General features: G+C 71.6%; 45 protein-coding genes (1 of these 45 running past the window's edge). 29 read left to right on the plus strand and 16 right to left on the minus strand.

Going from position 1 to position 57,671, the window contains the following annotated elements:
• The first annotated feature begins 200 nt into the window (after nt 1–200).
• The 6 genes from ACWD12_RS00005 to ACWD12_RS00030 all read left to right on the plus strand — a co-directional run bounded on the left by ACWD12_RS00005 (nt 201) and on the right by ACWD12_RS00030 (nt 8,855).
• Complete coding sequence (locus tag ACWD12_RS00005; protein WP_450097663.1) at nt 201–680, plus strand: hypothetical protein; 480 nt, start codon at nt 201–203, stop codon at nt 678–680.
• Nucleotides 681–800: 120 nt separating this feature from the next.
• Nucleotides 801–2,384: an alpha/beta hydrolase gene (locus tag ACWD12_RS00010; protein WP_450097664.1), complete on the plus strand. Its 1,584-nt coding sequence runs from the start codon at nt 801–803 to the stop codon at nt 2,382–2,384.
• A complete protein-coding gene (locus tag ACWD12_RS00015) occupies nt 2,385–3,110 on the plus strand; it encodes a hypothetical protein (protein ID WP_450097665.1) in 726 nt (241 codons plus the stop codon).
• A gap of 102 nt (nt 3,111–3,212) precedes the next feature.
• Nucleotides 3,213–5,177: a VWA domain-containing protein gene (locus ACWD12_RS00020; RefSeq protein WP_450097666.1), complete on the plus strand. Its 1,965-nt coding sequence runs from the start codon at nt 3,213–3,215 to the stop codon at nt 5,175–5,177.
• 225 nt (nt 5,178–5,402) lie between these two features.
• A complete protein-coding gene (locus ACWD12_RS00025; RefSeq protein WP_450097667.1) occupies nt 5,403–6,812 on the plus strand; it encodes a hypothetical protein in 1,410 nt (469 codons plus the stop codon).
• Between the two features lie 117 nt (nt 6,813–6,929).
• A complete protein-coding gene (locus ACWD12_RS00030; RefSeq protein ID WP_450097668.1) occupies nt 6,930–8,855 on the plus strand; it encodes a VWA domain-containing protein in 1,926 nt (641 codons plus the stop codon).
• Nucleotides 8,856–8,938: 83 nt separating this feature from the next.
• Here ACWD12_RS00030 and glgP read toward each other — a convergent pair whose 3' ends face one another.
• On the minus strand, nt 8,939–11,563 hold the full coding sequence (glgP, locus tag ACWD12_RS00035) for an alpha-glucan family phosphorylase (RefSeq protein ID WP_450098183.1): 2,625 nt from the start codon (nt 11,561–11,563) through the stop codon (nt 8,939–8,941).
• A 418-nt stretch (nt 11,564–11,981) separates the two neighbouring features.
• Between glgP and ACWD12_RS00040 the strand changes: the two genes are divergently transcribed.
• From ACWD12_RS00040 to ACWD12_RS00060, 5 genes are all read left to right on the plus strand, one after another.
• Nucleotides 11,982–13,967 carry an alpha-1,4-glucan--maltose-1-phosphate maltosyltransferase gene (locus tag ACWD12_RS00040; protein ID WP_450097669.1) on the plus strand — a complete coding sequence of 662 codons (1,986 nt, stop codon included), beginning with the start codon at nt 11,982–11,984 and terminating at the stop codon, nt 13,965–13,967.
• On the plus strand, nt 13,964–15,658 hold the full coding sequence (treS, locus tag ACWD12_RS00045) for a maltose alpha-D-glucosyltransferase (protein ID WP_358349943.1): 1,695 nt from the start codon (nt 13,964–13,966) through the stop codon (nt 15,656–15,658). Before ACWD12_RS00040 ends, treS begins: the two co-directional genes overlap by 4 nt.
• Nucleotides 15,655–17,160, plus strand: a complete 1,506-nt coding sequence (locus ACWD12_RS00050) for a maltokinase N-terminal cap-like domain-containing protein (RefSeq protein ID WP_450097670.1) — start codon at nt 15,655–15,657, stop codon at nt 17,158–17,160. Before treS ends, ACWD12_RS00050 begins: the two co-directional genes overlap by 4 nt.
• 41 nt (nt 17,161–17,201) lie before the next feature.
• Nucleotides 17,202–19,418, plus strand: a complete 2,217-nt coding sequence (gene glgB, locus ACWD12_RS00055) for a 1,4-alpha-glucan branching protein GlgB (RefSeq protein ID WP_435838990.1) — start codon at nt 17,202–17,204, stop codon at nt 19,416–19,418.
• A gap of 127 nt (nt 19,419–19,545) precedes the next feature.
• Complete coding sequence (locus ACWD12_RS00060) at nt 19,546–20,715, plus strand: alpha/beta hydrolase (protein ID WP_450097671.1); 1,170 nt, start codon at nt 19,546–19,548, stop codon at nt 20,713–20,715.
• A gap of 138 nt (nt 20,716–20,853) precedes the next feature.
• Here ACWD12_RS00060 and ACWD12_RS00065 read toward each other — a convergent pair whose 3' ends face one another.
• Nucleotides 20,854–22,518: an SDR family oxidoreductase gene (locus ACWD12_RS00065; RefSeq protein WP_450097672.1), complete on the minus strand. Its 1,665-nt coding sequence runs from the start codon at nt 22,516–22,518 to the stop codon at nt 20,854–20,856.
• A 172-nt stretch (nt 22,519–22,690) separates the two neighbouring features.
• Nucleotides 22,691–23,341: a DUF4383 domain-containing protein gene (locus ACWD12_RS00070; RefSeq protein WP_450097673.1), complete on the minus strand. Its 651-nt coding sequence runs from the start codon at nt 23,339–23,341 to the stop codon at nt 22,691–22,693.
• Between the two features lie 150 nt (nt 23,342–23,491).
• Between ACWD12_RS00070 and ACWD12_RS00075 the strand changes: the two genes are divergently transcribed.
• Complete coding sequence (locus tag ACWD12_RS00075; RefSeq protein WP_450097674.1) at nt 23,492–24,493, plus strand: MerR family transcriptional regulator; 1,002 nt, start codon at nt 23,492–23,494, stop codon at nt 24,491–24,493.
• A gap of 99 nt (nt 24,494–24,592) precedes the next feature.
• On the opposite strand, the gene ACWD12_RS00080 is transcribed toward ACWD12_RS00075, so the two are convergent.
• The 3 genes from ACWD12_RS00080 to ACWD12_RS00090 all read right to left on the minus strand — a co-directional run bounded on the left by ACWD12_RS00080 (nt 24,593) and on the right by ACWD12_RS00090 (nt 29,081).
• Nucleotides 24,593–26,575: a DUF6114 domain-containing protein gene (locus ACWD12_RS00080; protein ID WP_450097675.1), complete on the minus strand. Its 1,983-nt coding sequence runs from the start codon at nt 26,573–26,575 to the stop codon at nt 24,593–24,595.
• 108 nt (nt 26,576–26,683) lie between these two features.
• Nucleotides 26,684–27,310 carry a DUF6230 family protein gene (locus ACWD12_RS00085; protein WP_450097676.1) on the minus strand — a complete coding sequence of 209 codons (627 nt, stop codon included), beginning with the start codon at nt 27,308–27,310 and terminating at the stop codon, nt 26,684–26,686.
• Nucleotides 27,311–28,094: 784 nt separating this feature from the next.
• Nucleotides 28,095–29,081, minus strand: a complete 987-nt coding sequence (locus tag ACWD12_RS00090) for a tetratricopeptide repeat protein (protein WP_358349965.1) — start codon at nt 29,079–29,081, stop codon at nt 28,095–28,097.
• A gap of 409 nt (nt 29,082–29,490) precedes the next feature.
• Between ACWD12_RS00090 and ACWD12_RS00095 the strand changes: the two genes are divergently transcribed.
• On the plus strand, nt 29,491–30,039 hold the full coding sequence (locus tag ACWD12_RS00095) for a TetR/AcrR family transcriptional regulator (RefSeq protein WP_450098184.1): 549 nt from the start codon (nt 29,491–29,493) through the stop codon (nt 30,037–30,039).
• Nucleotides 30,040–30,110: 71 nt separating this feature from the next.
• On the opposite strand, the gene ACWD12_RS00100 is transcribed toward ACWD12_RS00095, so the two are convergent.
• The 3 genes from ACWD12_RS00100 to ACWD12_RS00110 all read right to left on the minus strand — a co-directional run bounded on the left by ACWD12_RS00100 (nt 30,111) and on the right by ACWD12_RS00110 (nt 31,513).
• Nucleotides 30,111–30,428 carry a DUF3817 domain-containing protein gene (locus ACWD12_RS00100; protein WP_450097677.1) on the minus strand — a complete coding sequence of 106 codons (318 nt, stop codon included), beginning with the start codon at nt 30,426–30,428 and terminating at the stop codon, nt 30,111–30,113.
• A 54-nt stretch (nt 30,429–30,482) separates the two neighbouring features.
• Nucleotides 30,483–30,812, minus strand: a complete 330-nt coding sequence (locus ACWD12_RS00105; RefSeq protein WP_358349970.1) for a DUF3817 domain-containing protein — start codon at nt 30,810–30,812, stop codon at nt 30,483–30,485.
• Nucleotides 30,813–30,886: 74 nt separating this feature from the next.
• Nucleotides 30,887–31,513, minus strand: a complete 627-nt coding sequence (locus ACWD12_RS00110; RefSeq protein WP_450097678.1) for a MarR family transcriptional regulator — start codon at nt 31,511–31,513, stop codon at nt 30,887–30,889.
• Between the two features lie 141 nt (nt 31,514–31,654).
• Between ACWD12_RS00110 and ACWD12_RS00115 the strand changes: the two genes are divergently transcribed.
• Entirely contained in the window at nt 31,655–32,209 is a 555-nt protein-coding gene (locus ACWD12_RS00115) for a MarR family winged helix-turn-helix transcriptional regulator (protein ID WP_450097679.1), read from the plus strand.
• A gap of 259 nt (nt 32,210–32,468) precedes the next feature.
• Here ACWD12_RS00115 and meaB read toward each other — a convergent pair whose 3' ends face one another.
• Together meaB and ACWD12_RS00125 are read right to left on the minus strand one after the other, a co-directional pair.
• Entirely contained in the window at nt 32,469–33,455 is a 987-nt protein-coding gene (gene meaB, locus ACWD12_RS00120) for a methylmalonyl Co-A mutase-associated GTPase MeaB (protein WP_450097680.1), read from the minus strand.
• Nucleotides 33,456–33,573: 118 nt separating this feature from the next.
• The gene (locus ACWD12_RS00125) at nt 33,574–34,761 is read right to left on the minus strand and encodes an acetyl-CoA C-acetyltransferase (protein WP_450097681.1); all 1,188 of its coding nucleotides are present in this window, start codon (nt 34,759–34,761) and stop codon (nt 33,574–33,576) included.
• A gap of 250 nt (nt 34,762–35,011) precedes the next feature.
• Between ACWD12_RS00125 and mce the strand changes: the two genes are divergently transcribed.
• The 12 genes from mce (at nt 35,012) to ACWD12_RS00185 (ending at nt 51,457) form a co-directional block, all read left to right on the plus strand.
• The gene (mce, locus tag ACWD12_RS00130; protein WP_358358108.1) at nt 35,012–35,449 is read left to right on the plus strand and encodes a methylmalonyl-CoA epimerase; all 438 of its coding nucleotides are present in this window, start codon (nt 35,012–35,014) and stop codon (nt 35,447–35,449) included.
• A 202-nt stretch (nt 35,450–35,651) separates the two neighbouring features.
• Nucleotides 35,652–36,989 carry a crotonyl-CoA carboxylase/reductase gene (ccrA, locus tag ACWD12_RS00135; RefSeq protein WP_358358110.1) on the plus strand — a complete coding sequence of 446 codons (1,338 nt, stop codon included), beginning with the start codon at nt 35,652–35,654 and terminating at the stop codon, nt 36,987–36,989.
• A gap of 328 nt (nt 36,990–37,317) precedes the next feature.
• The gene (locus ACWD12_RS00140) at nt 37,318–41,622 is read left to right on the plus strand and encodes a hypothetical protein (protein WP_450097682.1); all 4,305 of its coding nucleotides are present in this window, start codon (nt 37,318–37,320) and stop codon (nt 41,620–41,622) included.
• Between the two features lie 109 nt (nt 41,623–41,731).
• Nucleotides 41,732–42,670, plus strand: a complete 939-nt coding sequence (locus ACWD12_RS00145) for a coiled-coil domain-containing protein (RefSeq protein WP_358358115.1) — start codon at nt 41,732–41,734, stop codon at nt 42,668–42,670.
• Between the two features lie 96 nt (nt 42,671–42,766).
• Complete coding sequence (locus ACWD12_RS00150) at nt 42,767–44,095, plus strand: AI-2E family transporter (protein WP_450097683.1); 1,329 nt, start codon at nt 42,767–42,769, stop codon at nt 44,093–44,095.
• A gap of 202 nt (nt 44,096–44,297) precedes the next feature.
• Nucleotides 44,298–45,365, plus strand: coding sequence for an ATP-binding cassette domain-containing protein (locus tag ACWD12_RS00155; RefSeq protein ID WP_450097684.1), 1,068 nt, complete (start codon nt 44,298–44,300; stop codon nt 45,363–45,365).
• 3 nt (nt 45,366–45,368) lie between these two features.
• Nucleotides 45,369–46,349, plus strand: coding sequence for a hypothetical protein (locus tag ACWD12_RS00160; protein ID WP_450097685.1), 981 nt, complete (start codon nt 45,369–45,371; stop codon nt 46,347–46,349).
• Nucleotides 46,350–46,609: 260 nt separating this feature from the next.
• Nucleotides 46,610–48,643 (plus strand): ATP-binding protein, encoded by a 2,034-nt coding sequence (locus tag ACWD12_RS00165; RefSeq protein WP_450097686.1) that lies wholly within the window; start codon nt 46,610–46,612, stop codon nt 48,641–48,643.
• Complete coding sequence (locus ACWD12_RS00170) at nt 48,640–49,077, plus strand: roadblock/LC7 domain-containing protein (RefSeq protein ID WP_358358128.1); 438 nt, start codon at nt 48,640–48,642, stop codon at nt 49,075–49,077. The genes ACWD12_RS00165 and ACWD12_RS00170 overlap by 4 nt, the downstream gene beginning before the upstream one ends.
• A gap of 5 nt (nt 49,078–49,082) precedes the next feature.
• Nucleotides 49,083–49,487, plus strand: coding sequence for a DUF742 domain-containing protein (locus ACWD12_RS00175; protein WP_358358131.1), 405 nt, complete (start codon nt 49,083–49,085; stop codon nt 49,485–49,487).
• Entirely contained in the window at nt 49,468–50,100 is a 633-nt protein-coding gene (locus tag ACWD12_RS00180) for an ATP/GTP-binding protein (protein ID WP_435839119.1), read from the plus strand. Before ACWD12_RS00175 ends, ACWD12_RS00180 begins: the two co-directional genes overlap by 20 nt.
• A 100-nt stretch (nt 50,101–50,200) precedes the next feature.
• Complete coding sequence (locus ACWD12_RS00185) at nt 50,201–51,457, plus strand: styrene monooxygenase/indole monooxygenase family protein (protein ID WP_450098185.1); 1,257 nt, start codon at nt 50,201–50,203, stop codon at nt 51,455–51,457.
• Between the two features lie 112 nt (nt 51,458–51,569).
• On the opposite strand, the gene ACWD12_RS00190 is transcribed toward ACWD12_RS00185, so the two are convergent.
• From ACWD12_RS00190 to ACWD12_RS00210, 5 genes are all read right to left on the minus strand, one after another.
• Nucleotides 51,570–52,070, minus strand: a complete 501-nt coding sequence (locus ACWD12_RS00190) for a hypothetical protein (protein WP_450097687.1) — start codon at nt 52,068–52,070, stop codon at nt 51,570–51,572.
• Nucleotides 52,071–52,235: 165 nt separating this feature from the next.
• Nucleotides 52,236–53,084, minus strand: coding sequence for a maleylpyruvate isomerase family mycothiol-dependent enzyme (locus ACWD12_RS00195; protein WP_450097688.1), 849 nt, complete (start codon nt 53,082–53,084; stop codon nt 52,236–52,238).
• Nucleotides 53,081–53,617, minus strand: coding sequence for a sigma factor (locus ACWD12_RS00200; RefSeq protein WP_358358140.1), 537 nt, complete (start codon nt 53,615–53,617; stop codon nt 53,081–53,083). The genes ACWD12_RS00195 and ACWD12_RS00200 overlap by 4 nt, the downstream gene beginning before the upstream one ends.
• A 185-nt stretch (nt 53,618–53,802) precedes the next feature.
• Nucleotides 53,803–54,114, minus strand: coding sequence for a hypothetical protein (locus ACWD12_RS00205; RefSeq protein ID WP_358358143.1), 312 nt, complete (start codon nt 54,112–54,114; stop codon nt 53,803–53,805).
• A gap of 118 nt (nt 54,115–54,232) precedes the next feature.
• Nucleotides 54,233–56,008 (minus strand): 3-hydroxyacyl-CoA dehydrogenase family protein, encoded by a 1,776-nt coding sequence (locus tag ACWD12_RS00210; protein WP_450097689.1) that lies wholly within the window; start codon nt 56,006–56,008, stop codon nt 54,233–54,235.
• 210 nt (nt 56,009–56,218) lie between these two features.
• On the opposite strand from ACWD12_RS00210, the gene ACWD12_RS00215 reads away from it, so the two are divergent.
• From ACWD12_RS00215 to ACWD12_RS00225, 3 genes are all read left to right on the plus strand, one after another.
• Complete coding sequence (locus tag ACWD12_RS00215; RefSeq protein WP_450097690.1) at nt 56,219–57,244, plus strand: LLM class flavin-dependent oxidoreductase; 1,026 nt, start codon at nt 56,219–56,221, stop codon at nt 57,242–57,244.
• Between the two features lie 126 nt (nt 57,245–57,370).
• On the plus strand, nt 57,371–57,520 hold the full coding sequence (locus tag ACWD12_RS00220; RefSeq protein ID WP_450098211.1) for a hypothetical protein: 150 nt from the start codon (nt 57,371–57,373) through the stop codon (nt 57,518–57,520).
• Nucleotides 57,521–57,564: 44 nt separating this feature from the next.
• A protein-coding gene (locus tag ACWD12_RS00225; RefSeq protein WP_450098186.1) for a hypothetical protein crosses the window boundary here: on the plus strand, nt 57,565–57,671 show its 5' portion. 22 nt of this gene lie beyond the right edge of the window; only the first 107 of its 129 coding nucleotides appear in the window; its start codon is at nt 57,565–57,567; its stop codon lies off the right edge, out of view.

Consider the following 57,671-nt stretch of genomic DNA (forward strand, 5'->3'; position numbering starts at 1 on the left):
CCGGCACCGGCACCGGCACCGGTGCCGGTGCCGGTGCCGACCGAGTCTCCGGGCCGCGGGAACCTCCCCCGCATCGGCCGCACTTCCACCCTTCGCGACCGGAAGCCGACGTTCCCGGCTTCATCCCTGTCACCTGGGGCGATCCGTCAGTAAAGTGACGCCCGGTATCGCCGTCGGGGACATGAGTCGGGGGACTTGTCATGGCCGATCAACCACCGCCCGGGCACGCTCCCGAGCCCACCGGGCCGCCCGCGCCGGAGCCGACCGGCGTGGCACCGACGGGCGCCGCGCCGACGCGCCCGGGGACGCCCGGCACGCCCGCGACCCCGTCCCCCGCTCCCGGCGTGAACCCGTACCCGACGGATCCCCGGTACCTGCCGGGCATCGATCCCGCCCGGGCCGGCAAATACACCGTCCAGTCCGGGCTGTTGCTCCCGGCCGCGTCCCGCGCCGACGGCTGTGCGGACAGCCTGCTGGCGCTGAGCGCGGGACTCGCACAGGGCGCCCCCGCAGGCATGGCCGGATTCCGGACGGCGACTCAGGCGGGGTCCCTGGCCGACTCCTGGTCCCGCGAACTGGCCCTGGTCTCCGAGGCCGCACGGCAGTGCGCCACGAAGATCCGTACGACGACGAACGCGTACTTGGAAGCCGAGGCACGCAATGCCGGCAATCTGCGCTGAGGCAACTGATCCGGCAGGCACGACAGGCACAGCGGGTACGACCGGCACTACAGGCACAGCGGGCACGACAGGCACGACACGCACACGTCACGGTGGGGTGACACGCGGGGGGATACGCGGATGGTCACATACGACGCTCTGAAGGACGCACGGTTCGACTCGCTCCGGTCGCACGCCGACACGTGGGGCCGGACCATGAACCAACTCGACATCGTGGTACGCGACTTCGAACTCGGCGTCTGCGGCGCGACGGAGCATGCCGGGTGGAAGGGCGACGCCGCGGGCCTCGCCAACCCCGAACTCGAGGACGCCCTGCGGCGGATCCGCATCGCCGCCCTCGAGGCCCGCGCCGTCGCCGCCGAACTCGACTTCGCCGTCGAGGCGTTGAGCGACTGCCAGTACCGCCTGTTCGCCGAGGTGCACACCGCGTTGACGAGCGGGGTGACGATCACGGGCAACGGCGCGGGCGGATTCACCGTCACCGAGACCCGGCCGCCCACCGCCCTGCGCGACGATCTGGAACTGTCCTCCGTACAGTCGATGCTCGACGGGTACGCCCAGCGCGTCCAAGGCATCCTCGACGACGCCGCCGCGGCCGACACGCTCCATGCCGCCCTGCTCGCCAAGCTCGCCGCCGGGGAGGTGGCACGCGGCGACGACGCCGCGCTCAAGCACGCGAAGCAGGACCTCGAGAGCGTCTTCGGCAGCATGTCGCCGCAGCAGACCGGGGCCTGGTGGGCCCAGATGACCGAGGCGGAGCGGCAGGCGTTCCTCGTCGACTACCCGTACGAGGTGGGCGCGATGGACGGCGTACCGGCGACCGTGCGCAATCAGGCGAACCAGACCGCGCTGAACTCCCGGCTCGCCGACCTGGGTCCGCTCGTCACCGGGGGCACGGCCACCGCGGCCGAACGCAAGGAGTGGGAGAACCTCCAGAAGATCAACCAGGTGATGGCGGGCAACGTGGAACGCCGTCCCGAAGAGCAGCTGATGCTGCTGAAGTTCGGCACCCGGACGCGGGACGGAGAGGTGGTCATCTCCGTGGGCAACCCCGACACCGCGAAGAACACCGCGATCACCGTGCCGGGCGTCAACACCACGGTCGCCGGCAAACTCACCGAGCAGGTGGAGCGGGCCACCAACCTCCAGCGTGTCGCCGACCGGGTCACGCCGGGTGTGCCGGGCGACGCCGCGGTCATCGTGTGGCTCGACTACGACTCCCCCGAACTCTCGCTCACGGCCGGTTCGTTGTCCTCGGGCGCCGGCCCCGGCCGGGCGCAGGAGGGAGCCGGACGGCTGGACCGCTTCGTGGACGGCACCCGGGTCACCGGGCCCAAGGACCAGCACCTGACCGTGGGCGGGCACAGCTACGGCACGTCCGTCGTCGCGTACGCGGCCCGCGACGGCGACGGACTCGACGCCGACGAACTCGTGTTCGTAGGCAGTCCCGGCGTCCAGGTCGACCACGCCTCCGACCTCAACTTCGACCCGAACCGGGTCTGGGTGGGAATCGCCCCGGACGATTGGGAGGCGCCCGCGTCCAGCTTCCTGCACGGCACGTTGCCCACCGACGACGATTTCGGCGCGCACCGCTTCGCCGCGAACGACGGCGGCCATTTCAGCTACTGGGACATGCGCTCGGAGTACGAGGGCGACACGAGCATCCAGAGTCAGGCCGACATCATGATGGGCAGGACCCCGTAAGTGACCGTGCCGCCGCTCGGAGTCCCGACCGTCACCCTCGCCCGCACCCGCGAAGACGGCTACCAGCTCCTGCGGATGTTCGTACTGGCGTCCGGCGCCGAGGAGTCGGACGGCGCGCTCGACATCTTGCCGGGGCCGTGCGGGGGCGAGATGGACCCCCGGGAGCGTGCCGAGGGCTACTATCGCGTGCTCGTGCTGGGCGGCTTCCGGGCCCTCGGCGACAACCAGCACGGCGCCTTCGCCGGCATGCACGACTTCGTGCGGCGCAACCGGTTCCGGGTCCGCCGCTACCGGAACCCCGAGGCGGCCGCGTACCGTCCGGACGCGGTCGGCCAGTGGGAGCTGAAGGGGGTCGTGGACGACCGGGACGGCTTCGCGTTCTCCGTCTTCACCGTGCGGCCGCAGACGCATGTCGCGGTCTGGATCACCAGCTCCTGCCGCCGCACTCCCGACCGCGACGAGCCCGACGGGCCGTTCACCCTGCCGTCGCTGGTCCCGCACGTACCGTCGAACGCGCCCGTCTGGGCGCCGCGTCCGTGGGATGCGGCCCGGCTCGGGGACGCCGCCGCGTCGTCTGTGCTGCCGGTGCCCCCGGCGCCGCCTGGGTCGCCTGGGTCGCCTCGGCTACCTGGGCCGCCCGGGCAACCGGACGCACGGCGCGCCGCGCCGACCCTGCGAGCGCCCGATGCCGGCACGATCGAACGCATCCGCGACCTCCTCGGCTGAGCGACGGGAACCCGTCAAGGGATACGCGAGGGTCCCTGACCGGCCGCAAGCTCGCCGATGATCCATACGCTCGGGGTCCGCCACGACGAAGGAAGCAGGTCCATGACCGTCCGAACCCGACGTACGCGTGCCTCGGTGCTCGTGCTCCCGGCTCTCATGCTCGGGGGCTTTCTGTCCGCCGGTGCCGCCCAGGCCGCGCCCGCCGCACCGTCCACACCTGCCGCGCCGGTCGCGCCCTCGGCCGCGGAGGCCGGGCCGCCGCCGAAGATGGAACTGGTGCTGGACCTGTCCGGTTCGATGAAGGAGAACGACGCGGGCGGTCAGACCCGCCTCGCGGCCGCCAAGCAGGCGGTGGGCCGCATCATCGACACCGCACCTGCCGACGCCGCCCTCGGACTGCGCGTCTACGGCGCCACCTACGCGGGCGAGAACAAACCCGAAGGTTGCGCGGACACCCAGCAGTTGTTCCCGGTCAAGACCATGGACGCCGCCGCGCGTACCGCCGCGAAGCAGCGCGTGGCCGGGATGAACGCGGTCGGCTTCACCCCCATCGGGGTGTCCCTGCGCGAAGCGGCCAAGGACGTCGGCACCGACGGCAAGCGCCGCATCGTGCTGGTCTCCGACGGCGAGGACACCTGCGCACCCCCGCCGCCCTGCGACGTGGCCCGCGAACTCAAGGCCCAGGGCATCGACCTGGCCGTCGACGTCGTCGGCTTCAAGACCAGCGGCGCCGCCCGCGACCAGCTCAAGTGCATCGCCCAGGTGTCCGGGGGCGAGTACGCGGACGCGGCCGACGCCGACGCGCTCACCGCCAACCTGAGCACCCTGTTCCGCCGTGCCTGGACGACGTACAACGCCACCGGGATTCCGGTGCAGGCCTCGACCACCAACTGCGCCGAGGCACCGCTGATCGGGCCCGGGCAGTACCTCGACGCCGTCACCACGGGCGGCAAGCAGTACTACCGCGTCAAGAAGACACCCGACCAGATCCTCCAGGTGAGCGCCACGGTCGCGCTGACGCCGTCGATCCAGCACTCGAACATCGAGATCGACGCCGGGCCCATGACCCCGACGGGCGACCCGCGCGGGTGGATGCGCGCCTTCAGCCAGAGCACCGGATGGGCGAACGTGCTGTCCGTCGGCGGCCGGACCGAGGCTCCCAAGCCCGGCTCCACCCCCGACTCGGTGCCCGGCGACGAGGGCTGCGTGATGATCGAGAACCACGTGACCGACCCGACGGAGAAGCGCTTCCCGCTCGAACTCCAGATCGGCCTCGCGGACGCCGACCTCGCCAAGAGCGCCGGCAAGTCCGTGGCCGCGCCGACCCCCAAAACCGGTGCGGACGCGACCGGCGGCTTCTCCTTCAACAGCGCCACCCCGATCGGCGCCGGTACGCACAAGCAGAGCATCGCCGTCGGCGAGTGGCCGATCTGGCGCGTCGACCTCAAGGCCGGGCAGCGCCTGACCGTCAAGGCCGGGGCGCAGATCCCCGCGGACCTGCCGTACTCGCCCAACTCCGGGCTCGGCGTCCTGCTGTTCAACCCGCAGCGCGACAGCGTGGGCTGCTCCACCAGCCGGGGCGCGATCGAGCTGATCGGCTCACGCACCGGCCGCGTCGAAAAGGTGTGCGACACCTGGGAGATCGCCAAGCCGAACGACACGAGCGTCCAGAACGCCGGGTTCAGCGAGCCGGGCACGTACTACATCGCGCTGGGCCTCGGCTCGCTGCCCGAAGAGGCGCTGGGCGCGGTGATCCCGGTCGACCTGACCGTGGCCGTCGACGGCACGCCGCGCACCGAGCCCCGGCTCGTCTTCGACTTCGGCGGTACGCCGGCGTCGACCGGGACCGGGAACGGTGCCGCGGCCACCGGCGGTGACGGCAGCGCGGCCGGCGCGTCCCGGCCCGGCCAGACACCGGGGGCGAACGGCGCCGAACTGGCCGGCGAGCCGACGTCGGCGGCACGGGACGACAAGTCCACCGCGGAGGAACTCGCGCTGCCCGTCGGTATCGCGGCCGCCGTACTGCTGCTCGCGGGCGTCGGCTACTACGGTCTGCGACGGCGCTGATCGATGGTCGTGTCGTGCCTGTCGTGCCTGTCGTGCCTGTCGTGTGGGCCGTGCCTGTCGTGCGTGAAGCGCTTCACGCACGGCACGCACGGCAGGACCGGCACGACCGGCAGGTCACGAGGGATACGCGAGGGTCCCTAGTGCTGTCTGCCGCGCCGCATGATCCCTACGATCGTGGCTCCGCGGAGTTTGCGGCATGGGAGCGACGACAAGGAGCCGGAGTCCATGACCATCCGAACACGACGCTCGCGCGCCGCCGTGCTCGCAATACCCGTGCTCATGCTCGTCGGAATCCTGCCCGCGTCCTCCGCATCGGCCGAACCGGAGGACTACCGGGGCAAGAGCTACCAGACCTCGGGAACACCCGTGAAAGGCTCGACGGTCGACTGCAAGGACGCGCCGGTCGTGACGCCCGGCCAGTACGTGGACAGCCTGCCCGGTGAGAAGGATCTCTACTACCGCGTGAAGAAGGCCCCCGGCCAGCTCCTCCAGGTCAGCACGACGGTCGTGCTGGCACACCGCTTCACCCGAAGCTCCAGCATCGAGGTGTTCGCCGGACCGATGCCGGCCGACACCAAGCCGGAGGGCTGGCTGCGCTCGTTCGCCACGGTGGTCGGTTGGGCGAACGTCCTTTCCACGGGTGCCCGGAGCGAAGTCCAGGACCCGGACGACGACCCCCGTCCGCTGCCGCCCGACGACATGGGCTGCATCAGGATCAACAACCGCATCAGCGCCAAGGACGACCCGGCGTTCCCCGTCGAACTGCTGATCGGCCTCGCCGACGGCGACCCCGCGAAGGCGGCCGTACCGCAGGCGCCGCAGCAGGTGCGTACCGGAGCCGACGCGGTGGGCGGCTCCTCGTTCCAGAACGCGACGCCGATCGCCCCCGGCACGTACCGGCAGAACCTCACGGTCGGCGAGTTCCCGATGTGGCGCGTCGACGTGCGGCCGGGACAGCGCCTGTCGATCAAGGGCGGTGTCGAGACGCCCGGGGACTTCCCGTACGCCACCACGATGGCGTTCACCGTCGCGACGTTCAACGAGATGCGGAAGGAGACGATCTGCGCCACCGACTCCTCCGGCCGCATCCAGCTCTTCGACCGCCTGAAGGGCCGCTTCGAAGTGTCGTGCGGGCCCTGGGAGATCGCCGACCCCGAGGAGATCCGGAGCAACAACTTCGAGTACGCCACCCCCGGGACCTACTACATCCAGCTCGCCGTCGCCGAGCCCGCCGAGAGCGCCGTCGGGCGCGTCGTCCCCATCGACATGGTCGTCGGCGTCGAGGGTACGCCGCGCGCCGAACCCGCCCCGGTCTTCGACTTCGGCGGCGCTTCGGTGCCGCCCGGGAGCGGTGCGGCGCAGTCGGCGAACGGGACCGGCAACGCGCCCACGACGGGCGGGACCGGGGGGACCGGCGGGTCCGGCGCCCCCGGCAACGGGTCGCAGCAGCCGGGCACGCAGGGCGGGAAAGGCACGGAAGGCGCGTCGGGCACGGCGGAGTTGCCGGGTGAGTCGACGTCCGCAGACGGCGGCTCGGACGACTCCTCGGCGCGGAAGCTGGCACTGCCGATCGGCATCGTCATGGGCGTCGCGCTGCTCGGCGGCGTCGGCTACTACGGCCTGCGGCGCCGCTGAACTCACCGGCTCACCGGGCCGGCACATCGAACGAACGCGTGAACGGACGCGTGAAACGACGCGCCGGAACACCACCGCGACGCGGGCACCGAGAACCACGACGAAGGAAATGGAGCCATGAACACCAGAAACCGTCGCATGCGGGCCACGGCGCTCGCCGTACCGGCCCTCGTGCTCGGCGGGCTCCTGCCCTCCGCCACCAGTGCCCACGCGGCGCCGGCCGAGGGCGAACCCCCACCGAAGATCGAACTGGTGCTGGACCTGTCCGGTTCGATGAAGGAGAACGACGCGGGCGGCCAGACCCGCCTCGCCGCCGCCAAGCAGGCGGTGGGCCGCATCATCGACACCGCGCCGGAGAGCGCGCAGTTGGGCCTGCGGGTGTACGGGGCCACGTACAGCGGCCAGGACAAGGGCCCGGGCTGCGCGGACACCCAGCAGCTCTTTCCGGTCAAGACCATGGACGCCGCCGCGCGCACCGACGCGAAGCAGCGCGTCGCCGCCATGAACGCCGTGGGCTTCACGCCCATCGGCGTCGCGTTGCGCGAGGCGGCCAAGGACGTCGGTACGAACGGCAAACGCCGCATCGTGCTGGTCTCCGACGGCGAGGACACCTGTGCTCCCCCGCCGCCCTGCGACGTGGCCCGCGAACTCAAGGCCCAGGGCATAGACCTGGCCGTCGACGCGGTCGGCTTCAAGACCAGCGGCGCCGCCCGCGACCAACTCAAGTGCATCGCCCAGGTGAGCGGCGGGTCGTATGCCGACGCGGACAACGCCGACGCGCTCACCACGAACCTGAGCACGCTCTTCCGCAAGGCGTGGACGACGTACCAGGCGACCGGCACGCCCATCAAGGGCTCGATCGAGGGCTGCGCCGACGCGCCGATGATCACGCCGGGGCAGTACCTGGACAACCTCACCGGCGGGCGCGATGTGTACTACCAGGTCAAGAAACGTCCGGACCAGCTCCTCCAGGTCTCCGCGACGGCCGTCGCGGAGGAGGGCTACGGGCGCGGCGCCGGTCTGACGGTGCAGGCCGGGACCGTCGGCAGCGGGGACCCGGACGACTGGCTGCGGCAGTACGAGCAGTCGGTGGGCTGGGCGAACGTGATCACCGCGGGCGCGCGCAGCAAGCCGGACGACAAGGGCACGCCGCCGCCGAACGACATCGGCTGCATCATGATCGAGAACAAGGTCACCGATGCGGGCGACATGCCGATGCCCCTCGAACTGCTGGTCGGTATCGCGGAGACGAAGAGCGGCGGGGCCACGGCGAAGGACGTCCCGGTGAAGACCGGGCCCGACGCGGTGGGCGGCTTCTCGTTCAACAGCGCGACGCCGATCGGGCCGGGGACGTACAAGCAGAGCATCGCGGTCGGCGAGGCGCCGTTCTGGCGCGTGGACCTGAAGGCCGGGCAGCAGCTCACGGTCAAGGCGGGCGTCGACATCCCGCACGACTTCCCCAACAGCATCACGGCGGGGTGGAGCGTGAAGATCTTCAACGCCACCCGCAACCCGACGACGTGCGACTCCAAGGACTCCAGCGTCGTCAAGCTGATCCAGCGCGAGAAGGGCCGCTTCGAGCGGACGTGCGGGCCTTGGCAGATCGCCCGTCCGGAGGACGCCGGCAGCTTCGACCCGAACGGGTACGCCGTGCCCGGCACCTATTACATCCAACTCCAGGTCGCCGAGCCCCCGGAGGAGGGCATGGGCCTGGTCGTGCCGATCGACCTGAGCATCGAGGTCGGCGGTACGCCGCGTCCCGGCACCGACCCGGTCTTCGCGTTCGACGGCGAGACCGCGGGCGCCGCGGCGACCGGCGGCAGCCAGGGCCAGGCCGCGACCGGCGGCCAGGCGACCGGGAACTCCGGCCAGAACGGCAAGGAGCAGACCGGCAAGGGCGGCGAGAGCGTCGACCTGCCCGGCAAGTCCGCGTCGGCCGAGGACGACGATTCGACGGCGAGCAAGATCGCGCTGCCGGTCGGCATCGTCCTGGGCGTCGCCCTGCTCGGCGGCGTCGGCTACTACGGCCTACGACGACGATGAGCCGGTAGCGGCGGCACACTCGAACACACGCAGCACCGCCCCGACCCGCGTGATCACCCGGACTGCGGCCGAGGATCACTCGTTCAGCGCAACGGCAGTCCGTCGGCGACGCCTTCGCCGTCCGCCGGGACGGCGATGAGTCCGAGTTCCGCCGGAGTCGCCAGCAGCGCGTGGGCGGGCATCACCCGAACGGTGTAGCCGAACGGACCCGTTCGGTCCAAGGCGAGCGACCCCTCGTAGAACCAGCGGCCGTGCTCGTCGCGGCGTACCGGCTTGAGCGGGGCCACCGCCCCGTCCACGATCGCGTCGGCGCCGTCGACCCGGCCGTGCACGACCTGCACCTCGACGTCCGAGGGGCGCAGGTCGCCCAGGCTCACGAACACCCGCAGGTCGAGCGTGTTGCCGACCTCGGGGGCGTCTCCTATCCCGCCGGACTCGACGTGGTCCACGCGGACCTGCGGCCACGCACCGCGGACCTCGGCCTTCCAGGCCGCCAGGGTCTTCGCCCCGACCAGTTCGTCGGCCGCCATGGAACGGGCGCCGAGCGCGGCCGGCGCGTACAGGCTGTCGACGTAGTCCTTGACCATGCGCGACGCGAGGACCTTCGGGCCCAGCGACACCAGGGTGTGGCGGACCATTTCGAGCCACCGGCTCGGCAGTCCGTCCGGCCCCCGGTCGTAGAACCGGGCCGCCACGTTGTGCTCGACCAGGTCGTAGAGGGCGTTGGCCTCCAGGTCGTCGCGGCGGTCCGGGTCCTCGACGCCGTCGGCGGTGGGGATGGCCCAGCCGTTCGAGCCGTCGTACCACTCGTCCCACCAGCCGTCGAGGATCGACAGGTTGAGGCACCCGTTGAGCGCGGCCTTCATGCCCGACGTGCCGCACGCCTCCAGCGGGCGCAGCGGGTTGTTGAGCCAGACGTCGCAACCCGGGTAGAGGTGCTGCGCCATGGCGATGTCGTAGTCGGGCAGGAAGACGATGCGGTGGCGCACGTCCTCCTGGTCGGAGAACTTCACCAGCTCCTGGACGAGCCGCTTGCCGCCCTCGTCGGCCGGGTGCGCCTTGCCCGCGACGACGATCTGGATCGGGCGGGTGGGGTGCAGCAGCAGGCCGCGCAGGCGCTCCTTGTCGCGCAGCATGAGGGTGAGGCGCTTGTACGACGGCACGCGCCGGGCGAACCCGATGGTCAGCACGTCGGGGTCCAACGCGTGCTCGGTCCAGCCGAGTTCCGCGTCGCCGGCGCCGCGCAGGCGCCACGAGTCGCGCAGCCGTACGCGGGCCTCGGTGACCAGCTTCGCCCGCAGCGTGCGCCGCAGGTCCCACACGGCCTGGGCCGGGATCTGCTCGATCGCGGTCCAGCCGTGCGCCTCCTCGGTCAGCTCCGGGCCGATCTCGCGGGCCGCCAGCTCGAGGACGTCGCGGTCCACCCAGGTGGGGGCGTGCACGCCGTTGGTGATCGACCCGATGGGCACCTCGGCGGGGTCGAATCCCGGCCACAGTCCCGCGAACATGCCCTGGCTGACGTGCCCGTGCAGTTCGCTGACGCCGTTGGCGCGCTGGGCCAGCCGCAGGCCCATGACGGCCATGTTGAACACGCCCGGCTCGCCGCCCGGGAACGTCTCGGCGCCCAGCGCGAGCACCCGCTCGACGGGTACGCCGGGGGCTTCGTTGTCGCCGCCGAAGTGCCGGGCGATCAGCTCGCGGTCGAAGCGGTCGATGCCCGCCGGTACCGGGGTGTGGGTGGTGAACACCGTCCCGGCGCGGACCGCTTCGAGGGCGGCGTCGAAGTCGAGGCCGCTGCTTTCGTGGTACTCGCGGATGCGCTCGACGCCCAGGAACCCGGCGTGGCCCTCGTTGGTGTGGAAGACCTCGGGCTGGGGGTGGCCGGTGAGCGCGCAGAACTCGCGGACGGCGCGGACGCCGCCGATGCCGAGCAGCATTTCCTGGTGCAGGCGGTGCTCGCTGGTGCCGCCGTACAGCCGGTCGGTCACCTCGCGCTCGAAGGGCTCGTTCTCCTCGATGTCGGAGTCGAGCAGCAGCAGCGGGACGCGTCCGACCTGCGCCTTCCAGATGCGGGCGTGCAGTTCGCGGCCGCCGGGCAGGCCGATGAGGATGCGGGCCGGCGTACCGTCCGGGTGCCGGACCAGCGTGAGCGGGAGTTCGTTGGGGTCGAGCAGCGGGTAGCGCTCCTGCTGCCAGCCGTCGCGCGACAGCGACTGCCGGAAGTAGCCGTGCCGGTAGAGCAGACCGACGCCGATGATCGGGACGCCGAGGTCGCTCGCGGCCTTGAGGTGGTCCCCGGCCAGGATGCCGAGGCCGCCGGAGTACTGCGGCAGGGCCGCGGTGATGCCGAACTCGGGGGAGAAATAGGCGATCGCGGCGGGGGCGCCGTCGGGGGCGCTGCCCGGCTCGGGCAGCGACTGGTACCAGCGGGCACCGGTCAGGTAGTCGTTGAGATCCCCCGCCGCGACCGTCAGTCGGGCCAGGAATCTGCGGTCCTCGGCGAGCGCGGCGAGCTTGTCGGTCGGCACCGCGCCGAGCAGGCGGACGGGATCCTGGCCGACTGCGGCCCAGGTCTCCGGGTCGATGGACTCGAACAGGTCACGGGTTTCCGCGTGCCAGGACCAGCGGAGGTTCATCGCCAGCTGGCCGAGGGGCTCCAGTGGAGCGGGCAGAACCGTGCGCACGGTGAAACGGCGGATTGCTCTCACAGCCACCAGACCCTAGCCGGAACCCGGCATGACTTGCGACAGTGGATGCGTGGTGTTTGCAGGGATGGCAAGATCTTGCAGAAAGTGCCGACAACTGAACCAGCCGCAGGCCCAGCGGACGGTATCCATGCGGTAATTGCGCCGTTTGGACCGTGCCCCGCCTGCCGTCGTGATCGTTGAACGAGCGCGTCCCTCGCCCACCTCTTCGCGGGTGAGATCACGTGTCGCAATCGCCGTTACCGGGCAGTCGAGCAGGAGCGTGGGCATGGGCAGTGCGGCCAGGAAGCGTCCGGGTGCGCCGGTCCGATCCCCTCGGAAGACGACCGCGGCCGCACCCGCGAAGAAGCCGGGCGCGACCCGAGCCGCCGCTGCCACGGCCCACGCACCCGCCGTTCCCCACGCAGCAGGACCGGAGCCGATGATCGGTCGCATCCCCATCCTCGACGTCCAGCCCCTCGTCGACTGCGGCACGCGCCCCGCGCGCTGTGTCGCGGGCGAGTCCTTCGAGATCACCGCGACGGTGTTCCGCGAAGGACACGACGCCCTCGGCGTGAACCTCGTGCTCCGCGATCGCCGCGGACGCCAGGGCCCGTACCTGCCGATGAGGCAGGGCGCGCCCGGCACCGACAGATGGCACGCGGAGATCACTCCGCCGTCGGAGGGCATGTGGTCGTACGCGGTCGAGGCGTGGAGCGATCCGATCGGCACCTGGCGGCACGCCGCCGAGATCAAGGTGCCGGCCGGGATGGACGTCGAGCTCATGCTCGAGGAGGGCGCGCTGCTGCTGGAGCGCGCCGCCGAGGGCGTGCCCAAGCGCGCCGGCCGGGCGCCGGTGCTGGACGCGGTCGACGTGCTCCGCGACACCGGGAAGGAGCCGGAGGTACGCCTCGCCGCGGCCCTGGCCCCCTCGGTGACCGCCGCGCTGGCCGCCCACCCGCTGCGCGAACTGGTGACCTCCAGCCCCCGGTTCCCGCTCCAGGTCGAGCGGCAGCGCGCGCTGTTCGGCTCGTGGTACGAGTTCTTCCCGCGCTCGGAGGGCGCCGAGGTCGACCCCGCGGGCGTCCTGCCGCCCCGCTCCGGGACCTTCCGCACCGCGATGGAGCGCCTGCCCTCGATCGCCGCGATGGGCTTCGACGTCGTGTACCTGCCGCCGATTCACCCGATCGGCACGGCGTACCGCAAGGGGCCCAACAACACGCTGGAGGCCGGGCCGCACGACCCCGGGTCGCCGTGGGCGATCGGCTCGCCGGAGGGCGGCCACGACGCCGTGCACCCCGACCTGGGCACCATCGAGGACTTCGACGCGTTCGTGGCGCGGGCCCGCGAACTGCGTCTGGAGGTCGCGCTCGACTTCGCGCTCCAGGTCTCGCCGGACCACCCGTGGGTCGAGAAGCACCCCGAGTGGTTCACCCGAAGGGCTGACGGATCGATCGCCTATGCGGAGAACCCGCCGAAGAAGTACCAGGACATCTACCCGGTCAACTTCGACGAGGACTTCCAGGGCATCGTGCGCGAGACGCTGCGGGTGCTGCGCTTCTGGATGAAGCACGGCGTGCGGATCTTCCGCGTCGACAACCCGCACACCAAGCCGGTGGTCTTCTGGGAGAAGGTCATCGCCGAGGTCAACGGGCGCGACCCCGACGTGATCTTCCTGGCCGAGGCGTTCACCCGGCCGGCGATGATGCACACGCTGGCGAAGATCGGGTTCCAGCAGTCCTACACGTACTTCACCTGGCGTACCGGCAAGGACGAGCTCCAGGAGTACCTGACCGAGCTGTCCGGCGACGCTGCGGCGTACATGCGACCCAACTTCTTCGTCAACACGCCGGACATCCTGCACGCGTCACTCCAGTACGGCGGGCCGGCGGCCTTCAAGATCCGGGCCGCGCTGGCCGCCACGCTGTCCCCGACCTGGGGCGTGTACGCGGGGTTCGAACTGTTCGAGCACGTCGCGGTGGCGCCGGGGAGCGAGGAGTACCTCGACTCCGAGAAGTACCAGTACCGCCCGCGGGACTGGGCGGCGGCGGAGCGCGAGGGGCGGTCGCTGTCGCCGTACCTGACGATTCTTAACCGGGTGCGCCGACACCATCCGTCGCTGCAACATCTGCGAAACCTCAGATTCCATCACACCGACAACGATGCGGTGATGGCCTTCTCCAAGCGCACCCGAACGGGTGCTGCGGACGATCTCGTGGTGGTCGTGGTGAACCTCGACCCCCACGCGATCCACGAGGCCACCGTGTCCTTGGACATGCCTTCCCTCGGCATGGACTGGCAGGACACGTTCCCGGTGCACGACGAGTTCACCGGGGCGAGTTACCGCTGGGGTCAGCACAACTATGTGCGCCTCGACCCGGCACTCGAACCCGCGCATCTCTTCTCGGTCCGGAGGAACAACCCGTGATCGTCAATGAACCCATCTCCGACACTTTTGACGACACACCCCGCAGCCGCCGCGACCCGCTGTGGTTCAAGCGCGCGGTCTTCTACGAGGTCCTGGTCCGCTCGTTCCAGGACAGCAACGGCGACGGCTGCGGCGACCTGAAGGGTCTGACGGCCAAGCTCGACTACCTGCAATGGCTGGGTGTCGACTGCCTGTGGCTGCCGCCGTTCTTCGCGTCGCCGCTGCGCGACGGCGGCTACGACGTCGCCGACTACACGGCGGTGCTGCCGGAGTTCGGGGACCTGGCCGACTTCGTCGAGTTCGTCGACGCGGCGCACAAGCGCGGCATGCGGGTCGTCATCGACTTCGTCATGAACCACACCAGCGACCAGCACATGTGGTTCCAGGAGTCGCGCAACAACCCCGACGGGCCGTACGGCGACTACTACGTCTGGGCCGACGACGACAAGCAGTACGGCGACGCCCGCATCATCTTCGTGGACACCGAGACGTCCAACTGGACGTACGACCCGGTCCGCAAGCAGTACTTCTGGCACCGCTTCTTCAGCCACCAGCCGGACCTGAACTACGAGAACCCGCGCGTCCAGGAGGAAATGCTCGCAGGCCTGCGGTTCTGGCTCGACCTGGGCATCGACGGCTTCCGGCTCGACGCGGTCCCGTACCTCTTCGCCGAAGAGGGCACGAACTGCGAGAACCTGCCGGCCACCCACGAGTTCCTCAAGCGGGTGCGCAAGGAGATCGACGACAAGTACCCCGACACGGTGCTGCTCGCCGAGGCCAACCAGTGGCCGGAGGACGTCGTCGACTACTTCGGCGACGGCGACGAGTGCCACATGGCGTTCCACTTCCCCGTCATGCCGCGCATTTTCATGGCCGTGCGCCGCGAATCGCGCTACCCGGTCTCAGAGATCCTGGCCGGCACGCCGTCGATCCCGCTCAACTGCCAGTGGGGCATCTTCCTGCGCAACCACGACGAGCTGACGCTCGAGATGGTGACGGACGAAGAGCGCGACTACATGTACGCGGAGTACGCCAAGGACCCGCGCATGCGCGCCAACGTCGGCATCCGCCGCCGCCTCGCGCCGCTCCTGGACAACGACCGCAACCAGATCGAGCTGTTCACCGCGCTGCTGCTGTCGCTGCCGGGCTCGCCCGTCCTGTATTACGGCGACGAGATCGGCATGGGCGACAACATCTGGCTCGGCGACCGCGACGGCGTGCGTACGCCCATGCAGTGGACGCCCGACCGCAACGCCGGGTTCTCCGCGTGCGATCCGGGCCGCCTCTACCTGCCGACCATCATGGACCCGGTCTACGGCTACCAGGTCACCAACGTCGAGGCCCAGATGAGCAGCGCGTCCTCGCTGCTGCACTGGACCCGCCGGATGATCGAGGTCCGCAAGCAGAACCCGGCCTTCGGGCTGGGCGTCTACAACGAACTGTCCTCGTCCAACCCGTCGGTTCTCGCGTTCCTGCGCGAGTACGAGGACGACATCGTGCTGTGCGTCCACAACTTCTCCCGGTTCGCCCAGCCGACCGAGCTCGACCTGCGCCAGTTCGAGACATACCAGCCCGTCGAGCTGCTCGGCGGGGTGACTTTCCCGGCAATCGGCGAACTTCCGTATCTCTTGACGCTGGCGGGGCACGGTTTCTACTGGTTCCGACTCACCCGGGGAGCGCGAACGCTGTGACAGAGTCCACCCGACCCCATGACCTGCGCGGTATTCCGGTGGATGCCGTCTGCGGACAGCTGCTGCCCTGGCTGCCGCGGCAGAGATGGTTCGCCGGCAAGGGCCGGACGATCCGAGGGGTCCGGGTGGTCTCCGCGGTCGAGGTGGTCCGGGGCGATCCGGCGATGTTCCACGTCGTGCTCGCCGTCGAGCACGAGGAGGCGGCCGGGCACCCGGCCGCCGTCGACCACTACCAACTCCTCCTCGGCGTGCGCCGGTGGCGCATCGACCGGCTCGACTACGCGACGATCGGCCGGGTGCGCGGGGGCACGCACGACGGCACGGTGCTCTACGACGCCGCCCACGACAGCGAGTTGTCGCGGTGGCTGCTGGAACGGTTCGCCGACGCGGCGGTCGACCGGCCCACCGCGGCCGGGCCGCTGGTCTTCCACCGGTACGCCGACCGCCCGCCGCGCACCCGGCTCGCCGGTCTGGTGGTCGGCGCCGAGCAGTCCAACACCTCGATCGTCTTCGGCGACGACGTCATCATGAAGCTGTTCCGCAGGCTCACCCCCGGGGTCAACCCGGACCTGGAGCTCTGCCTCGCCCTCGCGGACGCCGGCTCCCGGCGCATCCCGCAGCCGGTCGCCTGGTTCGAGTCCGAGTTCGGCGGCGAGACCACGACCCTCGGCCTGCTCCAGGAGTACCTGCGCACCGGCACCGACGGCTGGGAACTGGCCAAGACCTCGGTCCGCGACCTGTACGCCGACCAGGACCTGCACGGCATCGGCTCGGCGGACGCGCTGCGCGCCCACGAGGTCGGCGGCGACTTCGCCGGGGAGTCCTTCCGGCTCGGCGTGGCCACCGCCGAGGTGCACGCGGACCTGGCCCGTACGCTGCCCACCGAGACCGCCGGCGAGGAGCAGCTCGCGGCCCTCGCCGAGCAGATGAGCCGCCGCCTGGACTCAGCGACGGAGGTCGTGGCCGACCTCGCGCCGTTCGCGGACCGGCTGCGCGACGCGTACCGCGACCTGGCGCGCCTGGGCCGCGAGGACCACCCGGTGCCGCTGCAGCGCATCCACGGCGACTTCCACCTCGGCCAGGTCATGCGCACCGCCACCCGGTGGGTGCTCATCGACTTCGAGGGCGAGCCGGCCCAGCCGCTGGTCGAACGGCGGGCGCTGCACTCGCCGCTGCGCGACGTCGCGGCGATGCTGCGCTCCTTCGACTACGCCGCGCGTCACCTGCTCGCCGAGCGCCGCGCGGGCGGCGCCGGGAGCCCCGCGCCGCACCTGGTGCGCCGGGCCGAGGAGTGGGCGATGCGCAACCGCGACGCCTTCTGCGCCGGGTACGCCAAGGCCGGTGCGGTCGACCCGCGCGCCGAACCGGTGCTGCTGCGCGCCTTCGAGACCGACAAGGCGGTCTACGAGGTCGTGTACGAGTCCGGAAACCGCCCCACGTGGCTCCCTGTCCCGATGTCCGCGATCCGTCGTCTCGCCGACCGGGCGCCCCAGCCGCACTGAGCCGTGCGGGACGTTCCCGCCCACCCCTGGAGGTCAACAACGTGACGCCCACTCACCTGGTGGACCCCGTGGAATCCGTCCTCACCGACGTCGTGCCCGCCGCGGTGCCGCCCCCGGTCGATCCCGCCGAGCTGCGGCGCGTGCTGGACGCCGCGCACCACGACCCGCACTCCGTCCTGGGCCCCCATCCGGGGGCGGGCGGGGTCGACGGCGTCGTGCTGCGGGTGCTGCGCCCGTGGGCCGAGCGCGTGGTCGTCGTCGCGGAGGAGCGGCGGTACGAGCTGACGCACGAGGCCGACGGCCTGTTCTCCGGCGTGCTGCCGGGCGAGAAGGTGCCGGACTACCGGCTGGAGGTGACGTACGAGGGCACCGTGCTGGTGACCGACGACCCGTACCGCTTCCTGCCCACGCTCGGCGAGTTCGACCTGCATCTGATCAGCGAGGGCCGGCACGAGAAGCTGTGGACGGTGCTCGGCGCGCACGTGCAGGCGTACGAGACCCGAGGCGAGACGATCACCGGCACGTCCTTCGCGGTGTGGGCGCCCAACGCGCAGGGCGTGCGCCTGGTCGGTGACTTCAACTACTGGGACGGCACCGCGCACCCGATGCGGTCGCTCGGATCGTCGGGCGTGTGGGAGCTGTTCGTGCCCGACGTGGGCGACGGCGCGAAGTACAAGTACGAGATCATGGGCCGCGACGGGCATCTGCGGCAGAAGGCCGACCCGATGGCGTTCGCGACCGAGGTCCCGCCGCAGACGGCCTCGGTGGTGAACACCTCGTGGTACGCCTGGGGCGACGAGGAGTGGATGGCGGCCCGGGCCGGGCGCGAGCACCACGCGCTGCCGATGAGCGTGTACGAGGTGCACCTCGGGTCGTGGCGACCGGGTTTGTCGTACCGCGAGGTTGCCGAGCAACTCCCGGCCTACGTGAAGGACATGGGCTTCACACACGTGGAGTTTCTGCCGGTGGCGGAGCACCCGTTCGGCGGCTCGTGGGGCTACCAGGTCACCTCCTACTACGCCCCCACGTCCCGTTTCGGCTCCCCCGACGACTTCCGGCACCTGGTGGACGCGCTGCACCGGGCCGGGATCGGCGTCATCGTCGACTGGGTGCCCGCGCACTTCCCCAAGGACGACTGGGCCCTCGCGCGCTTCGACGGCACGCCGCTGTACGAGCACCCGGATCCGCGGCGCGGCGAACACCCGGACTGGGGAACGCTCGTCTTCGACTACGGCCGCCACGAGGTGCGCAACTTCCTCGTCGCGAACGCGGTGTTCTGGTGCGAGGAGTTCCACATCGACGGCCTGCGCGTCGACGCGGTCGCCTCGATGCTGTACCTCGACTACTCGCGCGAGGGCGGCGACTGGGCGCCCAACGCCGAGGGCGGGCGCGAGAACTGGGACGCCGTGGCCTTCCTCCAGGAGATGAACGCGACGGTGTACCGGCGGGCGCCGGGCATCGTCACGATCGCCGAGGAGTCCACCGCGTGGGACGGCGTGACGCGCGCGACGTCGCACGGCGGCCTGGGATTCGGCCTGAAATGGAACATGGGGTGGATGCACGACTCGCTGGAGTACATCCAGAAGGAGCCGATCCACCGCCAGTACCACCACAACGACATCACCTTCTCGCTGATGTACGCGTGGAGCGAGAACTACGTGCTGCCGATCAGCCACGACGAGGTCGTGCACGGCAAGAAGTCGCTGCTGCACAAGATGCCGGGCGACCGGTGGCAGCAGATGGCCAACACGCGGGCGTACCTGGGCTTCATGTGGTCCCATCCCGGCAAGCAACTGCTCTACATGGGAACCGAGTTCGCGCAGGACGCCGAGTGGTCGGAGGCGCACGGGCTGGACTGGTGGCTGCTCGACCACGCGGAACACCAGGGCGTGCAGCGCCTGGTCCGGGACCTCAACGGGATCTACCGCGACTCGCCGGCGCTGTGGGCGCGCGACACCACGCCGGACGGCTTCACGTGGATCGACGGCGGGAACGCGGCGGACAACGTGCTGTCCTTCATCCGGCACGGCGCGAACGGCGAACTCCTGGTCGCGGTCTGCAACTTCTCGCCGCTGGTACGGCAGGACTTCGGCGTGCGCCTGCCCTCGGCGGGCGTGTGGACCGAAGTGCTCAACACCGACGCCGACGTCTACGGCGGCGGCAACGTCCGCAACGAGGGCGAGATCCGGACGGACGAGTCCGGCTGGGCGAACCTCACGCTGCCGCCACTCGCCACCATTTGGTTGAACCCCCGGTAACAGCCGCCGCCTTTTCGGTTTTCCGTCGGTTTTCTCCAATACGCCAGTGCCCGGCCACCGCGACGGTGGCCGGGCACACGTCGTTCCGAGGCCGAGAAGTGCGGCCGTGAAGTTCCGAAGGGAATCCATGCGCACGCGATCAACCGTCCCGAGCCGCCGCGTACTTCCCCGCAGGCTGGCGACCGCCGCGGCGGCGGTCGCGCTGGCCGCCGCGGGGCTCGCATGGCCGTCCCCCGCGGCCGCGGCCCCGACGCCGCCGACCCTGCCCGCACCGGTCTCGCACGGCATCACGGCGGGCCAACTCGTACCGGTGGCCGGCTCCGCGCCGCTCTACGACGTCACGCTGACCACGGACGCGATCTACAAGCGCGTCGACCCGGCGCAGCCCACCGTCACGCCGCTGCGCCCGTCGATCAAGGTCCGCATCCTGCTGCCGACCAACTACCAGACGAACCCGGCTACTCCGTACAAGACGCTGTACCTGCTGCACGGCGGCAACGGCGACTTCGACGACTGGTCCACGCAGGGCGACGTCGCCTCGATCACCGCGGCGGCGGGCTTCAACCAGATCGTGGTGATGCCGGAGGGCGGCAACGCGGGCTGGTACAGCAACTGGGTGACCGGGACCAACGGCAACATCGCGCCGCAGTGGGAGAACTTCCACATGCAGCAGCTGGTGCCGTGGATCGACGCGAACTTCAACACAACCGGGACCAAAGCCGGGCGGTACATCGCGGGCCTGTCCATGGGCGGCTACGGCGCGCTGCGGTACGCGGGCCGCTACAACAACCTGTTCTCCGCGGCGGCGGGCTTCTCCCCCGGCACCAACATCGAGATGCCGTGGGCGCAGTCGCTCATCCACGGCTCGGTGGTGCAGGTGCCGCTCGCGCCCACCGCGCCGGGTGCGTTCATCGGCCTATACAGCGCGAGTACGCCGAACCTGGCCCAGTACCAGTACCCGCTGGGCTGGCTTTGGGGCCCGCACCAGGTGTTCGGCCCGACCGAGCAATGGGACGCGCAGAACCCGGTGAAGCTGGCGACGGCCGAGAAGTACAACCCGTACACCAAGCTGGCCCTGTACTCCGGAACCGACCAGGGTGACGGCGCGATCCACGGCTCTGTCGTGGACATGCACAACAACCTCAAGGCCAAGGGCGTGTACCCGCGCGTGTGCACCGGATCCGGCGACCACACCTGGCCGTTCTGGAAGAACGACCTCGCCGACTTCTTGCGGTACGTGCAGGGCCAGACACCCGCCACCTGCACGACGAACCCGGGCTGGACCCTCAAGCCCTGAGCCGGTCCGACCCACCCGTACAAAACCGGCGCCGCCACCCGGCGGGCCCGGACCGAGGGATGCGGTCCGGGCCCGCCGCCGTGACTTGTGGTCCGTGCCCGTCCCGGCGTCGAGCGCAAACACGTGGTCGTGGGGTGGTCAGGCGGTTCGTGAGCCGCTCTGCGCGGGCCGGGGCGCCGACTTCTGGCAGGCCGCGGTGATGTTGCGGGCCATGCCGTCGAATACCGCGGCGTGGAACGGGGCGACGCTCCACCAATAGAGGTGACCGCTCAGGCCGTGCGGGTGGAACAGGGCGCGCTGGTGGTAGCGCGTCGAGCCGTCCTCGCCGGTGTCGACGGCGAGTTCGAGCCAGGCCAGGCCGGGCAGCCGCATCTCGGCGCGCAGGCGCAGGAGTTCGCCGGGCTGGATCTCCTCGACGCGCCAGAAGTCGAGCGAGTCCCCGACCCGGAGGTGCGCGGCGTCGCGGCGGCCGCGGCGCAGGCCGACGCCGCCCACGAGGCGGTCCAGCCAGCCGCGTACCGCCCAGGCGAGCGGGAAGGAGTACCAGCCGTTCTCACCGCCGATGCCTTCGATCACGCGCCACAGTTCGGCGGGTGACGCGTCGACGTCGCGTTCGCGCACGTCGGTGTAGAGGCTGCCGCCCGCCCAGTCCGGGTCGGTGGGCAGGGGGTCGCTGGGTGCGCCGGGGACGCCGGCCGACGACCAGCGGGTGGCCACATCGGCCTCCCGTACGCGGCGCAGCGCCAGTTCGAGGGAGTCGAGGAAGCCGATCGGGCCGCCGGGGAGGTCGGGCACGTAGCGTTCGATGTCCCTTTCCCGGCAGACCACTTCGTGGCGGAGCGACTCGGTGAGCGGGCGGGCCAGCGCGCCGGGGACGGGTGTCACGAGGCCGACCCAGTGGCTGGAAAGCCTCGGGGTCAGCACGGGGACGGACAGGATCAGCCGGTCGGGCAGGCCGGCGACCTTCGCGTAGCCGTGCATCATCTGGCGGTACGTCAGGACGTCCGGGCCGCCGATGTCGAACGTGCGGTTCACGTCCTCGGGCAGCCCCGCGGCGCCGACCAGGCAGCGCAACACGTCGCGTACCGCGACCGGTTGGATCCGGGTGTCGACCCAGCGCGGCGTCACCATGACCGGCAGCCGCTCGGTGAGGTAGCGCAGCATCTCGAAGGACGCAGACCCGGAGCCGATCACCACGGCGGCGCGCAGCACCGCGGTCGGCACGCCGGACGCGAGCAGAATGCGGCCGACCTCGGTGCGCGAGCGCAGGTGGGGCGAGAGTTCGCGTTCAGGGACGCCTTCCGGGGTCAGGCCGCCGAGGTAGACGATGCGGCGTACCCCCGCGGCCTTGGCCTCGCGCGCGAACAGCCGGGCCGCCTCGCGATCGGCCCTCTCGAAGTCCCGGCCGCCGCCGAGGCCGTGCACGAGGTAGTAGGCGACGTCGACCCCGTCGAAGGCTCCGGACAGCGACGCCGCGTCGGTCACGTCCCCCTTGCGGATGTCGACCCGGCTGGCCCAGGGGTGGTCGCGGAGCTTGTCGGGGGTGCGGGCGAGGCAGCGTACGGCGTAGCCGGTGCCGAGCAGTTCGGGGACCAACCGTCCGCCGATGTACCCGGTGGCGCCGGTGACCAGGCAGACGGGCGCGGCGCCCGAGAGGGACGGGGCCGTGCGGGATTGCGCCGTACCTGGCTGCGCCGCGCCGGATCGTGCCGTACGGCCTTCCGAGGTGTGGGCCGTGCGGGACGCGCGTTCGGATCCGGGTTTCTCCGCGGTCGGCGCCGGGGCTGTGTCGGGGTCGTGCATGGCGTACTCCGGCGGGTTCCCGCGGTTCCGGCCGCCGACCGGTCCCAAATCGAGGGGCCGGGGCGCGGGCGCGGACGCGGACTGGGGCGTGGTCGCGGGCGGGGTCGGGGAACGACGGGCGGCAGGGTCGGCCGGGCGCGGGGCCGCCTGTCGGTGCAGCGTGGGTGCGACGTCATCCAGCGCCCGTGTCCGGTTCTCTCAGGGTGCCACGCCGGGCGCGCTCGGCGGGGGACGCGGACCATTCGGCGGTTCCCGGTGTCCGGGGCGCTCCCGTGCCGTGCGGAGGCTCGTGCGTCGTGGCGGCGAGTCGGGCGCGGGCCGCCACCCGCGCCCGCTCGCGGGCTTCCTCCTCTCGTGCGGCGACGTCGGGATGCCGGGCACGCCAGTAGGGATTGTCGTGGGGCAGGCCCCCGCTGACTCGGCCGTACAGCCCAAAGGTGAGCACCATCAGGCCGACCAGGAAGCTGAAGATCACATTGGGCATGCGGAACGCCAAAATGTTGGCGTCCTTGCCGAGCAGGGCAAGGTTGACGAAGCCGCTGAGCACGAAGAGCGTGCCGACCACGATGTTCACGGTCGAGGCGGCGTTGCCGCCGACGACCGCCCCGGCGACGAGCACCAGGCCCACCACCACGGAGATCGTGCTGAGCGCGCCATTGGTGCCCAGGCCCGCGATCTCGTCGCCGTTCGTGTCGAAGAACGACAACTGGTCGGCGAAACCGAGGGCGCCGAAGACGAGCAGCACCAAGCCGGTGAAGCCCGCACCGAACCGGTACACCTGACCGAGCCGATGGTCGACGGGCATTTCCTCGGAAAGCTTCATGGGACCCTCCTGCACAAGGCATGGTGTCCGGAACGGCATCCCCTGCGTCTCAGGGTCCTCCGAGCTACGGTGGATGCAAGTTGCATCGATCGTGCATCGGTTCCGCGGCCGTCCCCGCCCCCGGCGCACCGCATCCGATTGGCGTAGGACATGTCCGAACTCCCCCGCGACGGGGCTCCGGCCGACGCGTCCGACCCCGAGGGCGACGCCTCGGACCCGGCCTCGTTCACCGCGGGCGCCGTCGCGCGCCGCCTCGGCGTCGCCGTCACGACACTGCGGAGCTGGGACCGCCGGTACGGCGTGGGCGCGAGCCGCGTCAGCTCCGGCGGCCACCGCCGCTACACCCCGGCGGACCTGGCCCGGCTGGAACGCATGTGCGCTCTGGTCGCCGAGGGCATGCCGCTCGCCGACGCGGCACGCATCGCCGACCGTGCGGCGGCCTCGGCGCGGCGCGGCGACACCGGTGACACCGGCGACACACCGCGGCGCGGCGGTGGCGAGACCCTGCCGGTCCGAGGCGCGGGCCGGGCGGGGCAGGGCCTCGCGCGTGCCGCGATGCGACTGGACGCGGACACCGTACGGGCGCTGCTGGAAAGGAACTTCGCGACGAAGGGCATCGTCGACGGCTGGGAGGACCTGGCTCGGCCGGTGCTCTTCGGTATGGGGCGCAAATGGGAGCGCGGCACGGACGCCGTCGCGGTGGACAAGTACGTGGAGGTCGAACACCTGCTGTCCCAGTGCGTGTCGGCCGCGCTGCACCGCGTCCGCCCGCCTTCCGCGGCCGATCCGCGCCCGACGCCGCACGGCCGCGGGGCACTGCTCGCGTGCGCGGAGTCCGAGCTGCACACGCTGCCGTTGGAGGCGTTGTCCGCGGCGCTGGCCGAACGGAGTGTCCCCGTACGCATGTTCGGCGCCGCCCTCCCCGACGCCGCCCTCCTGCGCGCGGTCCACCGCACCACCCCCGCCGCGGTCGTCCTGTGGTCGCAGACCCCCGAGACAGCCGCCCCGCACACCCTCGCCGCGCTCCGCCGGGCCCCCGGCGTCACGGTCTACGCCGCCGGCCCCGGCTGGGCCAATTCCGCGCGTCCGCCGGGGATTTCCGTCCTGCAGTCCCTCCCCGAGGCGGTCACCCTGCTGACCCGCACCTGCTGAGTATGCCGCCACGGGAACGGCGAATCGGCGGCCCCGTGTGCGGGGCCGCCGATCCTTGGGGGGTGGCGGGTCTTGGGAGCGGGTCTTGGGGTCGTCGGGTCAGGACGCTTTCTCGGAGCGCATGGTGAGGTCGGGGATCACCAACGTCGCACCCGTCTGGCCGGCTTGCCGGACGGTGACGTCGGTGAAAAACGCGACCGGCACGTTGAGCGGGGGCGGACTGGTCGGCGTGAACTCGATGGGGATCAGGCCGAACAGGTTGCCCTTGAGGCTCTCCGTGTAGAAGGTCACCGTGCCGTCCTTCATGTACGACTTGACGTTGTCGACCGAGAACACGTGGATGCGGTTGCCCTTGCCGTCCACCGGCGACGTCATGTCGAGGTTCCAGATGTCGACGCCACCGCTGACCTCGAACTTGAGGACCGGCTTGGTCTTCCCGGAGCCCGTCCGGACGTCGACGACGCCCTTGTAGTCCATGCCGGCCATGGCGAGGAGGCTGGTCTTGAGGATCCACGGCTCGTCGGGGAGCACCGGCTCCCCCGGAGCCGCGGGGGCCGCGTCGAGCGGGACCTGCTCGGGGCAGGGGTACGGCGCCTTGCTGCCGGTGGGCGCGGGGGCCGTCGTGGCAGTAGGTGTGGGCGTGGCAGTGGCCGGTGCCGTTGCCGTTGCCGTTGCCGTCGACGGCTTCGCGCCGGTGGTCGGAGCCGTCTTGGACTCGGTCGTCGCGGGCGCCGCCTTGGGTGTCGCGGGAGAGCTCGCGGGGGCCTTGGCCGCCGTCGGCGGAACCTGCGCCACGGGCGGCAAGGCCGGGGCGTTCGGCGGCGGTGCCGGATCGGCCGCGGCCGCCGGGGGCGCCGCCGCGGGTGGCGGTGTGGACGCTCCCGGGGGTCGGAGGAACGGCGGTACGAGTTGCCGCAACGGGTCGAGCAGCGGGTCCAGGAGCGGGCCCAGCAGACCACCCGGCTGCTGCGTCGTCGCGGCCGGAGCGGGGGTGTTCGGCGCCGGAGGCGCCACAGGTGCCGCGGGCGGTACGGCACCCGCGGTGGTCGGCGCCGCCGCGGGCGCCTTGGCGGCGGTCCCGGGTGCGGGCGAACCGGCCGCCGGGGGCGTCGACTTGGCGGTCGGCGAGGGAGTGGCCGGCGAGCCGGTGGGCGGTGCCGCCTTCGCGATGGGCGTACCCGACGTCGGCGAAGGCGCGCCCGTCGCCGAAGCCGAAGCCGATGCCGTGACTGTAGCCGTGGCCGTGCTCGTGGCGGACGGGCTCGCGCTCACGCACGGTCCGTCCGCGAACGGGTTGGGCGGCAGCGGCTCGCTCGGCCCGGCCATGGGGAGGAGCGCCGCGACGAGCGCCACGGCCGGAAACCCGGCGATGGCACCGAACTTCGCGACGCCGCCCAAAGTCCGGGCGGAGGCGTCCAGTGCGTCGGGAGAGTGGGGGTCGGGAGAGTGGGCGTCAGGAGTGCTGCCGGGCCGGCTGGTCGCCGACCCGGCCGACGGTTCCCCCAGGCCTGCACCACCTGGTGCCGCCGCATCGTCAGGCGCGGTGAACGCGCCGGGGCCCTCCCGCGATTCCTCGGCTTCAGACGGACCGGCGCCGGTGGCCCCGTCGGCGTCTTCCGCCGGGACCCCGCCCTCGTCCTCGTCGTACGACCACGCCAGCGCCAGCGAGCCGCCGATCGTGACCGAGAGCAGACCCATGAAGAATCCGCCGAGGTTCGAGGTGACGAACGATATGAACCCGCAGACCAGCGCGGTCACACCCGCGTAGATCCGGAACTGCGGCTGGAACCACACCATCAGGCCCATCAGGATGAGCACGCAGCCGATGACCGCCGCCGCGGCCCCCGCTATCGTGCTCATCGCCACGCTCACGTCGCCGACCTGCAGCGTGGCGTACGGGAAGTAGAGGATCGGCAGAGCACCGAGCAGGATGAAGAACCCGGCCCAGAAGGGGCGCCCGCGGCGCCATTCGGCGATGCGCCGCCGCTCCTGCTTGAACGGGCCCCGCAGCCGCTTCTCGCGGCCCGATTGCGGCCGCTCCGCCTCGGACTTCCCGGGCTCGTGTGGCTTGCTAGTACTCACGAAGGGCTCCAGAGGGGACGCCTGGTACGAACAGTCGTCGCGGGGACGACGGAGGGCGCGCGGTGGGCCCGGCCCGCGTGGACCGGACCCGCCGCGGCCTGAACTCGACTAGAAACACTCTTTGTTGTCGAAGTTGACGCCGATGTCGAGGTCGGGCAGCCGGAACGTCGCCGCGCTCACCGCGTAGACGGTCTGGCGGGCGTTCACCACCGTGACCTTGTCGACCTGCTGGGCGAACCCGCCCGGCGGACGCGGGCCCATGTCCGGGCCGCGCAGGGATCCGTCGGCGTTCTTCGTCTGCGCCGCGTCGACACCGATGTCCACGCCCTCGAAGGTGGCGTTGCCGGTCATCTGCGCCAGGTCGGCGATCATGTCGTCCGCGCTCGCGCTGCCGGACTTGATGACCATCACCACGGCGTCCTTGCCGCCGATCGAGAACGGCAGCGGCACGCGGACAGACTGGCAGAGCTTGTCGAACGTCGCGCTCTTGAAGCCGGACAGAATGATCGGCTTGGAGTTCGGCCCGACCTTCTGCGTGAGCCCGCCGTACTGGACGACGTCCTCGGCGACCATCTTGTCCGCGCTGACCTTGAACGCGGTGCCCGAGATCGCGAACGACATCGGGACCGCGCCGTTCGCGGCGGCGGCGGTGAGACCGGAGATGATCACCACGCCGGGGACAAGTGCCACACCGAAACGCTTCCAACGCGTGCGGCCGGCCTTGGACTTGGCCATGGTCCTCCTCAGGGACAGGTTCCGCGCATGCGCTGCCGGGGGTGGCGTGTCTGGGCGCATGCCGGACGCAAAGGACGACAACTGAGGGCCCGCGAGGGGCCCGGCGGTCGCACCTGTCCGGGAGGACGGGCACGGACCTGGATGGGGATTCGAGGCCCACCGCGTTGGCCGCGTGACCCCCGGCCGGCTGTCGGGGCGCGCGCAAATGGACCGAGCGGGCCGATCGTCGCCGACTGTGGGCTGCGGCACAAGAGTCTTGTTACCGACAAGTAGCGGCATGGCGCGGCTTCTCGCCACGCATTGCCTCGACAGGTGTTACCTGGAGTAATACCGAGGGGAAATGGCCGGGGTATATTGCCCAATTTGCTGCGGTTCTCGACGACGTCCGGCACACCCACGGCAACCGCTCGCGACGTCAGTCAAAGCTTTGTAAAGAACCAGGTGGACGGGCTCGGAACCGGAGGAAAACAAAAGCCCCGCCGCCCTCCGGAATCCACGCGGAGGGCGGCGGGACCTTGCCTCGGTCGACGCGACCGGGTGACGACAAACCGCCCCTCGGGCCGGGCGGCGAAGCGCCGTGTCGGCGGATCAGGCGCGCGTACCGGGGTCGGGCCAGGAGCCTGACTCGGCACCGCACTTGAGTGATCGTCGGAACAGGGACTTCGGAACGGGCCTCGGGACGGGCCTCGGAACCGGCTCCGGGGCGGGTGTCCGAACGCGCGTCGAAACGCGCGTCGGACCGCACGTCAGCGCGGGCCCGCCCGGACCGGCGTCGGACGGGGCGTCAGAACAGCACGCTGGTGAGCGCCGCGCGGGCCTTCACCACGCGCGGGTCGTCGAGCCCGATGACGTCGAACAGGCCGAGCAGGTGCACCCGCGCCTTGTTGCGGTCGTCCCCCGCGGTCCGGCGTACCGTCTCGACCAGGCGCCCGAAGGCGTCCTCGACGTTGCCGCCGGACAGGTCCACGTCGGCCGCCAGCGTCTGCGCGTCGACGTCGGTGGGGCGCTCCGCGGCGTTGCGGCGCACCTCGTCGACGTCCACGTCCTTGGTACGCAGGATCAGCTCCACCTGCGCCAGCGCGAGCTTCGCCTCGGTGTGCGCCGGGTAGTCCGAGATCACGTTGCGGTACGCCTGCGCCGCACCCGCGAAGTCCCCCGCGTCCAGCGCCGACTCCGCCGCGGCCAGCAGCGGGTCGCCCGCGGGCTCGGCGTCCTCGTCCGCCTCGCCCTGCGGTGCCGCGGCACCCGGCGCGCCGGGCAGGCCGGTGAGGCCGAACCGCTGCTCGCCGACCGCGACGAGCTGGTCGAGGATCTGCCGAAGCTGCTCCTCCTGCGGAGCGGCCCGGTCGAACATCGGGGCGAGCTGCCCCGCGATGACCGCGACGGCCGCCGGCAGGCCCTGCACCTGGGCCTGCACGACCAGCTCCTGGGCGAGCTGCGGAGTCGCGTCGATGTCCAGGCGGGCGAGCACGAAGCGGCCCGCGAACTCGGCGGCGAGCCGGTCGAAGACCTCGCCGAGCTCGACACTGTGCGGCGAGCGCTGCGAGGAGAACTCCAGCACCACCGGAGCCTGCTGGGACAGCGCGAGAACCGAGTCGAAGTTCTCCTCGGTGAGATCGACGACGAATCCCCCTGCGGCGTCGGCCGCGCCGTCCGCGCCGGCCTGCGGCGCGCTCGCCGCCCGGGCCGCCCGCTGCGCGGCGGCCTCGGACGCCGCCTTGACCGCGCCGAGGTCGACGACCCCGCGCATCGACATGTTTCGTGGCTGCATGCGCCTATCTTCCCCCGAGCGACACCCGCGCGGTGCACGGGTCGGCCCCGTCCACCCCGCGGATGTACCGTCCTGGGCCGCCCGGGCACCGCCCCGCGGGCGTGCGGGGCCGTATGAGAGGGGGCGCGGGACCTTCGTACCGACGTCGGGCGCTCGAATCCCCATCCAGGCACCGTTATTCGCTACGACCCGTAGCGTAACGGGAAAACGCCGGGCGACCGCAAGAGGGTTCCCGGTGAAATCAAGCCCCTCGGCCGTGTGAGTTGAGTCACCGCCAGGTTGCCGGACGGGACATTAGGGTCGTGCCGAACCCGTCCGCCTCGATCCTGCCGAGGTCCCGCTGAGCGAGAACGAAAACGCCGCGGCGTCCCGCAAGGGCCGCCCCCGGAGTTCGACGGCGGACGACGCGATCCTCGGCGCGACCCGGGCCCTGCTCGCGGAACGCGGCTGGGCCACCCTCACGGTCGGGGACGTCGCGGTACGCGCGGGCGTGGCCAAGACCACGCTCTACCGCCGCTGGGCGTCCAAGAACGAACTGGTGACCGCCGCCGTCGCCGACATGCTCGGCACCCTGGAGCTGCCCGAGGACGGCGACCTGCGGTCCGATCTCGACTCCGTGGTCCGGCAGTTCGCCCAACTGCTGGCGCGTCCCGAGATGTCGAGCGCGCTCATGGGGCTGATCGCCGACTCGACCCGGGACCCGGAACTGCGCCGCCGGGTGCGCGAGGCCATCGTCGAACCGCAGAAGCGGCTCGTCGTCGAAGGCCGCGCGCGGGCGCGGGCCCGCGGCGAGGTCGGCGTGGCCGACGCGATCGACGTGGACCTGGTCTTCGACGTGATCGCCGGCACGGTCGTGCACCACATGCTGGTCAGCGCGGAACCCGCGGCCGAGGAATGGGTCGGCCGCTTCGTCGCGTTCGTGACCGCGGGCCTGGTCGGCTGCGCGCCCGGGGGTTGAGAATTCCTCCCTTGGCCGGGGGGGTCGAGCACTCCTCCCCCGGTCGTGCCGCGCAGCCGAATCCGGGTCGTTCAGGCGGCCGACGGGGCCACGGGGGCGGTGAAGATACGGTCCTTCATCTTCGCCTCGAAGACGAACGGGCCGAACGGCAGCACCGAGGCGAGGAAGGCCAGCCCGGTGGTCTTGCCGTCCCAGCCGAACTTGGTGCGCATGTCGAACATGAGCAGGACGTACGCCACGAACAGCAGGCCGTGGATGATGCCGAGCGGCATGACGAGGTTGATGTCCGAGACACGGCTGAGCACGGACCCGAGCAGCAGCAGCGCCAGGAACGACACGCCTTCGCAGCGGGAGACCAGCAGGAACCGAAATACGGGGTTGGACAGCATCAGTTCACTTTCCGGAACGACAAAACCAGCGGGGCGGGGGGCAAGGAGCGCGGGTCAGGCGGCCTGGAGCGGCTCGCCGATCCGCCCGCTCTCCTGGACGGCCCGGGCGACCTTGCGTTCCGCGACGAACGACGCGAACGGCAGCGTGCCGGCCAGCATGACCAGCAGGATCCGCTCGATCCGCCACTTCATCTTCCAGCCGAGGTCGAAGGCCGTGACGAGGTAGATCATGTAGAGCACACCGTGGGCCTGGCTGACGTAGAAGGTGATGTCCTCACCCTTGTCGAAGCCGTACTTGAACACCATGCACAGGCACAGCAGCAGCAGCCAGCACCCGGTGATGTACGCCATCACGCGGAAACGGGTCAGGACAGCAGGCTTCACGGCGACACACCCTCATTCGCTTCGCCGCCCGGCACACGGGCGGCATCCGCAGCATTCACTAGCGCGCAAGCAGACTACGTCGCGCCCTGGGCGGTCTCCGAATCGGCCCCCCGCCCGACGACCTCGCGGAAGCTCTCGTCGGGGTCCGCGGTGATGCCGTCCGGCGAATCCGGCACGACGTCGGCGGCCGGTTCCGACTCCTTGAAGTCACCGGCGTCGACGCGCAGCGGGAGCAGCATGCGGAAGATGTCCGCGCAGGCGTCGGCGTCGTAGACGCCGAGGCCGAAGTCCCGGGCGACCAGGTCCGCGGTGGCGCGTTCGACGACGTCGCGGCCTTTGTCGGTGATGGTGGCGAGCGTCCCGCGGCCGTCGCGCGGGTTCGGGCGGCGGGCGACCAGTTCCGCCTTCTCCAGGCGGTCGATGGTGTTCGTCACACTTGTCGGGTGCACCATCAGTCGCTCGCCGATCTTGGAGAGCGGGAGCGCGCCGCTGCGGCTGAAGGTGAGCAGCACCAGGGCCTCGTAGCGGGCGAAGGTCAGGCCGTACGGTTTGAGCACCGTGTCGGCCTCGGCGAGGAGGATCTGCTGGGCCCGCATGATCGAGGTGATCGCGGCCATCGGCGGACACGCGCCCCAGCGTTCCTCCCACGACTGGGCGGCGCGGGCGATGGGATCGAAGGGGAGGTTCAGCGGCTTGGGCACTGCGGCAGCGTAGCCTCCGCGGCTACCCGCAAGTACGGTGCGACCACGTGCTGAACACCCGCGGGGTTCGGCGGCCGTCGGTGGTATGACACGCAAAGGATATTTATTGAATGTTCAACAGAACGCGGTACCATGGTCGACATGACCACTGAGGAGCCTCGCTGGCTGAGCGATGAGGAACAGCAGATGTGGCGGGCCTCCCTGGGCGTGCTCAATCTGCTCCCCGTCTTCCTGGAGCGCGACCTCCAGCAGAAGCACGGGCTGACCCTGCACGACTACGAGATTCTCGTGCGCCTTTCCGAGGCGCCCGAGCGCCGCATAAGGATGACGGAGCTCGCGGGCCTGAGCCATCAGTCCAAGAGCCGCCTCTCGCACCAGATGACCCGCATGGAGAACGCGGGGCTGGTCGTACGCGAAAGCTGCGACTCCGACCGGCGCGGGCAGTGGGCGGTGCTCACCGAGGCGGGCTGGGACCGGCTCGTCAAGGCGGCCCCGGACCACGTCGAGAGCGTGCGGCGGCATTACGTCGACCTGCTCACCGACGAGCAAAAGCAAGTGCTCGGGGCGGCGTTCGAGACGGTGATGCTGCACCTGCACACGGACGGCGGCACGGCCGCCTGCCCGTCGCTGTCGGGCATCAGCGCGTCGGCGAAGAAGACAGCGGGGGCGTCGGCGGCAGCAGCGAAGGACGCGTGACGAGCGCCGAGGACGCCGTGAGCCCGCAGGCCGTGCGTGCGGTGCCGCCAGAGGAGCCCTTGGGGCCCTGAAGAGCCCTGAGGCGCCAGAGGAGGCGCTGTAGGCCCTCCTCGGCGTTCTGCGGCTGGTGGGCCCCGCCGTGAGCCGCGCCGCGCCCGAGTCGGCGACTGGAACCCGGCGGCACTCGGCAGCCGGGTCGAGGGGGCTGGGGGCATCGGCGCGGGAGGGTTCCAGCAGCCGGCGTGCGCTGTACGGCAGTTCAGGGCGCGGGCTCGGCTCCCGGGTCGCGCAGCAGGCCCGCGATGAGTTCGTCGGCTGCCGCGTACGGGTCCAGCGATCCGTCGGCCACCCGCCCCGCCAGCGCGTCCGCCCGCCGGCCGCCCGTGGGGCCCGCCATGCGGTCGCGCAGCGCGGCGAGGGCGATGGCCTCGACCTCGGCCCGCACCCGGCGCTGCCGCCGGACGTCCAGCGTGCCGTTGGCCGCCATCCACGCCCGGTGCTTTTCCAGCGCCTCGACGACCTCGTCCAGGCCCTCGCCGCGCGACGCGACGGTCTTGAGGATCGGCGGACGCCACGAGTCGGGATCGCGCGAAGGCCCCAGCGAGAGCATGTGGTTCAGCTCGCGAGCGGTGGTCTGCGCGCCGTCGCGGTCGGCCTTGTTGACCACGTAGACGTCGCCGATCTCCAGAATCCCCGCCTTCGCCGCCTGGATCCCGTCGCCCATCCCGGGGGCGAGCAGGACCACCGTGGTGTCGGCGGCCGACGCCACCTCGACCTCCGATTGCCCCACGCCCACGGTCTCGACGATGACGACGTCGCACCCGGCCGCGTCGAGCACGCGCAGCGCCTGCGGCGTCGCCCAGGCGAGGCCGCCGAGATGGCCCCGGGAGGCCATCGAGCGGATGAAGACGTCGGGGTCGGTCGCGTGGTCCTGCATGCGGATCCGGTCACCGAGCAGCGCACCGCCGGAGAACGGCGACGACGGGTCCACCGCGAGCACGCCGACACGCTTGCCGAGCACGCGGTACGCCGACACGAGCGCCGACGTCGAGGTGGACTTGCCGACGCCGGGCGGGCCGGTGAGGCCCACGACGTACGCCTGCCCGGTGTGCGGCGCCAGCGCCGCCATCACCTCGCGCAGCAGCGGGGACGCGTCCTCGACGAGCGAGATGAGCCGCGCCACCGCCCGGGGTTGCCCCGCGAGGGCCTGCGCGACAAGCTCCGCGACGTCCGTACGCCGGGCCACCGAGACTCCTTCGGCCGAGATCGAGCGGATCGGTCTGCCTTCCCGACCGACCCAGTACCCGCGTTCGCGGGCGGCCACCGCACGGAAGTCCCCCGTGCGGTGGCCGCCCGCGCCCGGATCAGCTCTTCGGCACCGTCAGGATCAGGGCGTCGCCCTGGCCGCCGCCGCCGCACAGGGCGGCGGCGCCCGTGCCGCCGCCGCGGCGCTTGAGTTCCAGCGCCAGGTGCAGCACCACGCGGGCGCCCGACATGCCGATCGGGTGGCCCAGCGCGATCGCGCCGCCGTTGACGTTGACGTTGTCGCTGGTGACGCCGAGGTCGCGCATCGACTGGATGCCGACCGACGCGAAGGCCTCGTTGATCTCGATCAGGTCGAGGTCGGAGACCTCCAGGCCCTGCTTGCCGAGCGCGTTCCGGATCGCGTTGGAGGGCTGCGACTGGAGCGAGTTGTCCGGTCCCGCGACGTTGCCGTGCGCGCCGATCTCGGCGAGCCACTCGATGCCGAGCTCCTCGGCCTTCGCCTTCGACATGACCACGACCGCGCACGCGCCGTCGGAGATCTGCGAGGCCGAACCGGCGGTGATGGTCCCGTCCTTGGTGAACGCCGGGCGCAGCTTGGCGAGCGACTCCGCGGTGGTGTCCGCGCGCACGCCCTCGTCCGTCGTGAACTGGATCGGGTCGCCCTTGCGCTGCGGAACGGCCACCGGGACGATCTCGTCGTCGTAGAGGCCGTTCTTCTGCGCGGCCGCCGCGCGCTGGTGCGAGAGGGCCGAGAAGGCGTCCTGCTCCTCGCGCGAGATGCCCAGCTTGGCGTTGTGGTGCTCGGTCGACTCGCCCATCGGGATGTTGTCGAACACGTCGGTGAGACCGTCGTACGCCATGGCGTCGAGCATCTCGATCGCGCCGTACTTGAAGCCCTCGCGCGACTTCGGCAGCAGGTGCGGGGCGCCGGTCATCGACTCCATGCCGCCCGCGACCACGATGTCGAACTCGCCCGCGCGGATGAGCTGGTCGGCGAGCGCGATGGCGTCGAGGCCGGAGAGGCACACCTTGTTGATCGTCAGCGAGGGGACGTTCATCGGGATGCCGCCCTTGACCGCGGCCTGGCGGGCCGGCATCTGGCCGGCGCCGGCCTGCAGCACCTGGCCGAGGATCACGTACTGCACCTGGTCGCCGGTGACGCCGGCGCGCTCCAGTGCGGCCTTGATCACGATGCCGCCGAGGTCGGTGGCGGAGAAGCCCTTGAGCGAGCCGAGCAGACGGCCCATCGGGGTCCGCGCCCCGGCGACAATGACAGAACCGGCCATGACAGTGGCCTCCTAAGAAGGTGAGCCCTGATGAGGAAACTTGCGAGGGGCAAATTGCAGGGGGCAAATTGCGAGGGTGTGGGCGGAAACATACCGGCCGCCAGGTCATGGTCGGCAGGGGTCCCGGTGTGATGGAACGCACGACCCGCCCGGGAGACCGGATGCGGTCTCATTCATAGTGTCGCTCTAGTGTCGCTTCGACATTCAGGGTACCTACCGAGAGGTAACCCGCCAGACCCGGGAGGGCAACGTGCTCACGCGTATCGACCACATCGGCATCGCCTGCCGCAACCTCGACGAGACCGTGGAGTTCTACCGCGCGACCTACGGCTTCGAGGTCTTCCACACCGAGGTCAACGAGGAGCAGGGCGTCCGCGAGGCCATGCTCAAGATCAACGAGACGGACGACGGCGGCGCGTCCTACCTCCAGTTGCTCGAGCCGATCCGCGAGGACTCCACGGTCGCCAAGTGGCTCGAGAAGAACGGCGAGGGCGTGCACCACATCGCCTTCGGCACGGCGGATGTGGACGGCGAGGCCGACGCGATCCGCGGCAAGGGCGTCAGAGTCCTGTACGACGAGCCGCGCCGTGGTTCCATGGGCTCGCGCATCACGTTCCTGCACCCCAAGGACTGCCACGGCGTGCTGACCGAGCTCGTCACCTCGGCGCCGGCCGACGCCGAGCACTGACCACGCGCCGCCGCCGGTCCGCGACAACCCTCCGCGCACCGCACGGCGGCTGACAGAACGTCAACTCGGGGGCGGGATTCCTACGGGCCCGCCCCTTGGCACACCCCGGTCGCGCCCCTTACGTTACCGGTGGGTAATTTTCGGCCGGGCACGGCCGACCGACAAACCCTCACACTCCCAACGCCGACCCTGGAGGCCGACGATGAAGGAGATCCTCGACGCCATCCTCGCTGGGGACACCCCGCAGGAAGCGTACGAAGCCCTTCCCCTGCCCGAGTCGTACCGCGCCGTCACCGTCCACAAGGACGAAGAGACGATGTTCGACGGACTCGAGTCCCGCGAGAAGGACCCGCGCCAGGCGCTGCACATCGAAGACGTCGCGCTGCCCGAGCTGGGTCCGGGCGAGGCGCTCGTCGCGGTGATGGCCTCGGCCATCAACTACAACACCGTGTGGACCTCGATCTTCGAGCCGGTCTCGACCTTCCGCTTCCTCGAGCGGTACGGCCGGACCTCCCCGCTCACCAAGCGCCACGACCTGCCGTACCACGTGGTCGGCTCGGACCTGGCCGGCGTCGTGCTGCGCACCGGTCCCGGCGTGAACGCCTGGAAGCCGGGCGCCGAGGTCGTCGCGCACTGCCTCTCCGTGGAGCTGGAGAGCCCGGACGGGCACAGCGACACGATGCTCGACCCCGAGCAGCGCATCTGGGGCTTCGAGACCAACTTCGGCGGCCTGGCGCACATCGCCCTGGTCAAGAGCAACCAGCTCATGCCGAAGCCGGCCCACCTCACGTGGGAGGAGGCCGCGTCCCCGGGCCTGGTCAACTCCACCGCGTACCGCCAGCTCGTATCGCGCAACGGCGCCGGCATGAAGCAGGGCGACAACGTGCTGATCTGGGGCGCCTCCGGCGGCCTCGGCTCGTACGCCACGCAGTTCGTCCTCAACGGCGGCGCCACCCCGATCTGCGTCGTCTCCTCCGAGGACAAGGCGCAGATCTGCCGCGACATGGGCGCCGAGCTGGTCATCGACCGCCGGGCCGAGGACTTCAAGTTCTGGAAGGACGAGCGCACCCAGGACCCGAAGGAGTGGAACCGCTTCGGCAAGCTCATCCGCGAGCTGACCGGCGGCGAGGACGTGGACATCGTCTTCGAGCACCCGGGCCGCGAGACCTTCGGCGCCTCGGTGTACGTCACCCGCAAGGGCGGCACCATCGTGACCTGCGCGTCCACGTCGGGCTTCGTGCACGAGTACGACAACCGATACCTGTGGATGAACCTCAAGCGCATCGTCGGCTCGCACTTCGCGAACTACCGCGAGTCGTGGGAGGCCAACCGCCTGATCGCCCAGGGCAAGATCCACCCGACGCTGTCCCGCAGCTACTCGATGGACCAGGTCGGCCAGGCCGCGTACGACGTGCACCGCAACCTGCACCAGGGCAAGGTCGGCGTGCTGTGCCTGGCGCCCGAGGAGGGCCTGGGCGTACGCGACCACGAGCTGCGCGCGAAGCACATCAAGGAGATCAACCGCTTCCGCAACGTGTGACCCCTCTCACCCGAACCGCACCGAGTAGGGGCGACCGCGGCCTGACATAGCGTTAGCTGGTGCCGCGTCAGGGAATTCGTTGCCTGACGCGGCACTAAGCTTTCCCGGGATCTGACACCATTTCCCTGGTGGACACCGTGACACGCGCGGTGCGGACTACGGTGGCTGCCTGACCGGTCCCAACCGGCAGGAGTGGCCGGGTTCCGACAGATTCCGACAGAATCTGCCGGATCCGGGTGCTCGGGCGGGCTCGTCGGGCCCATCGGGCCGACCGGCCCGGCGTGAGGTTCGGATACGGTGACGGCGCTGGTGAGGACGCGGCCAGGGGATGGAGTGGGACCCCACAGTGCGGGGCTACGACGACCGTTACGAGGTTGACGACGGCCTCGGCCAGATCGAAGCCGAGATGAAGCGGCTGAGGACTGAGCGCGAGGAAAGCGTCGCGCACGCGGAAGACCTCGGATATCAGGTCGAGGTCCTTCGCGCGAAGCTGCATGACCTCAGACGGCAGCTCGCCACCCCGCAGTTCGGCAGCATCGGCGGCCAGGCCGAGCAGATGCTGCGCAACGCCCAGCTCCAAGCCGACCAGGTCCGTGCCGACGCCGAACGCGAACTGGCGGAATCGCGCGCGCACACCCAACGCATCATGCAGGAGGCCGCGCAGCGCTCCGCCCAGCACGAGGCCGAGTGGCAGGCCGAGCTCCAGGCCCGCCGCAGGCGCCTCGAGGAAGAACTCGCCCACGCCCGGCAGGCCACCGAGGCCCGGGTGGGCGAGAACGTCGCCTGGGCCGAACAGGTACGCCAGCAGGCCGACGAACGCGCCCGCCAACTCGTCGAGAGCGCCCGCGCCGAGGCCGAGCGCCTCCTCGCCGACGCGGCCGCCCAGGCCGCCGCGGCACGCGACCAGGCCGGCGGCGCCGCGCAGGCCGCCCGGGCCGAGGCCGACGCCGTCCTGGCCCGCGCCCAGGCCGAGGCCGACCGCATGCTCGCCGTCGCGCAGGAGCGCGCCGAGTCGGTCGGCGCCCAGGTCGAGCAGATCAAGACCGGCACGCGCAACCAGGCCGAGGTCCTGGTCGTCGAGGCCCGCGCCGAAGCCGAGCGCATCCGGGACGAAGCGGTCGCCGAGGCGCAGCGCGTCACCGGCGAAGCCGCCGAGCGCGCCGAGGGCACCTCCGCGGACACCGCCAAGCTGCTGCGCGAGACCCAGGCCGAGGTCGCCCGGCTGCGCGCGGAGGCCACCGCGGAGGCCGAGCGCCACCACGCGGAGGCGGAGGGGCTGCGGGCCGAGGCCGAGCGCCTCAAGGCGGAGGCCGAACGCCTCAAGGCCGAGGCGAAGGCGCTGCTCGACGTCGCCGACAGCGACGCCGCCGAGCGGCTGCAGACCGCGTCCGCGAGCGCCGAGGAACTGCTCGACCGGGCCCGTACCGACGCCGAGGCGCACACCGCCCGGGTACGCGCCGCCGCCGAGGAACTCCTCGACGCGGCACAGGCCGAGGCCGCCGAACTCGCCGAGACCACCCGGGCCGAGGTCGAGCGCCTGCGCGCGGAAGCGGCCGAGGAGGCCGAACGGCTGCGCGGCGACGCCGACGACGAGGCCGAGCAGACCCGCACCGAAGCGGACGCCGACGCCGAACGGGTACGCGGCGAAGCCGCCGCCGCGGCCGCGCGGCTGCGCGACGAGGCCCGGGCCGAGGCCGAACGGCTGCGCGCGGAAGCCGAGTCCGAGACGGCCCGGCTGCGGGACGAGACCGAGGCGCAGACGGCCCGGCAGCGCGAGGAGGCCGAGGCCGAGGCGTCCCGCCTGCGCACCGAGGCCGAGGCCGACGCCGAGCGCCTGCGTACCGAGACGGTCGCCGAGGCCGAGGCGGCCCGCGACGCCGCCCTCGCCGAGGCGGAAGCCGCCCGCGAGAAGGCCCTCGGCGTGCACGCCGACGTCGTCGCCGAGATCGAGGAGCGCCGGGCCGAGGCCGAGCAGCTGGCCCAAGAGGCCGAGGCACGGCTCGGATCCGCCGAGACCACCGCCTCCGAACGCGTCGCGACGGCCGAGGCCGAAGCGGCCGAACTGCTCGGCAAGGCCGGTTCCGACGCCGACAAGCTGCGCGGCGACGCCGAGGCGCGGCTCGCCGCCGCCGAGACCGAGGCGGCCGAGCAACTTCGGGCCGCCACCGCGAGCGCGGAGGAACTGCTCGCCAAGGCCAAGGGCGAGGCCGACAAGCTCCAGGCGGACGCCGCCCGGATGCTCGCCGAGGCGGAGGCCGGCGCCGTCGAGCGCATGGAGCGCGCGACCGCCGCGGCGGACGAACTCCTCGCCAAGGCCCGCGCGGAGGCCGAGCGGGCCACGTCCGAGGCGCGTACCGAGGCCGACGAACTGCGGGCCCGGGCACAGGCCGACGCCGAGGCCGTCGAGGCCCGCACCCGGGAGACCGGCGCACGCCTGGTCGCCGAGGCCAAGACGCACACCGAAGAGGTCAAGGCCCGTGCGGAGGCCGAGGCCGAGGAAGTCCTCGAACGGGCGCGCGCCGAATCGGGCAAGCTCCGCGAGAAGGCGGTCGCCGACACCGCCCGCCTGCGCGATCTGACGCAGCGCCAGCAGGCGGAGTCCGCCGAACGTTTGGAGCAGGCGCGCCTCGAGGCCGAACGCCTCGCCTCGGAAGCGGAGGCCATCGCCGCCGAGACCCTCGGCAACGCCGAGACCGGTGCCGCCGACCTCCTCGCCACGGCCAAGGCCGAAGCCGAGCGGGTCCAGCAGCAGGCCGCCGAGACGGCCGGGCGCGCCCACGCCGAAGCCGAGGAACTCCTCGCCACCGCACGGGCCGAGGCCACCAAGACCGCCGAGACCGCGGCCCGCGAGGCCGAGGAGCTGCTGCGCGGTGCCGAGGCCCGGGCGACCGAGCTGCGCAACGGCAGCGAGGCCGACCGCGCCGAGGCCGAGGCGACGCTCCAGACCGCGCGTACCGAGGCCGCGACGCTGCTCGACCGGGCCCGCGCCGACGCCGCGGCGCGGACCGAGAGCGCCGCCCGCTCCGCCGACGAACTCCTCGCCAAGGCCCGCACCGAGGCGGAGGAACTCCTCGGCGACGCACGCGGCGAGGGCGAAGGCATCCGCAACGCCGCCCGCCGCGACGCCGCCGAACTGCGCGCCGACACCGAGGCCGCGGCCCGCAAGGCCCGCGAGGATGCGGCGTCCGCGGCCACCCGCACCGTCGCCGAGGCCGAGCAGACCGCCGCCGACGTACGCGAGACCGCGCGCCAGGCCCTGGAGGAGGCCCGCCTCGAAGTCGTCGACCTGCGCGACCGCACGCAGGCCCGGGCCCGCGAACTCCTGGAGACCGCGGAGGCCAAGGCCCGCGAGATCGCCGAGAAGGCGCAGACCCGGATGCGCAAGGCGGAGGACGAGTCCGCCCGCCTGGTGCGCGACGCGAAGGGCGAGGCGGAGACGATCCGCGCGGCCGTCGCCGGCATAGAGGAGGCGGCGCACGAGGAGATGGCGCGCCTGCGCACCGAAGCGGAGCGCGAGTTGGCGAAGTCGCGCGACGACGCGCAGACGCACCTGGTGCGGGCTCGCGCCGAGGCGGACGCGACCGTCACCGCCGCGCGCAAGCACGCCGAGCGCCTGAAGGCGGACTCCGAGCGCGAGGCCGAGCGCGTGCGTACCGCGGGACGCGACGAGGCGACCGCGACGCTCAAGTCCGCCGAGTCGGACGCCGCGACGATGCGTGAGAAGGCCAAGGCCACGCTCGACAAGGCGGTCGACGAGGCCGAGGAGACCCTCGTCAAGACCAAGGGCCACGTCACCGAACTCGTCGCGCAGGCCCAGCGCAAGGCCGAGCAGCAGCTCAAGGCCGCGTCCGAGGCGGCCGCCAAGACCCTGGCCGACGCCGAGGCCGAGGACGCCCGCCTGCGCGCCGAGGCGGCGGCGGTCATAGAGAAGGCCCGCGCCGACTCGGACAAGATGATCGCCGAGACGCGCCGCGACACCACCTCGACCCGCGAACGCGCCGACAAGGAAGCCGAAGAGGCCGTCGAAGGCGCCCGCAAGCAGGCCGCCGAAAGCCTCCAGGCCGCGGGCAAACGTGTGGACGCGCTCGTCGAGGCCGCCGAGGAACAGTGCGCGAAATCCGTTGCGGACGGCGAGAAAGCCAAGTCCGAGGCGATGGAAGAAGCCGACCGGATCCGCGACAAGGCAAGCTCCGAGGCCGATAGGGTACGTATCGCCGCGGTCAAGAAAGCCGAGGCGCTGCTTTCCGAGGCGGAGCAGCGGCTCGCGGACGCCCAGAAGGGTGCGGACGACCTGCGCGCCAAGGTGGCCGAACAGATCGCCGCCGCACAGCGCGAGGCCCAGGCCGTTCGCCGGAAGACCGCGGCCGACGCCGACAGGATTCTGGACGATGCGCGGAGGGAGGCGGAACGGCTGCGCAGCGAGGCCCGCAGGGAAGCCGAGCGCTCGCGTGCCGACGGCCAGCGCAAGTTGGACGAACTCAACCGACGCCGCAAGGACATCGCGACGGAAATGGCCCGCGTACAAGGCGTTTTGGACGCTTTGGCCGCACCGGCGGGTTCGTCGGCCGGAAAAAGCGGCAACTCAGCTCCTCGCACCGGCGGGGGCGGGTCGAGCACAGCACCACCCGATTGAGGGATGAATGCCGGTTGTTCTCCGCCGCGCAGGTCGATGAGCCGTCTGTTTCGTGCCAGGATTCCACCCGTCACCTCATCCACAGCACCGGTCATACGACAGGAACCCCATGAGCGACACAAACTCTCCGCACGGCTTCGATCTCGTCCGCCGAGGGTACGAGCGTTCGCAGGTCGACGATCGCATCACGAAGCTCGTCTCTGACCGGGACAGCGCCCTGGCCCGCATCTCCGCGCTGGAGAAGCGGATCGAGGAACTGCACCTCGAGAGCCAGAATGTGCAGGCCCAGCTCGCCGATGCCGAGCCTTCCTACGCCGGCCTCGGTGCGCGCGTCGAGAAGATCCTGCGCCTGGCCGAGGAAGAGGCCAAGGACCTGCGCGAGGAGGCCCGCCGCGCGGCGGACCAGCACCGCGAACTCGCCGAGGCGGCCGCCCAGCAGGTTCGTGCCGAGGCCGAGCAGTACGGCAAGGAGCGCAAGGCCAAGGCCGAGGACGAGGGCGCCCGCATCCTCGACAAGGCCAAGACCGACGCGGCCCAGCTGCGCGCCGAGGCGAACAAGGACGCCGCGACCAAGCGCGAGGAGGCGGACGCCCTCTTCGAGGAGACGCGCGCCAAGGCCGCCCAGGCCGCCGCGGACTTCGAGACCAACCTCGCCAAGCGCCGCGAGCAGTCCGAGCGCGACCTGGCGGCCCGTCAGGCCAAGGCCGAGAAGCGCCTGTCGGAGGTCGAGCACCGCGCCGAGCAGCTCCGCCTGGAGGCGGAGAAGCTGCGCACCGACGCCGAGCGCCGCTCGCGTCAGACCATCGAGACCGCACAGCGCCAGGCGGACGACATCGTCGCGGACGCCCGCGCGAAGGCCGACCGCATCCGCAGCGAGTCCGAGCGCGAGCTCGCCGCTCTGACGCACCGCCGCGACAGCATCAACGCCCAGCTGACCAACGTGCGCGAGATGCTCGCGACGCTGACCGGTGCGGCGGTCGCCGCGGCCGGCGGGGTCGGGGACGACGACGACAAGCTGAGCGGTGTTCCCGCCCAGCAGACCCGGTAGTTCGCCCGCACGGGTCCGTACGTTTGGCGCGACGCTGTAGAGGTGGCCGTTCCTTTTCGGAACGGCCACCTGGCGTTTCCGCCTAGAGTCTGGCCGGTGAACACCGAGACCACGCCGGACACCGCGGACGACGAGGCCGCAGGGGGCACTTCCACGAACGCCGACGACACCGACACCGACGGCACGGGCGGCACGGGCGGCAAGGCCGCCGGCGCCCCCGGCGACACGAGCGGCAAGGCCGCCGGCGACGCCGGGGGCAAGGCCGCCACCGACAACGCCGACGCCGGCAAAAGCGCGGGCGCGGGCTCGCGCACGGGCGAGCAAGGCGATGCCGCCGCGTGCGACGAAGACGGCAAGCCCGTCGTCCCCGCGCCGCGCTTCGGCCATCCCGGCCGCCCGCTGCGCCGTACGTCGCCGTTCTACATCGGATTCGTCGGCGGACTCGGCCTGATCACCGCGTGGTTCCTCGCGCAGGCATTCGCGGGCATCAAGGACGTGCTCGTCCTGATCCTCATCTCGTTCTTCCTGGCCGCCGGGCTGAACCCGTTTGTCGAACGCCTGCAGAAGCTCGGACTTCCGCGCAAGTGGTCGGTCGCGACCGTGGCGATCTCTTTCCTGTTGGTGATAGCGGGGTTCATCGCCGCCATCGCGCAACCGCTCACCGAACAGACCACGGACCTGATCAACAGCATTCCGGACAAGCTCACGGAGCTGCTGCACAACGAGCAATTCAAGCGCCTGGACGAGAAATACGCGATCATCGACAAGGCCAAGGAGGCGGCCGCCAGCGCCAACACCGCGGAGAGCGTCGCGGGCGGTCTGCTGGGATTCGGCAAGCTGATCCTCAACTCGGTCTTCGACACCCTGACCGTGTTGTGCCTCACGCTGTACTTCCTGGGCTCGCTGCCCAGCATCAAGGAGGCGATCTACCGCCTGTTCCCGTCGTCGCGCCGGCCGCGCGTCCGGGCACTGGGCGACGAGATCATCGGCGGTATCGGCGGCTACGTCAACGGGATGCTGCTGGTCGCGTCCTGCGCCGGGGTCTCGTCGTACGTCTTCCTCGTGATCCTCGACCTGGAGTTCGCGCTGCCGCTCGCGCTCGTCGTCGCGCTGACCGACCTGATACCGATGATCGGCGCGACCATCGGGGCCGTGGTGGTCTCCGCGGTGGCGTTCTTCGATTCGCCGGGCAAGGCGCTGGCGTGCGTCATCTTCTACGTCGCGTACCAGCAGTTCGAGAACTACCTCGTGTACCCGAGGGTCATGAAGCGCGCGGTCAACGTGCCGCCCGCGATCACCATCATCGCGGCGCTGGTCGGCGCCGCGCTGTTGGGCGTCACCGGGGCATTGCTGGCCATACCGATCGCCGCGGGAGTACTGCTGATCCTCCGTGAGGTGGTCACGCCACGCCAGGACCAGGTGTGACCCCGGGAGGACCCCTAGTCCGCAAGGATGACCGGAGGGAGTTCCCTCGACCTTCGGAAGGTCGAGGATCCGCCTCCAGGGGACACGACCTGATCTCCGCGGTTCTCTAGGGTTGGTGACGGCCGCCCGGGTGCCCGCGGCAGGTCCCCCCGCCGTGGCACCCCGGCAACACGCACATGCCCCCAGCGACTATGAGGACGAGATGATCGAAGCCCAAGGCTTGACGAAGAGGTACGGAACCAAGCTGGCGGTCGATCAGCTGTCCTTCCAGGTCCGTCCCGGCACGGTCACCGGATTCCTCGGCCCGAACGGCGCGGGCAAGTCCACGACGATGCGGATGATCCTCGGCCTGGACGCGCCGACGGCCGGCCACGTCCTGGTCAACGGCCGCCCGTACCAGCACCTGTCGGCGCCGCTGCGCGAGGTCGGCGCCCTGCTGGACGCGAAGGCGATGCACGGGGGCCGCAGCGCGTACCACCACCTGCTGTGCCTGGCGCAGAGCAACGGGCTGCCCAGCCGCCGCGTCGACGAGGTGCTGCAACTGGTCGGCATCACGGCGGTGGCGAAGAAGCGTACGCGGGGCTTCTCGCTGGGTATGGGCCAGCGCCTGGGCATCGCGTCGGCGCTGCTCGGCGACCCCGGCATCCTGATGTTCGACGAGCCGGTCAACGGCCTGGACCCGGAGGGCATCCTCTGGATCCGGAACCTGATGAAAGCGCTGGCCGCCGAGGGCCGCACGGTGTTCGTCTCCAGCCACCTGATGAGCGAGATGGAGGTGACCGCCGACCACCTGATCGTCATCGGCCAGGGCCGGCTGATCGCGGACACCTCGATGCGCGACTTCATCGAGCACAACTCGCAGGCCTACACGGTCGTGAAGTCGCCGCAGGCCGACAAGCTCGTCAAGCTGCTGACCGCCAAGGGCGGCCAGGTCACGCCGGAAGGCACCGAGGGCGCGCTGCGCGTCACGGGCCCCGCCCCGGCCGCGATCGGCGACATGGCCGCCGAGCACGGGATCGCGCTGCACGAACTGTCGCCGCGGTTCGCGTCGCTGGAGGAGGTCTACATGCGCCTGACCCAGCACTCGGTCGAGTACCGCGCGGGAATGCCGGGCGCGGGAATGCCGAGTGCGGCACCGCACAACGGCGGCGCGCCGCAGGGCTGGGGACCGCCGCCGCAGCAGGGCTGGGCACCGCCGCCCGGACAACCGCAGTTGACCCCGCAGGCACCGTCGGCTCAGCAGGCCCCGATCCAGCGAAGCGAGGGCTGAGCCATGGCCAACCCCACTCCCCAACCGCCGCAGCAGCCGCAGCACCAGCCGTCCGCGATGCCGCAGGTGCCGCAGATGGCGCAGCAGCCGGTGCCCGCCGGCGCGTACGCGGGCGGCCCCGCCCTCGGCGGCGCTCCGCAGGGCCCGCCCCACGGGAACGGGCACGGCAACGGGCACTACCCGCCGGTCCCGGCGCCGCAGGGCCAGTACCGGCACGAGCACACCGGGAGCCTGCACTTCACGCGCATGCTCCAGTCCGAGTGGACCAAGATCCGTACGGTCCGCTCCACGATGTGGTCGCTGATCATCATGGTCGTGCTCATCGTCGGCATGGCGGCGCTGCTCGGCGGCACCGTCACCAACGAGGACGAGAGCCCGGACCCGAGCGTGTCGTTGTCCCTGATCGGCGTGATGATCGCGCAGATCGCGGCGGCGTCGCTCGGCGTGCTGACCATCTCCGCGGAGTACACGACGGGCATGATCCGCTCGACGCTCACCGCGTACCCGCGCCGCCTCACGGTGCTGGCCGCGAAGACGGTGGTCTTCGGCGTGCTGATGTTCGCGGTCGGCCTGGTGGCCTGCTACCTCGCGTACCTCATCGGCGACTCGATGTTCCCCGGCGACGTGGTGCGCGACTCCACCAACAAGGAGGTCGTGAAGGGCGTCGTCGGCAGCGCCACTTACCTGGCACTGATCGGCCTGTTCAGCCTGGGCATCGGAACGATGCTGCGGCACTCGGCCGGTGCCATCACCACCGTGCTCGGCATCATGCTGGTCCCCTCGATCTTCGGCGGGTTCATCCCCGGCAAGGCCGGCGAATGGGTCGTCAACTACTCGCCGATGACGCTGCTGATCAACATGGTCGCGCCGGCGGGCGAGATCGACTCGGCGCTGAACGCGTGGCCGGGCATGCTCCTGATGGCCGGATACGCGGCCGCGGCGCTGGTCGGTGCCGCCGCGCTCCTCAAGTCGCGGGACGTGTGAGCGTCCCGACGACACGGCGCGCGGTGGGTGCCCGCGTCGGGCAGGCGGCCGAAACGGCGTACTCCTGACCGCGCGTACGACACTTCCGCGAGGGTGTCGAGGCCCCGTCGGACGGTTTCCGTCCGACGGGGCCTCTCCTTTTGCCCATTTGCATACGGTTGCGTACAGCCGTCCATGGCAAAGGAGTTGTCGGAACCGGGACCATACGGCCCGGAAGTGTGAGGATAGGATCGCTAGCCATGTTTCGGGAGGGGACGAAGATGGCCGGGGGAAAGCGGGGCCGGACCGGTCCGGGCGCCGATCCTGAGCGGCTTGCGGGCGGGGTGCCCGAGCATGCCGTCGACGCCGTCAGCGCCCCCGCGATCGCCGTCGCCACGGCCGCCGCCGTGCTCGGGGTGATCGCCGCGGTCATCTCGGTCCTGACCCTCGCCTCCGACGGTTCGGCGCTGCACGCCTCGATCGTCGCCCTGCTGTACGTCCCCTCGATCGTCCTGGGGGCGATATCCGCGCTGCTGCAGCGGCGCTTCGTGGCCCGTGAGGTGGCCGCGCTGCGTGCCGAGATCTCGCGGCGCGACGACGCGCAACGCCGGCTGACCGACGAACTCGAACGCCGCGGCGCCGAGATCGCCGACCTGACGCGCCGCCAGCAGCTGCTGCTCGCCGAGGACGACCTGCTGCGCGAACGCATGCAGGAGTCGTTCGTCAACCTGTCGATGCGGTCGCTGACGCTCGTCGAGCGCCAGCTCGACGTCATCGAGAAGCTGGAGCACACCGAGGAGAACGCCCAGCGTCTCGAGGACCTGTTCCGCCTCGACCACCTCGCGACGCGCATGCGCCGCAACAGCGAGAACGTCCTCGTGCTGGCGGACGCCGACGAACGCCACGGCCACCGGCCGCCGGGCACGCTGCTGGACGTCGTCCGCGCGGCCGTGTCCGAGATCGAGTACTACGAGCGCGTCGACATCGGGCACATCCCGCGCGCCGAACTCGCCGGGCACACGGCGGACGACATCAGCCACCTGCTCGCCGAACTCCTGGAGAACGCCGCGGCCTACTCGCCGCCGAGCACCCGGGTCAGCGTCGCGGGCCGCACACTGGAGAACCGCGGCATCCTGCTCACCGTCGAGGACGAGGGGTTCGGCGTGCCGCCGGACCGGCTGCCCGAGCTCAACGCGCAGCTCCAGGGCGGCCGCGCCGCGGCGTCCTCGTCCGACCTCGCGGGCCTCGGCGTCTTCGTGGTGGGTGCGCTGGCGGTACGCCACGGCCTGCGCGTGCAGTTGCGCCCGCGCCGCGAGGGCGGCCTCGCCGCGATCGTCATGCTGCCCGCCGCGCTGCTGCTCGGCTCGTCGCCGTCGGCCGCCGACATCAGCCACGAACGCGCCGTGGAACGCGCGGGCCCCTCGGGTGCGGGCCGGCGTCCCCCGGCGGCGGCGAGCAGGTCCACGCTCCAGGAACGCCACCAGTCCGCGCCGAAGCCGGCGGCAGCGGCAGCGGAGATGTCGGCGCTGGAAATGTCGGCACCGGAGATGTCGGCACCGGCGGTGCCTGCCGCGGCCGAGACCCCGGCGGCCGCAGCCGCCGCTGCCCCCGCGTCCGCCACGCCCGACACCGCGCCGCCGACGCCGATCGGCGAGACGGGGCACGCGACGGGCACGGGCGGACCGTCGCCGCTGCCGAGGCGTCCGGGCAAGAAGGGCGCCGACAAGCGTACGAAATCGGGCAGTTCGCCCACACCGGGCAGCGCGCTCCCGCAGCGGTCCGTGCCCGGCAAGGCGAACGCCGCCGCGACCGAGGCCGTAGCGGGCACATCCGCACCGCCAGCGGACGCCGCAGGCGGGCCACCGCCGCTACCCAAGCGCTGGGTCGCCCGGGGGGTGGACGAGACCGCCCAGTTGCGCGCGATCGATCCGCGCGAGGTCGGGACGCCCGGCGACATCGAGCCGTCCGGTCCGCAGCCCGCGGCGGCCGATCCGCGGTCGCACGCAGCCGATCCGCGCCCCGGCGCAGGGGAACCGCGGCCGGTCGCCGGGGAACCGCGCCCCGGCCTCACCGACACGGGCCTGCCCAAGCGCGTGCCGCGTACCCGGCCCGCCGACGAGGCGCCCGCACCTGCCGTGGACCCCGCGCCGCAGCGGGACAACGGACCTGTCGCCGCCGAGGAACTGCGGCGTAGGCTCAGCGGATTCCAGATGGGCAGCGCGGCCGCCCGGCAGGCCGCCGACGACGACATCGCGGTCCCCCCATCCACCAGCAGGCGATCCGCCGCACCGGAACCCGGAGGTGAGCACCGGTGAACACCCAGGACACCGCCGTCGTCCACGTGAAGTGGCTGGTGGACGGCCTCGCTCGGGACGTCCCCGGCATCCGGCAGGTGGTCCTCGTCTCGTCGGACGGGCTGCTGCTCGCGTCGGCGGGCGGCAGCGACTCCGGCGGCGAGCGCCTCGGCGCGATCGTGTCCGGGCTGGTGAGTCTCGCGCAGGGGGCCGCCCGCGTCATGGACCTCGGCGAGGTGCGCCAGGAGATCGTGACGATGGCCGAAGGGCACGTCGTGGCGATGTCCATCAGCGACGGCTCCTGCCTCGGCGTGCACGCTTCCAGCACCGGCGATCTGGCCGTCATCGCCTATCAGATGACAGCATTTGTACGCAGGGCCGGGCACGTTCTCACCCCGGCCCTCCGCGCCGAGCTCCACCGCAGCCACGAACCGGGCGCCACACCAGGGAGGTAGTCGCGATGGCCGCTGACGACGGGGGACGGGGCGGGCTCGGTGGGCGGACCGGACGGGTACGCCCGTACGCCCTGACCCGCGGTCGCACCAGCTACAGCGAAGTCCTGTTCGTGGAAACCCTGGTCACCTCGCTCGACTGCGAGCCCGGCACGGAATCCGGTGCCGAGTCGCCGCTCGACGTCGGGCGCGACGACATGCCGGAGGTGCGGGCCATCATCGTCCTGTGCCGGGGCGTGCGCTCGGTCGCCGAGGTGTCCGCCCTGCTCGGCCTGCCGCTGGGCGTCGTCCGGGTGCTCATCAGCGACCTGGCCGCCCAGGGGCGCATCAGCGTGTACCAGACCGCCGGCGAAGCCGGACCCCCCGACCGCGCACTGCTCGAAAGGCTTCTGGGTGGACTACGCAGGCTCTGAGGCGATTCCCGCGCACCGCATACCGCCGCTCCCGCCGCCCGTGGCGGGGCGCGGCGGGGGCGCACCGCCCATCACCTCGACGAAGATCGTCGTGTCGGGCGGCTTCGGGGTCGGCAAAACCACGCTCGTGACGTCGGTGTCCGAGATCGAACCGCTCACCACCGAATCGGTGATGACGGTCATGAGCGAGGCGACGGACCGGCTCGACGGGTTGCCGGACAAGGTGACCACGACCGTGGCGATGGACTTCGGCCGGGTCACCCTGGACGACGACCTCGTGCTGTACCTGTTCGGCACGCCCGGTCAGGGCCGGTTCCAGTTCATGTGGGACGACCTGGTGCGCGGCGCGGTCGGCGCGGTCGTGCTGGTCGACACCAGGCGGGTCGAGGACTGCTTCCCGGCGGTGGACTATTTTGAACGGAGCGGGCTGCCGTTCGTCGTCGCGATCAACACGTTCGACGGAGCGCCGATCTACCCGGTGGCGGATCTGCGCGAGGCACTGTCGCTGCGCCCCGCGACGCCGCTGGTGGAATGCGACGCGCGGGACCGGCACAGCGCCGCGCAGACGCTGGTGACGGTGGTGGCGCACGCGCTGGCGCTGATCGCGCGTTGAGCTTCCGGGCCGGTGCGGCGGGTTTCCGCCGGGCTCGACCCGGGTGCGGTGGGAGGACCCGGACCCACCGGTATTTCCTGTGCACGGAAGCGAGTTCGCCTTGCGGAAGATCCTGGTAGTCGGTGCCGGCCAGGCCGGCCTCATGCTCGCGCTCGGCCTCCAGGACCGGGGTTACGACGTGACGGTCGTCTCGGACCGCACGGCCGACGAGATCCGCGGCGGGCGGGTCATGTCCACGCAGTGCATGTTCGGCACCGCGCTGGCCCACGAACGGGACTTCGGCCTCGACCTGTGGGCGGGGGCCGCCCCCGACGTCCTGGGGCTCGGGGTGTCGGTGGCGGGTCCGGACGGCGGACGGGCGGTCGACTGGGTGGGGCGGCTCGACGCGTACGCGCACTCGGTGGACCAGCGGGTCAAGATGGCCGCGTGGCTGGACCTGTTCGCCGAGCGGGGCGGCAGCGTGGTGGTGCACCCGGTGGGCGTGGCCGATCTGGAGTGGTACGCGGACCGGTTCGACCTGGTGCTGCTGGCCGCCGGGAAGGGGCCGCTCGCGGGCATGTTCGACCGGGATCCGGAGCGGTCGCCGTACACCCGGCCCATGCGGTCGCTGGCGGTGTCGTACGTGCACGGCCTCGGGCCCCGCCCCGAGCACGACTTCCCGGCCGTGCGCTGCAATCTGGTGCCGGGGGTCGGCGAACTGTTCGTGATACCGGCGCTGACGCTGTCCGGCCCCTGCGACATCCTGTTCTTCGAGGGGGTGCCGGGCGGGCCGCTGGACGTGTTCCAGGGCGTCCGCGACCCGCAGGCACACCTGGACCTCACACTCCGGCTGATGAAGCAGTTCGTGCCGTGGGAGTACGACCGGGCCGCGGGCGGTGTGGCGCTGACCGACGCGCACGGCACGCTGTCCGGCCGCTACACGCCGACCGTACGCCGCCCCGTGGTGGAACTCGCGTCGGGCGGTCTGGTGCTGGGCGTCGCCGACGTCGTGGTGGCGAACGATCCGATCACCGGCCAGGGCTCCAACAACGCGGCCAAGTGCGCCGCGCTGTACCTGGCCGCCATCGAGGCGCGCGGCGCCGGGAAGTTCGACCGGGCGTGGATGACGGAAACCTTCGAGGCCTACTGGGCGCATGCGGCTGCCGTCACGAAGTGGACGAACGCGATGCTGGCGCCGCCGCCGGCGCACGTGCTGACGCTCATCGGCGCGGGTACGGCGCACCAGGCGGTCGCGGACCGGTTCGCCAACGGCTTCGACGATCCGGCGGACTTCGAGGAGTGGTTCTACACCCCGGAGCGGGCGGACGCGTACCTGGCCGCGCTCGGCGGGCCGTCGGTGGCCGTGGGCGAGGCCTGAAGGCGGCGCCGGAAACGGGGACCGGTCCGGAGACGGGCCGGACACTGGGCCGGAAACGGGACCGGCGAAGGTTGGAGACCGGGCCGGAAACGGGGACCGGTCCGGAGGCGGGTCAGAGACAGCTCCAGCAGTACAGGCGGTCGCCGGCATCGCGGGCCCGCCGGGCCAGCGCGACGAACTCGGCGACGAGTTCGGCCAGGTCGCCGTCGAGGCCGGCTTCCCGTCCCCAGCGCGCGGAGATCTCCGGCAGGCGCGCGTCGTCGGCGTCGGCGAGCCCGTCCAGGGTGCGCTGCCCCAGCTCGTCGATCCACGGCCCTTCGCGCCACGGCGAGCCCTCCGGGAGCGTCGTCCACTCGTCGCCGGTCGGCGGAGTGGAGGACGGCCACACGGACACGAAGTCCAACGCGGTGACGGTGGTGAAGTCGGTCGACTCCCCCCGGATGATGTCGACCAACTGGGTGAGCATGACGGCGTGGTCGATGCCCTTGGCGTCCAGCGCGTCGAAGACCGGTTGTCCCGGGCCGCCACGCCCCTTGGGTCCGCCGTCACGCTCCAGCGCGCGTATTGCGGCACCGGCGTCCGGCGCCCGGAAATAGTCGAAGAGAACACCCATGCCGAACTCTTCTACCACGTTTGCCGGTTCACGGGGGTCACCCGGAGGGATGGCTCTCGGACGGCCCAGTGGTGGCCGCCAGACGGCTCGGGGACGCCTGTCGGACGGTTCTTGGTGCGCTCCGGGGCGGCTCCGCACGCTCAGAGGGCAACACGCACGGGAGCCCTACAGAATCGCCAACGAGGCCACTGCGGCCAGCGCCGCGGCCGCGGTCGCCGGGTCCCCGTGCACCTCGACGTCGATCTCGTCCACCCTGCGGTTTCCGCCCAGGAGTCGGCAGAAGTCCGAGGAACTCAAACGCAGTTCGGCCGAGGTCTCACCACTGCCCAGTGCCGCGGTGACCGCCCCGGGCCCGTCGATCACCAGCACGGCGCCGATCTGCGACTTCAGCAAACCCAGTGTGGCGACGCCGAGTTCGACGAGCAGCGCCATGGGTTCGGGCGACGGCTCCGGGAAGCGCCTGCCCACGGCTCGGCCGATGTCGTCCGCGTGCAGCCACGTCTCGAAACCGCGCGCGAGGTAGGCGTCGGCCAGCGGCAGTATGCGCCCCGCGTACTGGACAGGCGTCTCGTCGCGCTCCCGGGCCGCCCGGCACTTCAGCAGGCTCCGCGCCTGCGCGCGCCACGCGTGCCAGCTCATGCGGTACGGCCTGCCGTGGTGCCGGGCCATGATGTAGCGGCTGCGGCCCTCCCACTCGCCGACCGGCCCGCCGAAGTGCTGCATCGACGCGAACGGGCCTTCGTACGGCGGCAGTCGGATCGCCTCGGGCACGCCCGCGGCGGCGCACACCGCCCCGTCGCCGGCCATCAGGTGCACGACCGTCTGCTGCACATCCCAGTCGTGCACGACCTGCGTCGCCCACTCCTCGCTGCTGAGGTCCCGCAGCAGGGCGTCGAGCCCCGCGAACGCCTCGGCGAACGCCCGCGCATGCGCTCCGGTCGGGATCGACGGCTCGCGTCTGCGCAGGGCCTCGGCGACGACACGCCCCCGTACCGCTGCCGGCAGCCCCGTCATGAGCGCGCCTCCGTCCCGTCATCCGCCACCGCGCCCGCGCCGTCGCGGGCCGCGGCGTCCCACCGCACCAGGCCGATTCGGACCCGCTCGGCCACCACGCTCTCGACCACGCCCAGCTTGGCGGCCACTTGGCGGTACGTCAGCCCCTGGAAGTACGAGAGCTCCACGACGTCCCGTAAGTCCGGCGCCAAGCCGGCCAGGGACGCCGCGACGGCGTCCTCATCCGGGGATTCGCCGCCGACCCCTGCCGCGGATTGGCCGCCACGGCCGACGCGTTCGACCGCCCGCCGATGCGCGGCGGCCACCAGCCACGCCGCCAGCGACCACTGCAACGGGTCGTAGGCGTACGGGCGTTCCCACAGGGCGACGAAAACCTCGCAGGCCACGTCCTCGGCGACGGCCGCATCCGCCGTCACCCGCAGGGCCACTCCGTACACGAACTCCGCGTAGGCGTCGTACACCTCGCCGAGCACCCGCTCGTCGCCCAGCAGCAGTCCGCGGTGGTCCATTCCGTCGTCACGGCTGTCCGGCACGCCCCGCCCCACGGCCACCCCACCTCAGTCCGCCCACGGCCACCCCGAGCAACCCCGGATCACCGAAAACGGTACGCCCCAAGCCGCCTTCCCGCACAGACCCGCGGGCCCTCACCACCGGTTCCGGCGACGTCGCGGCGAAGCATGGCTGTCCGCGCGTACCGCCCTGGGGTCAACGGGCGGGGTCAGCGGCCGGGGCGGCGGCGGAGGTGGCGGTTGCCGCGGTTGTTCCAGCAGGCGCGGTGCCAGTGGCGGCGGTCGTCGACCGTACCGAGGCCGTCCGCGCGCCACGCGACGACGTGCGGGACGCCGACCGGGATCTCGTGGTCGCAGCCGGGGCAGCGGTACGTCTTGGTCGCCGCGACACCGGAGACCGGGCGGACGATCCACTCGCCGTCGCGGCCCGACTCCCGCGACTCCAGCCCGAACCACCCGCCGCCGGAGCCGGCCCCCGGGTCGGGGCGTTCCGGTCGCGGCGGGCGATTTCGACGTGGCACGGGAAAAGGGTAGCGGGACGAGGCCGGTGACCGGCCGGCGGACGCGCGAAGGCCGGCGGACCCCGTTCCGGGACGGGGCCCGCCGGCCCTTCGTAGCGGGGCTCGACGCCCTTGGCCGCTACTTCTTCGCGTAGTCGCGGAAGCCGCGGCCGGTCTTGCGGCCGAGGTAGCCGGCCGTGACCAGGTGCTCCAGCAGGGTCGCGGGGGCCCAGCCCGGCTCGCGGAACTCGGCGTACAGCACCCGCTCGATCGCCAGCGAGACGTCGAGGCCGACGACGTCGAGGAGTTCGAACGGACCCATCGGGTAGCCCGCGCCGGTCTTGATCGCGGTGTCGATCTCGTCCGCCGACGCGTAGTTCGCCTGGAGCATCTTGACCGCGTCGTTGAGGTACGGGAAGAGCAGCGCGTTCACGATGAAGCCCGCCCGGTCGCCGCAGTCCACCGCGTGCTTGCGGGTACGCCGGCACACCTCGTGGACGGTGGCCACCACGTCGTCCGAGGTGGTGACCGTGCGCACGACCTCGACCAGCTTCATGACCGGCGCCGGGTTGAAGAAGTGCATGCCGACGACGTCGTCGGGACGCTTCGTCGCCATCGCGCACTCGATGACCGGCAGCGAGGAGGTGGTCGTGGCGAGCACCGCGCCCGGCTTGCAGATCTCGTCGAAGTTCTCGAACAGCGCCTGCTTGACCGACAGTTCCTCGACGACCGCCTCCAGCACGAGGTCGGCGTCCGCGAGGTCCTCCAGGCGCGTCGTGCCGGTGACGCGGCCGAGCGCCGCGTCGCGGTCCTCCTCACTGAGGCGTCCGCGCTGCACCTGCTTGTCGAGCGAGCGGGTGAGCGCGCCGGTGACCGCACCGACCTTCGCGTCGCTGCGGGCGACGAAGGTCACGGTGTAGCCCGACTTCGCGAACACCTCGACGATGCCGGTCGCCATCGTGCCGGAGCCGACGACGCCGACGGAGTCGATCTCGCGCGGCGTCCCGGCGACCGCGGTGCCGGCCGCGGTGTCGGCGACGACCGCGGACGAGCCGGGGGCCTCGTACCGGTAGAACCCGCGGCCGCTCTTGCGGCCCAGCAGGCCCGCGGTGGCCATCTGCTTGAGGATCGGCGCGGGCGCGTGCAGGCGGTCTCGCGACTGGCGGTACATCTGCTGGAGGATGTTGTACGCCGTGTCGATGCCGACCAGGTCGAGCACCGCGAGCGGCCCCATCGGCAGGCCGCAGCCGAAGCGCATCGCGGCGTCGATGTCCTCCCGGGTGGCGTACTTCTCCTCGAACATCGCCGCGGCGTGGTTGAGGTACGCGAACAGCAGCCCGTTGGCGATGAACCCCGCCCGGTCCCCCGCGACGACCGGCGCCTTGCCGAGCTTCTCGGCGAGCGCCACGACGTCCTCCAGGACGTCGGGCTCGGTGACGACCGTGCGGACGACCTCGACCAGCTTCATGACCGGGGCCGGGTTGAAGAAGTGCAGGCCGACGACGCGGGCCGAGCGGCCGGTGGCGACCGAGAGCTCGGTGACCGACAGCGACGAGGTGTTGGTGGCGAGGATGGTGTCCGGACCGCAGATCTTGTCGAGCTGGGCGAACATCTCCTGCTTGAGGTCGAGCTGCTCCGGTATGGCTTCGAGGACCAGGTCGGCGTCGGCCACGGCGGTGAGGTCGCTGCCGAGGCTGATCCGCGCGTACAGCTCGGCCTGCTCGTCCTCGGTCAGCTTGCCGCGCTCGACGGCCCGGGCGGTGGAGGTGCGGATCCGGGCGAGGCCGCGTTCGACCGCGGCGTCGTCCACCTCGACGCCGATGACGCGGACGCCGCCGCGGGCGAGGATCTCGACGATGCCGGCACCCATGGTGCCGAGGCCGACCACGCCGACCGTTGTGATGTCACGCGCCATCATGCGCTCCTTGAATGCCGTCTCCCCGAGGGGAGTACGCCTTGAGGGTTGCTGTGCGGGTCCCACTGGTTACCGCTAAGTAGTCCTGCGCTGTGCCGGGAGTATTGCAGGCCCTGCCGAACGGGCACAGACCGGTCGGACAAGCCGTTCGTGCCCCAATGGGGATTTCACCCGTTATGACGGGTGCGGGGATACCGAGAGGCTGCCCACATGAAGTTGGGGATCTTCCTGCTCGCGGCCCAGTTCGAGGCCGGAGACCAGGGGACGGTGCTCACCTCCGCCATGGACGCGGGGTGCGCCGCGGAGGAGGCCGGGTTCGACGAGGCATGGATCGCCGAGCACCACTTCGTGCCGTACGGGTTGTGCCCGTCAGCGGTCACGTTTGCGGCAATGCTACTGGGGCGTACGGACCGGCTGCGAGTAGGGACGGCCATCAGTGTGCTGCCCAACACCCATCCGGTCGCACTCGGCGAGCAGGCGGCGCTGCTGGACCAGTTGTCCGGTGGGCGCTTCACGCTGGGCATCGGCCGCGGCGGGCCGTGGGTGGACCTGGAGGTCTTCGGCAGCGGCATCGAGCGGTACGACGAGGAGGGCTGGGCCGAGTCCGTCGACCTCCTGATGCGCTGGCTGACCCTGCGCCGGGTGGGCGCCGAGGGCAAGCACTTCCGCTTCCGGCCGGTCCCGGTGGTGCCCCGGCCGCTGACGCGACCGCACCCGCCGGCGATCATCGCCTGCACATCGGCCACCTCCGCCGCGCTGGCGGCCCGGCAGGGCCTGCCGATGCTGCTCGGCATGCACGCCGACGACTGCGAGAAGGCCGAGATGATCAGCGCGTACGACGCCGCCGCGCGCGCCTGCGGCCGGGACCCGCGCGGCGTCGAGCACGCCGCCGCCTCGGTGGCGCTGGTCGCCGACTCGCGGGCGGAGGCGGTCCGCGAGCTCAAGGCAGCCCTGCCGCGCTGGCTCAACCGGGGGCTGTCCGCGCACCAGACGGTCGACGGCCGGGCGCGGACCATGCGCGACCCGCACGCGTACACGGACTACCTGTGCGAGATCCACCCGGTCGGCGCGCCGCGCGACGTCATCGCCGCGCTGCGCCGTACCACCGAGGCCACGGGCATCCGCCGCCACCTCCTCTTCGCCGAGGGCGCCGGCCGGCCGGAACGCACCCTCGACAACATCCACAGGCTGGGGAAAGAGGTCCTCCCGGAGATCCGCGCCGACGCGGAACAGTGAGAGCCCGGCGCTGACGCGCTCTATCGCACCCCCATCTGCCGCGCACCGACTTCGCCGGAAAGTTCGTGCCTTCCCGTCGGCAGAGCTGCGTTACGGCCGCTACCTGCAAGAACGAAAGGAATCCAAGTGACTGCTCGTCGTTGGCAGGACGTGAAGGCAGATGCGTATCGGCTCAGCCCGCTGATGGCCGATCCGGACGTCCTCGCGGCCGCCCAAACCGCCACCACTGCGTACATCGCCGGCTACCACCTTGCCGAGCTCCGTCCCTCGGACTGACGCAGAGCGAAGTTGCCGCTGTTCCCGGGGTTACCCAGGCTCGAATCTCGCAGATCGAACGGGGCCGGGTCGAGTCGATGGGGTTGGAGACATTGCGGTCCTACGCCGCCGCGCTCGGGGGTGAGGTGGAGGTGACCGTGCGGGTGGGACC

The organism is Streptodolium elevatio, assembly GCF_053592165.1.

What these genes read in the sequence shown, in the direction of transcription:
- ACWD12_RS00005 (WP_450097663.1), top strand. Translation starts at nt 201, where the DNA reads ATGGCCGATCAACCACCGCCCGGGCACGCTCCCGAGCCCACCGGGCCG.
- ACWD12_RS00010 (WP_450097664.1), top strand. Translation starts at nt 801, where the DNA reads ATGGTCACATACGACGCTCTGAAGGACGCACGGTTCGACTCGCTCCGG.
- ACWD12_RS00020 (WP_450097666.1), top strand. Translation starts at nt 3,213, where the DNA reads ATGACCGTCCGAACCCGACGTACGCGTGCCTCGGTGCTCGTGCTCCCG.
- ACWD12_RS00025 (WP_450097667.1), top strand. Translation starts at nt 5,403, where the DNA reads ATGACCATCCGAACACGACGCTCGCGCGCCGCCGTGCTCGCAATACCC.
- ACWD12_RS00030 (WP_450097668.1), top strand. Translation starts at nt 6,930, where the DNA reads ATGAACACCAGAAACCGTCGCATGCGGGCCACGGCGCTCGCCGTACCG.
- ACWD12_RS00040 (WP_450097669.1), top strand. Translation starts at nt 11,982, where the DNA reads ATGATCGGTCGCATCCCCATCCTCGACGTCCAGCCCCTCGTCGACTGC.
- ACWD12_RS00060 (WP_450097671.1), top strand. Translation starts at nt 19,546, where the DNA reads ATGCGCACGCGATCAACCGTCCCGAGCCGCCGCGTACTTCCCCGCAGG.
- ACWD12_RS00065 (WP_450097672.1), bottom strand. Translation starts at nt 22,518, where the DNA reads ATGCACGACCCCGACACAGCCCCGGCGCCGACCGCGGAGAAACCCGGA.
- ACWD12_RS00070 (WP_450097673.1), bottom strand. Translation starts at nt 23,341, where the DNA reads ATGAAGCTTTCCGAGGAAATGCCCGTCGACCATCGGCTCGGTCAGGTG.
- ACWD12_RS00075 (WP_450097674.1), top strand. Translation starts at nt 23,492, where the DNA reads ATGTCCGAACTCCCCCGCGACGGGGCTCCGGCCGACGCGTCCGACCCC.
- ACWD12_RS00085 (WP_450097676.1), bottom strand. Translation starts at nt 27,310, where the DNA reads ATGGCCAAGTCCAAGGCCGGCCGCACGCGTTGGAAGCGTTTCGGTGTG.
- ACWD12_RS00090 (WP_358349965.1), bottom strand. Translation starts at nt 29,081, where the DNA reads ATGCAGCCACGAAACATGTCGATGCGCGGGGTCGTCGACCTCGGCGCG.
- ACWD12_RS00100 (WP_450097677.1), bottom strand. Translation starts at nt 30,428, where the DNA reads ATGCTGTCCAACCCCGTATTTCGGTTCCTGCTGGTCTCCCGCTGCGAA.
- ACWD12_RS00115 (WP_450097679.1), top strand. Translation starts at nt 31,655, where the DNA reads ATGACCACTGAGGAGCCTCGCTGGCTGAGCGATGAGGAACAGCAGATG.
- ACWD12_RS00125 (WP_450097681.1), bottom strand. Translation starts at nt 34,761, where the DNA reads ATGGCCGGTTCTGTCATTGTCGCCGGGGCGCGGACCCCGATGGGCCGT.
- ccrA (WP_358358110.1), top strand. Translation starts at nt 35,652, where the DNA reads ATGAAGGAGATCCTCGACGCCATCCTCGCTGGGGACACCCCGCAGGAA.
- ACWD12_RS00140 (WP_450097682.1), top strand. Translation starts at nt 37,318, where the DNA reads ATGGAGTGGGACCCCACAGTGCGGGGCTACGACGACCGTTACGAGGTT.
- ACWD12_RS00145 (WP_358358115.1), top strand. Translation starts at nt 41,732, where the DNA reads ATGAGCGACACAAACTCTCCGCACGGCTTCGATCTCGTCCGCCGAGGG.
- ACWD12_RS00155 (WP_450097684.1), top strand. Translation starts at nt 44,298, where the DNA reads ATGATCGAAGCCCAAGGCTTGACGAAGAGGTACGGAACCAAGCTGGCG.
- ACWD12_RS00160 (WP_450097685.1), top strand. Translation starts at nt 45,369, where the DNA reads ATGGCCAACCCCACTCCCCAACCGCCGCAGCAGCCGCAGCACCAGCCG.
- ACWD12_RS00165 (WP_450097686.1), top strand. Translation starts at nt 46,610, where the DNA reads ATGGCCGGGGGAAAGCGGGGCCGGACCGGTCCGGGCGCCGATCCTGAG.
- ACWD12_RS00175 (WP_358358131.1), top strand. Translation starts at nt 49,083, where the DNA reads ATGGCCGCTGACGACGGGGGACGGGGCGGGCTCGGTGGGCGGACCGGA.
- ACWD12_RS00190 (WP_450097687.1), bottom strand. Translation starts at nt 52,070, where the DNA reads ATGGGTGTTCTCTTCGACTATTTCCGGGCGCCGGACGCCGGTGCCGCA.
- ACWD12_RS00195 (WP_450097688.1), bottom strand. Translation starts at nt 53,084, where the DNA reads ATGACGGGGCTGCCGGCAGCGGTACGGGGGCGTGTCGTCGCCGAGGCC.
- ACWD12_RS00210 (WP_450097689.1), bottom strand. Translation starts at nt 56,008, where the DNA reads ATGGCGCGTGACATCACAACGGTCGGCGTGGTCGGCCTCGGCACCATG.
- ACWD12_RS00215 (WP_450097690.1), top strand. Translation starts at nt 56,219, where the DNA reads ATGAAGTTGGGGATCTTCCTGCTCGCGGCCCAGTTCGAGGCCGGAGAC.